This window comes from Vibrio sp. 14N.309.X.WAT.E.F5, from assembly GCF_030397615.1.
Taxonomy (GTDB): Bacteria; Pseudomonadota; Gammaproteobacteria; order Enterobacterales; family Vibrionaceae; genus Vibrio; species Vibrio lentus.
Window position 1 is genome coordinate 1 of the sequence record NZ_JAPNXR010000004.1, and the last position, 57,671, is coordinate 57,671.

Genomic DNA, 57,671 nt, shown 5'->3' on the forward strand with positions numbered 1-57,671 from the left:
TAATGAATTGACTGTGCCGAATAACTACAAGTAGTTAAACGTATTGGTCACTCAGTTCGTTGAAATCAATTTGTTACCGAAGTAACTGTTATTACGCTCTTTCGAAAAAGAACAAATAACGTTTTGATATTCATCAACGAGTGCCCACACAGATTGATAGGTTTAAATTGTTAAAGAGCTTTACTTATTGAGCGTTCCTTTTAGTAAGGAGCCTCTCTAAGTGGACGGCCATTCTAGCGAATTGGGTTCCAGTGTCAAACACTTTTTCCAGCTAATTTTTCAAAGCATCTTAAATGCTTAATGTCGTCTCGTTACTTAGTTCAAACCGCTTGGTTATCCCTAGCAACGGAGGCGCATTATAGAGAGAATCCCCCTTTGCACAAGACCAAAAACGAAAAAAAACCGCCGCAGGCGATCGTTCGGACACTATTCACACAAAGCGTTCAAAATAGGTACGATTAAGCCTTAATTTCGGCTAATCGTACCTATTATTCATAGTTTGATTATTGGTGAGCAATAATTCGGTCGTTATTCACTAATAGCTGCACTTTCTTCTCTGGATTTATTTTTCCAGCCAGTATCGCTTTCGCTAACGGGTTCTCAACAGTTTGTTGAATTGCTCTTTTAAGAGGCCTTGCACCATATACAGGATCAAAACCAACTTGAGAGATTAGCTTGAGCGCTTTTTCTGAAACTTCGAGTTCATAACCATTGTCTTCCATTCGCTTTTTCAAATGATCAAGCTGAATAGCGGCAATTGACTCGATATGCTCTTGGCCTAATGGATGGAACACGACACTTTCATCAACTCGATTCAAAAACTCAGGTCGGAAATGTTTACCCACAACTTCCATAACCTCATTTTTAATGCCTTGGTAATCCAATGTATTAAAGTTCTCTTGAATACGAGTAGAACCTAGGTTCGATGTCATGATTACCACGGTATTTCTAAAATCGACGGTGCGACCTTGTCCGTCAGTTAATCGTCCATCATCTAAAACCTGCAATAGAATATTGAAAACATCTGGGTGAGCTTTCTCTACCTCATCAAGCAGAATGACAGAATAAGGTTTTCGACGAACGGCTTCGGTTAAGTACCCACCTTCCTCATAACCCACATAACCAGGGGGAGCACCAACTAAACGAGCAACAGAGTGTTTTTCCATAAACTCAGACATATCGATACGCACCATCGCATCTTCACTATCGAACATAAAGTTCGCTAATGTTTTACACAGTTCCGTTTTACCGACACCTGTTGGCCCTAAAAACAAGAACGAACCAATAGGCTTATTCGGATCAGACAAGCCTGCACGGCTACGACGAATCGCATTCGATACTACTTCGACCGCTTCCGCTTGACCGATAACTCGCTTATGCAGAACGCCTTCCATTTTCAGAAGCTTCTCTTTTTCTGCTTCTAGCATTTTAGAAACAGGAATACCGGTTTGCTTTGAAAGGACATCGGCAATCTCAGCGTCAGTCACCTTGTTACGTAACAAGGTCATTTCTTGCATTTCAGCTTGAGTCGCGAGATCTAACTGCTTCTCCAATTCTGGGATTCGTCCATATTGCAATTCAGACATACGGTTAAGGTCACCAGCACGTCGTGCAAAATCCATATCCATTCGAGCTTGTTCTAGCTCTGATTTAATATGTTGCGTACCAGACAGAGCCGCTTTTTCAGCGTTCCAAACTTCTTCAAGTTCTGCGAAATCGCGTTCTTTCTCAGAAAGTTCACTTTGTAGCGTGCGCAGACGTTTTTCACTGGCCTCATCATTTTCATTCGTCAGAGCTTGCTGTTCGATCTTCAATTGAATGATTTTGCGTTCTAACTTATCCAATGACTCGGGCTTTGAATCTATCTGCATTCGAATACTCGAAGCCGCTTCATCAATGAGATCAATCGCCTTATCTGGTAACTGACGATCTGAAACATATCGGTGAGATAACGTTGCCGCCGCTACGATAGCAGGGTCGGTAATTTCTACATGATGGTGAAGTTCATAGCGCTCTTTCAAACCACGAAGAATCGCTACCGTGTCTTCAACGGTGGGTTCATCCACGATCACTTTTTGGAATCGACGCTCTAAAGCTGGATCTTTCTCTATATATTGGCGGTACTCATCGAGCGTTGTTGCGCCGACACAATGCAGTTCACCACGAGCTAATGCTGGTTTCAGCATATTACCCGCATCCATAGAGCCTTCGCCTTTACCTGCGCCGACCATCGTATGAATTTCATCGATAAAGAGAATGACATTGCCTTCTTCTTTCGATAATTCATTAAGCACAGATTTTAGACGCTCTTCGAATTCACCACGATACTTAGCACCGGCTACCAATGAGCCCATGTCTAATGAAAGCACTCGTCGGCCTCTTAAGCCTTCAGGAACTTCATTATTGATAATACGCTGAGCCAAACCTTCGACAATCGCGGTTTTACCCACACCGGGTTGACCGATAATGACAGGGTTGTTCTTAGTACGACGTTGAAGGACTTGGATTGTGCGACGAATTTCATCATCACGACCAATCACTGGATCTAGTTTGCCTTGCTCTGCTCGCTCGGTCAGATCAATGGTGAACTTCTCTAAAGCTTGGCGTCTATCTTCCGCATTCGGGTCATCCACCTTTTGACCACCACGAACTTGCTCGATAGCTTGAGATAGTTTTTGCTCAGTAAGGCCTAACTCTTTAAGTAAGTTACCTAGAGGTCCTTTGTCTTCTATTGCAGCGAGTAGGAATACTTCTGAAGATATATAACTGTCTTGACGCTTTTGCGCGACCTTGTCACATAGGTTGAATAGCGTTCCCATTGCGTTAGAGAGCTGAACATCACCACCGATACCGCTTACTTTTGGGACTCGGTCTAATATTTCGCTTAATTTAGAACGCAATTGAACAACATCAATATTCAACATGGTGAGCAATGGACGAATCGCACTGCCATCTTGATTAAGCAAAGACACCATTAGGTGTACAGGTTCTATATATTGGTGATCACGACCTAATGCGAGCGACTGAGCATCAGATATCGCAATTTGGAATTTACTAGTGAATCGATCGAGACGCATGCCAACCTTCCTACTCTTAGATATGTTTATCTTATGGTTAGAAGATGGATACGGTAACGCAGATTTTCAAGGGATAAGGATGAAGAATAGAGCTGATATGAAAATATAAATGAACTGGATGAGTGGTTATGCTAGTCAGAGATTACTCTAACCAAATAAATGTCGCCTGACGTCCAGTAATACCATCACGACGATAAGAATAGAAAGCATCTGAATCGGCGTATGTACATAGATTCGAATCTGTCACCAAAGTCACGCCAACTTTCATTAGTCGTTGAGTCGCAAGTTGAGACATGTTTGCTAACCACTTGCCGGGTTCAGATTTAGCTTTAAATGCTAATTTCGCTTGAGGGTCAAAACGAACAAAAGCGTCCAACACATCGTTGCCAACCTCAAACGCATCTTTACCAATAGCAGGACCAAGCCAAGCAATGATCTGATTATCTGAATCTAGGTTTGAAAACTTTGCGACGGCATTTTCAATAATGCCACCAGCAAGACCACGCCAACCCGCATGAACAGCAGCAACTTGAGTGCCTTTGGTATCGGTAAGGATGACTGGTAAGCAATCGGCTGTCATCGCAGAACACACAACACCCTTTACAGTGGTAAATGCACCATCCGCATCAAGCACATTCGCTATAGGTTCTAAAACTGTAACGACATCCGTTGAGTGAGTTTGATTTAGCCATACCGGAGCCGTGGGCATCTTAGATTGTTGCTTTAGCCATGTTCGATTACTTTCAACAAGTAAAGCATCATCCCCAACGTGCATACCAAGGTTTAACCCTTGATAAGCACCTGTAGAACAACCATCAAAACGAGTCGAAGCAAATACTTTCACGTTTTTTGGTGCATTCCAGTCAGGGATGATCATTGACACGATTAAATGTCGTCTTCTATGTTTTCGCGAGCATCAACACGCAACGCTTCAGCCATCACAACCATGTCATTTGGCACAGGTGCATGGAACTCAACTTCTTCACCAGTAATCGGGTGAACAAACTTCAGCATAACCGCGTGTAGCGCTTGGCGATCAAAAGAACGAATCATTGTCGTTAGCTCTTCAGATGCACCTTTTGGAATACGAGCACGACCACCATACGCAATATCACCTAACAGCGGGTGCTGAAGGTATGACATGTGAACACGGATTTGGTGAGTACGACCTGTTTCTAGACGCAGACGAATACGAGTATGTTCGCGAAAGTGCTCAGCAACACGGTAGTGAGTTACCGCAGGCTTACCCAATTCATTAACGTCCATTAACGTACGCTTAGTTGCATGACGGCTAATGCCTTTCTCAACCACACCACCCGCTGTCATTTTACCAATAGCAATTGCTTCATATTCACGAGTAATACGACGTTTAGCAAGAGCTCGTACAAGACGAGTTTGAGCTGGAACCGTTTTAGCCACAACCATAAGACCAGTTGTGTCTTTATCCAGACGGTGCACAATACCCGCACGAGGTACTTCAGCAATCTGAGGGTAATGGAAAAGCAATGCGTTTAGTATGGTTCCATCCGGCGTACCTGCACCTGGGTGTACAACCAGATCGCGAGGTTTATTGATAACCAATAAATCATCATCTTCATAGACAATGTCTAACGGAATATCTTGTGCTTCCCAGCGCTCTTCATCTGCAAGCTCTGCTTGTAAGATGATCGCTTCACCGCCCAAAACTATGGTGCGCGGTTTAGTGATAACTTCGCCATCCACTTGGATTTTGCCGTCAAGAAGCCACTCTTTAATACGAGAGCGAGAAAAATCGGTAAATAGTTCAGCGACAGCTTGGTCTAAACGTTGACCTAACTGGCTGCTTTTTACTGTGTCTGTTAATGTTATCTGCTGAGCCATATCGAACTTTTTTAAAAACCGTGAGACTAATACCCATTAGTATGGATAAAATAGAATAATTGCATCATTGTATCTGTTACTGGTTAGAAAGTAACGGAAGCTTACGAAATATTTAATTCAAGGAATCGACGCCTGACATGAAACACCTTACTTTATCGGGTCTATTAGCCGTATCACTCTTAGTTGGTTGTTCAAGTAGTGAAGAAATAGTACCGGATGTACCGCCATCGGTTCTTTACTCTGACGCCCAAGAATCACTGCAGAGTGGTAGCTGGCTTTCTGCAATCGAAAAGCTAGAAGCCTTAGACTCTCGTTACCCATTCGGCGCCTATTCTGAACAAGTACAACTGGATCTGATTTACGCGTACTACAAAAATGATGACTTGGCATTAGGCCTTGCCACCATTTCACGATTCCTACGCTTAAACCCTACTCATGAAAAACAGGATTGGGTTCTTTACATGCGTGGCCTGACACACATGGCTCAAGATCGAAACTTCATGCACGATATTTTTAATATCGATCGTAGTGACCGAGATCCAGAACCAGTGAAACTTGCGTTTGCTGATTTCAAACGACTGTTAGAACGTTTCCCTGCAAGTCCATACGCTGAAGATGCACAAAAACGCATGTTCGCATTGAAAAACCGCCTAGCTGAGTATGACTTAGCAACCGCTGATTTCTACCTGCGTCGCGAAGCGTGGATTGCAGCTATAAACAGAACACAAGAGTTGCAAAAGACTTACCCAGACACCATTGCTGCGCGTAAATCTCTGAAAATACAGTTAGAAGCCTACGAGCAACTTGGGCTAGAAGACGCTGTGAAAAGAACAGAAGCCTTGATTGAGCTCAACCCACTGCCTTAGTCAGCGAATCAAACTCGTCGTTAACTAAAACAATCACTTCAAAATCGCGCTAATTTATTAGCGCGATTTTTTTTGAACTTCGTCTGGTAAACTTGATGAATGGCAGCATAAGCAGTATCTTCAATAGGTAACTTTTAACAAAACATCAACATGGAGTGTGGATGTGAGCAGGATGTTATTATTTATCTGGATCGGGTTATTTAGCCAACTTTCCAACGCATTAGAACTGTCCCCATTGAGCAACCAGCCTTACATGGGAGACTTAGATGTACTCAAAACAAAAGGAACAGTGAGAGTATTGGTATCGGCTGATCTGGGCTTTTACTACATAGAAGATGGCAAGCCAAAAGGCATTGTGGCAGAAATGCTCTATCACTTTGAGAAAAGCCTTCGTAAGAAACACCCCTATCTCAATGTGCAGATCATTCCGGTTCAGCGAGATGATCTTCTTCCTTCATTAGAATCCGGATACGGTGATGTCGCGGTAGCAAACCTAACCATTACTGATAAGCGGTTACGAGTGATCGACTTTTCAGATCCCATGATTAAAGATGGTAAAGAACTCATTATCACTGGAAAAAATTCAGAACCTCTCACCGAAATCAAGCAATTGAGCGGTAAAGAAGTATGGATCCGCGCGAGCTCTAGCTACTTCGAAAGTGTGCAAAAAGTGAATATGGAGCTCAATGAACTCGGGTTGCCACCATTACATGTCCACTTTATCGAAGAATCTCTCCAAGATTACGAACTGATAGAACTGGTTAATCAGGGGTATATACAAGGTACGATTCTAGATAGCCATAAAGCAAAACTATGGACTGATGTAATGGAAAACATTCAGATCCATAGCGACTTACCTTTGCGAGAGGATGGTCAAATTGCTTGGGCACTGAGAAAGGATAGCCCTCTTCTCAAAAAGGAAATCAACAAGTACGTTAAGAAAGCCCGCACAGGTACTTTACTGGGTAACGTGATCTACCAAAAATATATCGATAATACGCGTTGGTTAGGTCGAGCTCTCAATCCAAACAAAGTCGACAGAGTTGCCAAGCTCGCTGACGTATTTGAGAAGTACTCCAGCAAGTACGAATTTGATCCTTTAATGATGTCTGCGCAAGGGTTCCAAGAATCAGGGCTCGATCAGAGTCAAGTCTCTCATCGTGGGGCGATTGGCGTCATGCAGGTTTTACCAAGTACGGCCAAAGACAAAAACGTTAATATCAAAAATATTCATAAAGTGGATAACAACATCCATGCCGGCGTGAAATATATGCGTTTTATCAAAGACCGATATTTTAATGACCCTGCCATAACGGCTGACAACCAGATCTATTTTACGTTGGCGTCTTACAACGCAGGCCCAGCTAAAATCAGAAAAATGAGATACCTCGCGAAGAAGAAAGGCTACAACCCTAACGTCTGGTTTAAAAACGTCGAAATCGTCACGCGTAAGTATGTCAGTAAAGAACCCGTCACGTATGTCGCCAACATCAATCGCTACTTTGTTATTTATAAACAATTGGCGGCGATTAATGCCACTCGAGAGAACGGAACAGCAAGGCTACTGCAAACCAACGATTAGCCGCTGTTTGTCATTATGAGCTTAAGCAGTAAACGGCCAAGACAGGACTAAAAGCACAAAAGCCGCATAAGGAAACTTATGCGGCTTTTGTTTATCAAATTCGGATCGTTCTTTGGTGTGACTTAAATCACGAAAGTATATTGCGTGAATTTTCATCAAGCACTTTCAAAAAGCTGTAGGACGCCCCTAAAAACTGGTTTAATTTTTAGCGAAGCCTTGCCTCCAACTTATCGTTTTTCATTGGGATAACAAGCATTTTTCGACAAAAAGATACCAAGACTTGCGTGAGATCACATTTGATTTTAATGCTTATCCCACCCAATCAAAACAAGATCTAGATCACATTCTTTATTCCTGAAAGTCGTAATCTGAAGTTAACCCATGAGGGATACAACAGAGGAAAACTTCTATGAAAATGAACATCACTGGTAAAAACATCGACATTACCTCTGCAATCCGTGATCACATAGAAAGCAAATTTAAAAAGCTGGATAAATGGCAAGTAGACATCATTGCCTGCCAAGCGAGCTTTAGCGAAGAACCAAACAAGAAGAAAAAATTTGAAGCCGTTCTTACGGTACCAAAAGGCCAACTTGTTGCTTCATCAGTTCATGACGACCTCTACGTGGCTATCAACGAAGTAGAACAAAAACTAGAGCGTCAACTCAACAAGCTACGCCATAAACCAGAAGCGCGTCGCGCTGAAAAGCCTGAAATTGAAGAGCTAGAAGCTGAAGTAGAATAAGGAAAGAGAACAGATTAAAAAATAGCGCCTCAGGGCGCTATTTTTTTGCTTGACGCTCGTAGCTCGCTTGCTTATTGTGTTTAAACATTCATAAAACAATCACTTTTTATGCACTCTCAATCTTTGTTTATTTTTGACTTCTTTTTTCTTCCGTAAATCGGAGGCTGAGTCGTTTTAGAAAAACAAGTCAAAAACGAACAAGAAGCCTCCCACACAAGGGAGGCTTTTTTATAAGGACACATTTATGACTGACCGCTCAATTTCACTGGATGATATCCGCCTTCGTCTCAATGATTTAGATGACGAACTGCTGAGTTTACTTTCAGAACGTCGCAAACTCAGTATCGAAGTTGCGAAAAGTAAAGTAGAGACATCAAAACCTGTACGCGATGCCGTTCGTGAACAGCAGCTTCTGGTTAAGCTAATTAACAACGGTAAAGATAAATACGAGCTTGATGCGCAGTACATTACTAAGCTGTTTCATACCATCATTGAAGATTCGGTTCTGCTGCAACAGTCATACCTGCAAAATCTGGCGAACCCACAAAGCCGTAAGCCATTGGCTCGCGTTGCGTTCTTGGGTTCTAAAGGTTCATATTCGCATCTTGCTAGCCGTGAATACTTCAGCCGCAAGAATATGGAATTGATCGAGCTTAACTGCAATCATTTCAAAGAAGTCGCATCGACGGTGGAATCTGGTCATGCCGATTATGGTGTGCTGCCGATTGAGAACACCAGTTCAGGTTCAATCAACGAAGTTTACGATCTTCTACAACACACAACACTCTACATCGTGGGTGAGCTGTCTCAGCCTATTGAACACTGCTTAGTTGCTAAAAGTGATATTCGATTAGAAAACATTAAGACGCTTTATTCGCATCCACAACCTCATCAGCAATGCAGTGAGTTCTTGAGTCGCCTTAAAGGTGTCAGCCTTGAATCTTGTGCAAGCACCGCTGACGCAATGAAGAAAGTGAAAGAACTGGATAGTGATGATGTAGCGGCCATTGGTAACGCTTCAAGTGGCAAACTGTATGGGCTTCAAGCAATTCAAGGCAACATTGCTAATCAAACAGAGAACCACACTCGCTTCATCGTTGTGGCGCGTAAACCGGTAGAAGTCTCGACTCAGATCCCAGCGAAAACGACACTCATCATGTCGACCTCTCAAGAAGCAGGCTCTTTGGTTGAAACCCTACTGATTCTGCAACGCTTGGGCATCAACATGACGAAACTAGAATCTCGTCCAATTATGGGTAACCCATGGGAAGAGATGTTCTATGTTGATTTAGAAGCACACTTGAATGCGGATAACATGCAGCAAGCGATCACGGAACTGACGGCCATTACTCGTCACTTAAAAGTGCTAGGCTGCTACCCAAGTGAGAACATTAAAGCGACTCAAGTTAAGTTGTCGTAAGTTTAGGTTGCCAAAAGCAATTAGCCTACCATAGGCCAAACAGTAAAAGTTAACGCAAACGGAATAACAATCGAACGAAACAATATGCAGAAATAAGTATTGCGGGTATTAAATTGTTATTCCGTTCACTGTCTCTTCACACCCGCCTCCTAAAATTATCACCAACATAACACCTCTCACTAATCATATTTTTATCAATAAAGACAAAACCTTATTGCCTTCACAGGAAATCATCTAACAACGTGTAATTAATAGCGAGCTATCAACAAGTAACATAAACTTACGCACAAAATTATAAATAGTGTTGTATGTAACAATGAAGCTCAGTACTAAAATATTACTTCTAATAGCCCCTGTTATACTGATTAGTACCGCAGCTTCTAGCTATATCATTTACTCAACGCAGAAAAACAGCTTCATCAAACGCGAAGACAACGTACTGCAACTGAATATGGAAAAGTTGGCTGGGTATTTTCGCCAATCTCGCTCCTTCCTAAATAGTTACTCTTACACGCTCTCTAAAAGCGACTTAGTTCGACGTTATTTTTTAGTTGATGACAATCCGTATCGTGAACTTGAACTGCTCGATAACCTTCGAGAAACCATACAGTTCTTGCAAGATGGTGATGACAGCTTTACTGGATTAGCACTGCTTGATGGTGAACGAAAACTCAGTTATTACGCAGACAATAGTCGTGATGCACTCGCCAAAATGGACCCTAAGATCTTAGAGTTTATTGATCATCAGTATCAAAAAACATTGGAAGAATCGAGCACCAATTACGTCCAAAACTCTCAAGGTGAAGGGATGTTAGTTCACTATGAGGTACTCGATAAAAGAACGGTTTCGCCCTCTATAAGCTACCAACCTAGTGATGTTTTTTTTGTGGTCGTTTCTGTTTCTCTCGATAAATTTAATACATTGAGAAAGCAGATCGAGTTCGACTACCAAACCAGCCTGTTTTTCACGCCAACGGCAGTCTCTTTGGAAAGTGATTTAACTCATTCCGTGAAACTAGCTCCTGAGCTTTACGCGACGGTCGATCCTGCTCAGTTCCTTTTAAACAATAAGCTCGACTCTATCTGGAATAAACTGAGCCTGTCGTTTGCACTGTCAGCCTTAGTAACGGTTGCCTTACTGCTTATGCTGCTGTCTCGCTGTGTCATTACCCCTATTTCACGGTTAGACCGACAATTACAACAAGTAGAAAAAAAGCAAAGAAAGAACATTGAACGTTTAAAAACGAATGACGAGTTAGGCCGCTTATCGCATCGTTTTTATGACATGTACCAAGAGTTAGATAACACCTATCAACAAACTAAGGTTTTAGCTGAGAATGACCAGCTGACCAAGATCGCCAACCGACGTCAATTCCAAACCTTTGTTGAGCAATCACTCCCCAAAACAAACTCGAAAACATACACGTGGGTACTCTACTTAGATTTAGATAATTTTAAGTTTGTGAACGACAAATATGGCCATCAAGTTGGCGACTCGATCTTAGTTTCTTTCGCTCAACGTATTTCCGAGATCAGCGTTCTATACAAAACGGATTACGATGCCCATTGTATGCCAGCTCGACTCTCTGGTGACGAGTTCGTTATTTACATCAATGCATCGGCTCGCCATGGGAATATCGCTCATAAGTTTTCAGATACATTATTGGCGCCTCTGCAAAAAGGGTTTATCACTGAATCTGGTAACTACCCGATTACGGTCAGTATTGGCATTGCAACCTATCCTAATGACGGTCACTCAATAGAGAAATTGCTCTCAAACGCAGACACTGCGATGTATCAAGCCAAACGAGCAGGTAAGAATCGGTACGCGGATTACTCTTCAGACTTAGACAAAACCATTCAACGACAAGCAAATATTGAACAGGCTTTGAGACATAAGAATTTTGATGAAGAGTTCAAACTCGTTTATATGCCATACATGGATTCAACAGGAAGTCAGGTCATCGGTGTTGAGGTGCTGTTACGTTGGGAATCGCCACAACTAGGCTCTGTACCGCCTGATGAGTTTATTCCAATTGCCGAACAAACAGGGTTGTTCGACCTTGTCGATCGTTGGGTGATTCAGCATGCTTTTGCTTCGTTCCATAAGCTTCAAGCTCAGTTTGATCATTCGATTCAACTCTCAATTAATCTGTCTTCAGCAGGAATAGAAACAACTCATCTTGCGGTTTTCATCGGTGAACACGCCAAGATCAATGGTATTCCGCCGAACTTGATCGATTTCGAAATCACCGAGACCTTCTACTCAAACTCACAAGGGTTTCCATTATTGAACGAGCTATCTCGAATGGGCTACCGCTTAGCGATTGATGACTTTGGTTCTGGTTACACCTCGATAACCCAGTTGGTTCAATATCCCACTCAAAAAATTAAATTGGATAAGGGCTTTTTAGAAACCTTGATCGAAACAGACAATCAGAACATAGTAAAACCAGTGATCAGTTTGTGCCATGCACAAGGAAAGAAGGTCACCGCTGAGGGCATCGAAACCAAACGCATGCATCAATGGTTACAAGAGGCGCAGTGCGATATGCTGCAAGGCTACTATTTTGGCAAACCGATGCCACTTGAAGACCTAAGTGATTGGTACAAAGAACATCAATTGCAATTTAACCAACAACAATAAGAACTCATTCATGAAATCCGTAGTCATTGCATCGCTCAACCCAGCTAAAATCAACGCCGTTAAAAGTGCGTTCTTGTCAGCTTTCCCTAATACTGAATTCGAATTCATCGGTGTTAGCGTACCCAGCGGGGTTGCTGATCAACCCATGAGCAATGAGGAAACCTATCAAGGTGCAGTAAACCGCGTGAGCAATGCGATCCAAGAACTGCCAAATGCAGACTTTCATGTTGGATTAGAGTCTGGAATTGAAGGTAACGTAACCTTTGCTTGGATGATAATTGAAGCAAATGGCCAACGTGGCGAATCTCGCTCTGCAAGCTTGATGCTGCCACCTGTTGTACTTGATAAGCTCCAGTATGCAAATGAGTTAGGGGATGTTATGGATGAAGTCTTCGGTACAGACAACATCAAGCAAAAAGGTGGGGCGATTGGCCTACTGACACACAACCAACTCTCGCGCAGTTCGGTATATCATCAAGCTTTGATCTTGGCGCTTATCCCTTTCGTTAATCCTGAGCATTTTCCCACTTAGCTTTCAAATACATGTTTTTTCAAAGACTTAAGTTATCTCGTTGAAAGCCTAACCAGTACAGCAGAAACAAAAAACGCTAACGGATTGTTAGCGTTTCTATCAAACTTCAGTGCTTAATATGTAAGATCTACTTAAGCAGTAACTCGGCGATGGCCGCTTTCTCTTGTTCGGATTTAGCCTTGAGCTCATTAGAGCCTCTGGTGATCGTCGCAACGCCTACTCCCAGCATTTGACTCACTTGTCGCTGAGACATTTCGCCTTTCATCAATTCACAAAGAATATTAACTCGAGCAACCAAAGCATCGCGTTCATCAGATGTCATCATCATGGTCAACAACAGCTCATGCTGATCTTTTTCAGCGGCTGTTTTTACCAAATCCATTAGTTGTTGCCAATTATCATATTCAGGTTGTGATGCCATATTTCTACACTTACTTTTAAATTCTGACTTTAAAGAGTCGCTTAACGATTGAAAGCGTTCAACACTTTATACCGAAACACTCAATGTAATCCAATGTAAAAAGGCAGTAAGTAGAAATGGTTCGCACTCACTGCCTTTAATATTTACTCAGTTTCGGACAAAGCGCCGAGAGCTTAGTATTTCGTTTTTGCCTCATGAGGCGCTAAAAACGTTCCCTTCTCGCCCAAGATATCTCGATAGTAAGTCTCAAACATCAAGATGTTCTGAACATAGCCACGAGTCTCCTTGAATGGGATCATTTCGATAAAGGCGTACGCATCTAACTTTTCATCACTACGTGAACGCCACTGTTTCACTCGGCTCGGACCTGCGTTGTATGCAGCAAAAGCAAAAATACGGTTGTTATCATATTGAGAAAGCAATCCATCTAGGTAATGACTGCCAATCTCAATGTTCTTGCTCACATCATAAAGATCATCACTACCCTGGTACTTAATCTGATGCTTCTTCGCTGTATATTGAGCCGTCTTCGGCATGATTTGCATGATACCGCGAGCCCCAACCGGAGAACGAGCCTCTGAATCCATTGCACTCTCTTGTCTCGCTAAAGACATCAAAGTGATCGGGTTGATATCGTGCTTTTCAGCATAGAAGTTAAACCACCACTTGTGGGCGACAGGGAAACGTAACGCAATGTTGTCCCACATCTTCGCTGAGATACTCGCCGTTACCGTAAAGTGATTCCAACGCTGTGTCGCTGCATGAGCGGCAAGCATTGATTTCTGATCTTTATCAGCATTGGTTAACAACCAACGCCATTCACTCTTCGCTGCCGCAATTTTGTCTCGGTCAATCAGTTCGCCGATTCGAACCAAAGAAGTCTCAAATGGCTTTACTGTTTCAGCGTTGTATTTGAGTGTCGATGTTGGGTACTGAACTGGCTTACCTAACTGCTTAGCGGCAGCCACACTGTAGAAATTACGTTGACCCAAGATATCTGACAGTCGTTTATTACCTTCAGCCGTCTCGCCTAGCGCTATCTCAGCTCTGCCCTGCCAATACTGCCAACGAAGCGAAGCTTGATGTTTATCATCTAAGCGCGCAATCCACTCTTTCAAGCCAGTCCAATCGGCATGTTGAATTGCTAAGCGAGCACGTCGTTCCAACAAAACTTGTTTTGATGAGCTCGCGAGCATTTTGTCTCGCCACGCCATCAGCTCTTCTGAATCGGTATTGATCAAACGAAACGTCAGGTAATCCGCTAACTCTTGAGATTTTTCTTTAGATAACTTTTGAGCTTTCACAACATCATCAAAAATCTCTTGAGCGCTGCTTGCTGACTTCCTTGCCAGTTTCTCAAAACCAAACTCAGTTTGAGCTTGATAAAATTCATTCGCAGGGTGCTTCTTAGCAAACGCGAGCACATTTTCAGGCTTGTTGTACAACGCCTTCATCTGCTTGGCTTGAGCAATTGACTCATCATGATCTAATTGCTTAATCAGATAGGTCATCAGCTTACCGTTACGACCTTCAAACGCTAACAACATCCTTTCGAGTATCAGATCATCCGTTCTTAAACCAGCTTTATCCCATCCTTCAAAAAGCGGATCACAGGCGTCATCAACACCGCTACCACTTAACCAAAGTTGTTTCGCACCTTTGAACGCGAGCTCTTGATTACCTTGCTCATAATGCGCTCGGTAGTAGATACATTGGTATTTTTCACCAACTGGCTCTTGAGTTTGAAATTCCAGTATCGTTTGCCACTGCTTTTGAGAGGCCAATGAATCTAAGTAAGGCGCACGCATACGATTCGAAAATGGCAGCGCTTTATTCTCTTCAATAAAAGCATCCACTTCAGCAGGTGTGCGATCACCTAGGCCTATGAGAAAGGCGCGATAATCAGTGTATGGCGTTAGAGGGTATGTTTGAATTTTGTTGCGCAGCGCGGAGTAGGCTTTTAGATCTCGGTTGTCCAAAACCTCTTGCGCTCTGTCATAAACATCACGCTGCATTTCAAGCTCGGGTGCATTGCTCGCCAAAGCCATCGGAGCCAGTGAAAATGAAGACAAAATTGCTGATGCAGCGACAGCAATTTTCGTATTACCAATGCGGAAAAACATTCGCTCTTTCCTTAGTGCGTGTATGAATACGTGAAGTCTATTTACGCCCGACATCACATCAAATGTAAAGAGTTTGAGTGTAAATATTATTAATATTTAACACTTCGCCTCAGAAGCCTATTAAATATAGTTTTAATGACCAATGTGACAATAATAAGTAAGGATTAGTTCAAGAATGGCTTTTCTGTCCTAGGAGTAACATCTTTGGGGATATTGGTATAAAATGGCAGACAATTTTGAACAATAATTAGGATCGATCGGCAATGGCTGAATACGTATATACCATGTCTCGGGTGAGCAAAACTGTTCCACCTAAGCGTCAAATTCTTAAAGACATTTCTCTTAGCTTTTTTCCTGGCGCTAAAATCGGTGTTTTGGGTCTAAATGGTTCAGGTAAATCTACCCTACTACGTATCATGGCTGGTATTGATACTGATATTGATGGTGAAGCTCGTGCACAGCAAGGCCTTAAAGTCGGTTACCTACCGCAAGAGCCTGTACTAGACGAATCAAAAACAGTGCGTGAAATCGTAGAAGAAGCGGTTTCTGATGTTGCAGACGCACTTAAGCGTATCGATGCTGTTTACGCAGCTTACGCTGAACCCGATGCAGATTTCGATGCTCTTGCTAAAGAGCAAGGCGAGCTTGAAGCACTTATCCAAGCTAAAGATGGCCACAACCTAGAAACAGCTCTAGAGCGTGCTGCTGATGCACTTCGTCTTCCTGAGTGGGATGCGAAAATCGAATTCCTATCAGGTGGTGAACGTCGTCGTGTTGCGATCTGTCGTCTACTTCTAGAAAAGCCAGACATGCTGCTTCTTGATGAACCAACCAACCACTTGGATGCAGAATCAGTGGCTTGGCTTGAGCACTTCCTTGTTGATTACAGCGGTACTGTTGTGGCAATTACCCACGACCGTTACTTCCTAGACAACGCTGCTGGCTGGATTCTAGAACTTGACCGTGGTGAAGGTATTCCATGGGAAGGTAACTACACATCTTGGCTAGAACAGAAAGATGAGCGTCTGAAGCAAGAGAAATCAGGCGAAAGCGCACGTCAAAAGACTATCGAGAAAGAACTTGAATGGGTTCGTCAGAATCCTAAAGGCCGTCAGGCTAAATCTAAAGCTCGTATGGCTCGTTTTGAAGAACTAACGACTGGCCAATACCAGAAGCGTAACGAAACCAACGAACTGTTCATCCCGCCAGGTGAGCGTTTAGGTGACAAGGTACTTGAAGTTAAGAACCTAACTAAGTCATTTGGTGACCGTGTTCTTATCGACGACCTATCGTTCAGCATGCCTAAAGGCGCTATCGTCGGTATCGTTGGTGCCAACGGTGCGGGTAAATCAACACTATTCAAAATGCTAAGCGGCGCAGAACAGCCAGATTCAGGCACAGTTGAATTAGGCGAAACGGTTAAGCTTGCTTCTGTTGATCAGTTCCGTGACAGCATGGATGACACAAAAACAGTATTCCAAGAGATCTCTGAAGGCGCTGATATCATTAAGATCAACAACTTCGAAATCCCTGCTCGTGCATACTGCTCTCGCTTCAACTTCAAAGGCAACGACCAACAGAAAATCATCGGTCAGCTTTCTGGTGGTGAACGTAACCGTGTTCACCTAGCAAAACTGCTAAAAGCGGGCGGTAACGTACTGCTACTCGATGAGCCAACCAATGACCTTGATGTCGAAACTCTGCGTGCACTTGAAGAAGCGCTGCTTGAGTTCCCTGGTTGTGCAATGGTTATCTCGCATGACCGTTGGTTCCTTGACCGTATTGCGACCCATATCTTAGACTACCGTGATGAAGGTCAAGTTAACTTCTACGAAGGTAACTATACTGAGTACACAGAGTGGCTGAAGAAGACTCTGGGCGCACAAGCGGCTGAACCGCACCGTATCAAGTACAAGCGTATTACTAAGTAAATTAGCTTGTATTTTGAACAAAGGCCGCGATAATAGCGGCCTTTGATATATCTGGCTTACTATTTACCTATTGATATAGAGAAATTACCTATGCTTGAAAGACGTCAATTTTCACGAGTTATTTATCAAGTCCCGACTGAGATCTCACAAGGACAAGTAAATGTATCAGGCTCAGTGCAAGACTTATCTCTCCATGGTTTACTCATTCAATGTGATAAATGGCAGCAACTCAGCCACGATGCTCCTGTTCAAGTCAGCTTTAAGCTCACCAACAGTGATATCAATATTCAGTTAGAAGCAACGATAGTCTCTACCATCAATACCTCAATGCGTTTACGCATAGAGCATTTAGATATTGATAGTATTAGCCACCTTAAGCGCCTTATTGAGCTTAATGTCGGCGACGATGAACTGCTTTATAGAGAGATTGAACACCTTACCGATTTAGGTCAGGAATAATATCTCCATTACCTTTTTCTATTAGAAGCATTTAATTAATACAGAACCATGTCTAAAAAAATTTCCATTACTATTCCCTCTAACAATGGGGAACAGACGTTTTACTTCGGCCGAAAAGCCGTGCTCATGTGTACCACTGCAATTTTTTCAGTGCCGCTGTTAATTGGCGGAGCTGCCTACATGCACTTCGAAGGTAAACAAGAGCTCGCAATGCAAGCGGGCGATGCACAACAGTTGATTGAAACGCTGATTGTTGAAAAAGAGCAAACCGAGTTTCTTTACGCTGAGCAGGTAGAAACCAATCACTCGTTATCGCAAACACTCACCGAGAAAGAAGGCACCATTCAACTGCTTGGTAAGCGTGTATTCGATGTGGAATCAGTACTTGGCCTTGCCGATGAAGAGCTGCTTACCGATGATGTTTCTTTAGAAGATCGCATTGATGCTGCGGCGGTAGATTCAGCAGTAAGAGCCACAATGTTTCGCTTGATTCCAAACGACAGTCCTATGGCTTATCAACGTATCTCTTCTTCTTATGGTAGCCGCACTAACCCTATTTCAGGTAAGCGCCATGTACATACTGGTATCGACCTGACGTGTAAGCGTGGTGAAGATATTGTCGCGCCCGCAGATGGAGTCATTGAAACGGTACGCCCAAGTAAAAAAGGCTTCGGTAACTTTATTACTATGCGTCACTCGTTCGGCTTCATGAGTTCTTACGCGCACCTACAAAAATTCAAAGTTCGCAGCGGTCAGTTTGTTAGTAAAGGGGATGTGATCGCGAGTTGTGGTAACTCAGGTAACTCAACCGGACCACACCTGCATTATGAAGTACGCTTCCTTGGTCGTTCATTGAACCCTCAATACTTGATGGATTGGACACCGGAAAACTTCAACTACGTGTTCGAGAAAGAGAAAAAGGTTAAATGGGGTCCACTGGTTCAACTGATTGATAATGTGGTTCGCTTGCAGATCAACCTGACTAACGTGCCTTACATTAGCTCGACCATCGACACCGTATCGAGTGAAGAGAGCAAAAAGCCTATCACGACTAACTAGTTGTTGGTTATTAGGAGATGTTGGTTTGGCTTATGATGATCTAATTGCTTTTAGACTACTGTAGGCCAAATGCTTTCATAGCGTTCAGCACAAACAAAAAGAGCGACCACTTGGTCGCTCTTTTTATAATTTCAAACCAAGGTTAACCTCGGTGAATCGAGTCATGTGCTTGTTTTAAAAGATTTTGGCTCTCTTGCAAGAACTGCTGTGAGTAGTCACCAAACCAATCACTGACTTGATTAAAGCTATCAACAAACTTGGCTTTATCTTTCCCATCCAAGATTTCTAATGCTTCGCCGAAACGACTATGGAAACGTCGAATCATCTCAATATTCTCATCCGAAGAAAGAATGATATCACCGTATAAGTTCGGGTCTTGAGCAAACAGACGGCCAACCATCGCAATCTCCAGTCGGTAGATTGGCGAACTTAGCTTCAGAAGCTGATCAATGTTCGGGTTCTCTTTACTCAGATGCAAGCCGTAAGCAAAAGAAGTGAAGTGACGAAGTGCTTGAATCAGAGTCATGCCGTGATCGTGTTCCGCAGCATCCATCTGGCAAAGGCTCGCGCCCCAAATACCAAATTGATTCAGCAACCATTGGTAGCTTTCAGAACTACGTCCATCACTGTAAACAATCACTTGTTTCGCAAGGCTTGGAACATCAGGACCAAACATTGGGTGCAATCCAACCACTGGACCTTGGTGCATGTTCATCATAGCTTGTAGAGGCTTTGATTTAATCGACGTCAAATCACAAAGAATACAATCGCTTGGTAGGTTACCCAGCTTCGCAATCACACCTTCCGTCAGGTGAATTGGAACCGTTACAACCACAAGGCCAGCATTATCTAAGATCTCATCAGCTTTATCCCAATCTTGGCTGCCAAGGATTTTCACTTCGTAGCCAGAAAGCTTGAACATACGGCCAAACAGACCGCCAAGTTGACCATTACCACCAACGATAACCACTGAACGCAACTCTGGGTTAAGACACTTAAAACCAGAATCTTTTTCACTGGCATAAGACTCACGCATAGTACGACGCAAAATATCTTCGATTAACTGTGGCGGAACCCCTATTTTCTCGGCTTCTTGACGACGAGATGCCAACATCGCGGCTTCACGTTCCGGTACATAAATAGGTAAACCATGTTCACTTTTTACTTCGCCGACTTTCTCTACTAGAGCCAATCGTTGAGCCAGTAAATCCAACATTTGTTTATCGACAGCATCGATTTGGTCGCGTAATTCGTTCAGTTCAACGGCCATTTTATTCCTTACTAATCTATAAGCCCGTACTAATCTAAAAGCCCGCATTGACGCAGGTTCGTTAGCGACAGATCTTAAAATGCCCCATTAGATGAGGCACTTAAATTTAAACTCTGACTAACCTTTTAGGCGGTTCTCTAAAAACGGGACTAATTCCGTATGTGCATGCTGCAATAGTGCCTCAGTTGACTCCCAATTGATACACGCGTCGGTAATAGAAACGCCGTATTTCATCTCATTTAGAGGAATATCTGACGGCTGATTACCTTCGTTAATGTGGCTCTCAATCATCAGGCCAATAATCGATTTATTACCTTCACGCACTTGGTGGATAACGTCTTCAGCAACCAACGGTTGACGGCGGAAATCTTTACGAGAGTTTGCGTGGCTGCAATCAACCATCAACGCAGCTTCTAAACCAGATTTACCCAGCTCTTGCTCACATTCGTGTACAGATACTGAATCGTAGTTCGTTTGCTTACCACCACGTAAAATCACGTGACCGTTTGGGTTACCCTGAGTAGTTAGCAGTGCAACCTCACCTTCGCGGCTGATACCCATGAAACGGTGGCTAGAAGAAGCTGCCTGCATCGCATTAATTGCAGTACCTAAGTTACCGTCTGTACCATTCTTAAAGCCGATTGGCATTGAAAGGCCACTTGCCATTTCACGGTGAGTTTGAGATTCAGTCGTACGTGCGCCAATCGCAGCCCAGCTGAATGTATCTGCTAGGTATTGTGGGCTGATTGGGTCTAGTGCTTCTGTCGCTAGTGGGATTTCCATCTCAGCTAACTCAACTAAAAGCTCACGACCTACATGCAGACCATGCTCAATATCAAACGTACCATCTAGATGTGGGTCATTGATTAAACCTTTCCAACCAACCGTGGTACGAGGCTTTTCAAAGTAAACACGCATAACAATATACAGTTGGTCGCTCAGTTCTTCAGAAAGTGCTTTGAGGCGTTTTGCGTACTCTTTCGCCGCTTCTAGATCGTGAATAGAACATGGACCACACACGATTAGCATACGGTGATCTTTCTTATGAATGATATTCGCAATCGTTTCACGAGACTCTTGAATAAAACGACGAGCATTATCGCTCAAAGGTAATTTCGCTTTTAACTCCTCTGGAGTAATCAGTACCTGTTCGTCGATGATATTGACATTGCTTAATTCACTTTTTTGCATAACTCAACCTGTATATTTATTTTTACACCCAACATTTTCATTTGGGCTAACAATCTTTAAAAACACAATAACAGCTACAAAAACGATTGCAAGTGTAAACAATAAAAAACATTTGATGTAAATTTTAATTTACACTTCATCTTTAGTTCGTTCTGAGGCACAAATAGGCCTAAACCACGCCAAGCACATACAAAAAAGGCGATATCTTTAATATCGCCTTCTTAAAACTTATAGAGTGTTTATTTATCACCCAGCGTTTAACATTCGCTTAATTTGCTCTGAGGCCTCTTTCCATCGGCTATCCGAGTGAAGCGTCGGTAAATCAAAGCTGTGCTTTTTAAGCAATGAGTTGGCTAAAGGCACCTCTTGAATCGCTAAGTGATCAAGAGCCTCAATTTGTGCATCTCGTTTATTACACATCAACACCATGTCGCAACCTGCATTCAGAGCAGCCTTCGCTCTGTCGGCTGGCCCACCCATAATTGCAGCGCCTTCCATCGTTAAGTCATCAGAAAATACCAAGCCTTTGAATCCAAGCTGCTGCTTCAATACTTTCTGTAGCCAATACTCAGAGCCACTCGCTGGCTGATCATCATAGTGAGAAAAAACCACGTGCGCAGGCATCATCGCATCTAATATTCCAGATTCAATTTGAGCCTTGAAGATCGCCATGTCAGTTTCAAAGATATCGTCTCTAGGATCGTAAGGCGTTTCAAGGTGCGAATCAGCAATCACGCCGCCATGTCCAGGGAAGTGCTTTCCTGTTGTCGCCATTCCAACCGATTTCATGCCCTTAATAAAAGCACTGCTGTGGCGAACGATGGTATCAATATCTTCACCAAACGCTCGGCTACCAATCGCTTTACAGTCGTGGCCTTTGTCTAAAACAGGCGCAAAGCTCAGATCGATATCATGGGCAATCAACTCCGCTGCCATCAACCAACCCGCTTGTTCTGCTAATTGTTCGCCATTATTCTTGGTCGCAAATTCTTGAGCTGCTGGGATAATTGAAAAACCGTCACGGAAGCGTTGAACTCGGCCACCTTCTTGGTCAACACCGATTAAAATAGGACGTTTTGCAACTTTACGAATCTCTTTATTTAGCGCCGATAACTGTTTGCTATCGTGGTAGTTTCTAGCAAATAAAATGAGACCACCAACGGTTGGGTGCTCTAAAATTTCTCTGTCTTCAGCTGTTAGCTCATAGCCCGCAACATCTACCCACAACGGTCCCATACAATATCCTTTTATTGCTTAAATTCTGCTACTGCAGATTTACTTTGTTCAATTAATTGGTCGGCTTGCTCTTCCTGCTGAGTTAACGCAATGAACAACAAGTCAGTAATAAAAAGTTGGCTATCACGAGCAGTTATAGATGAACTGCGAATATGATTTTCGTCGGCTGCTGATATCAACTTAATGTCAGCGTATTTGTCTAAAGCAGAAGGTGATAACTGACTAATCACTATCACCTTGGCCTTTTTCGATCTGGCTAGCTGAGCAACCTTCACCACTTCTCTGGTGTTTCCAGAATAAGAAATCGCAATCAACACATCATTTTCAGAAAGAGAAGCGGCATTGGCAATTTGAATATGGGCATCCTGCTCTGCATTGGCAGCATGGCCTATTTTCATCAGCTTATAAGCAAGATCTTTCGCCACCAAAGATGAAGCGCCTACACCTGAGATCTGCACCTTACGTGCAAGATGCAAAATATCTGCGGCATGGTTTAGCTGCTCACCTTCGTTTAATAACACAGTGCGCTCAAGCGATTGTGTTTTGCTTGCAAGAAGTTTGTCCATCACCATATCAGGTGGATCTTTACGAGTGATAGTGCCATGTATGCCACGTTGAGATACGGGCTGATAAGTCATGTCGCTTTGGTAGAGTTTGACCTTCATTTCTGAAAACCCTTTATAACCAAGCTTCTGACTAAACTTCACTATCGTTGACTGGCTCACCCCGACGGCTTTGGCCAACTCGGGAGAAGATAGTTGCTTCACCTGTTGTGGGTGATCAAGAACATATCGCGCCACCAGCGCATCAGATGGAGACAGCTTGGGTAACAGCGCTTTTACTTTCGCAATGCCTTTCACTAAATGCCCTTCCCTCTGCCAGTTCTTCGATATCATAACGAATTTTGTATTTTCATTGGAATAATTATTCCTTCGAATCCTCTCATATGGAATAGCTAACACAGCCTTCTGGGAGCATGGTCAAAGAAAAGCATTGGTCACTATTCCACCAAGGAATAGATTTTGAAACTCGTTATTCAAACTGACATTCTGAAAAAATAATTATAAGTACCCTCTACCCTATTCATGCTACGGAGCTGCTATGAATTCATTATTTACCTCACTGGACTGGGCCGTATTTGCGATATATTTCGCCATTATTGCTTTTACAGGTTGGCACTTCAGCCGAACAAAAATAACGAGCACTAAGGACTACTTTTTAGGTGGTAATTCGATGTCAATGTGGGTCGTGGCTATCTCGGTGCTCGCGACATCACAATCTGCTGCGACGTTCTTAGGCGGGCCAGAATCTAGCTACCGTGGTGACTTAACCTACTTAGCGACCAACATTGGTGGCATTATTGGCGCCATCTTCGTTGCCTTGGTACTTATCCCTCGCTTCTACCAAAACAAAGTCTCAACCGTTTATGAGCTACTGAAAATGCGCTTTGGCGAGAAAACCAAACAACGTGCAGGCGTGATGTATTTAGTCGGCCGAGTGTTTGCTTCAGGTGCTCGCCTCTACATGGCAGCGATTGCGGTCTCCATGATTCTGTTTACCGATATTGACCCTAGCAGTGTGGTGACTTCAGTTGTTATTTTAGTGGCTGTCGGTCTTGCTTATACCTACATGGGTGGCATTCGTTCCGTCATCTGGAGTGACCTAATTCAACTTGTGGTTTATGTCGGCGCTGCTATTGCCGTCATCATCTACTTACTGGGACAAATTCCAGCCGACTTCAGCCAAATAGCTCAAGTACTCGCAAACCCTGGCGAAGGCCAATCTTCTAAGCTGACCTTACTCGATTTCACTCTCGACTTTAGCCCTGCTGGCACCTTTAGTTTCTGGGCATGTATCACTGGCTTTGTCCTATTAAACATCGGGGCATTTGGCCTTGATCAAGACATGACGCAACGTGTGTTGACCTGTAAAGATGCCAAGCAAGGTTCAAAGGCGATGATCAACTCAATCATCTTCTCTATTCCAGTAGTGCTCGTATTTATGTCTATTGGTCTACTGCTGTATGTCTTCTATCAAAGACCTGAGCTAATGGGTGTGGAAGGCAAAGAAGTCGTGCAAAACTTTAATGGTGAAAACGTCACGATCTTCATGTATTACGTGTTGAATGAAATGCCTGCGGGCCTTCGTGGCTTAGTGACTGTTGGTGTGGTTGCAGCAGCGCTTTCAACGTTAAACTCCGGCTTAAACTCTATGTCTTCGGTTGCGGTACAAGATATTTACAAGCCTTGGTTAGAAGCTCGTAAAGGAGAGCAAGATGACTTCCATTACGTGAAAGCTGGACGCGTTGGTATGGCTGTAGCAGCAGCCGCTCTGGGTAGTATGGGCATCTTGTGTTATTACTGGCAGCAATACACCGACATGCCACTGTTATCATTTGCACTGAGTGTAATGGTGTTTGCCTACACAGGTTTACTGGGCGTGTACTTCACTGCAATCTTTACTGAACGTGGCAACGAAACCTCGGTTGCTCTAGCCCTTATCGCCGGTTTCTTAACGACATTGCTGATGCAAGCTTACGTGTGGGATAGCGTGATGGGCGTGATTAACGCTGACTGGGTTGGTGTTCGATTGGCTTTCCCTTATCAATTATGCATTGGCACCTTGGTCTCGTTGGTTGTCTGTCTAGCAGGTAAAAAGCAGACTCAAGAAGTCAACAAGCTACAAACGGTCTAGTGAATGATTACACACACTTTGGCAGTCGATGGCGGCGGAACAAAAACCGCCGTCAGGCTTAAGAAAATAGAGCCCACATCAATAGTGATTGAGGAGTTCATTTTACCGGCGACTTCATTAACCCTATACGGTGAAGCTGCGGTGACTCAACTCACTCATTATATTGATGAAATTCTAGCGACAAACCAGATAATACCGAAACAATGTTATATTGTGTTGGGTGTCGCGGGAGCGGGTAATACGCAGTTAAAGTCCAAGTTAAAGTCCGCTTTAGCGCATTGTCCTCACCTGTACATCACAACCGATGCAGAAGCATCAGTATTTGGCGCCAATGCAGGACAAGGCGTAAATTGTATCGCGATAGGAACGGGGTCAGTTGCCATCCAATTAGACTCTCTACATGAGACCCTGCAATTTGGCGGATGGGGATTTCCAATTGGCGACCAAGGCGGTGGCGCTTGGCTTGGCTTTCGAGCGGTTCAACAAACCCTCGCCGAGTTCGACAGTCAGGATTCATCTTTGACTCGCGATTTAGTTATTAAGAAAGTCGGCAACAAACGTAGCCAAATCTTAGAATGGATTAGCCAAGCGAACGCGACTGATTATGCTCAGTTTGCAAGAGCTCTGGTCGACATTGAATCGCAATGTTCAACAGCAAAAGCGATTATAGAACAAGGCACAACTCAAATAGAGCAGCTCACTCAGGCTTGTTCTAGTAACAACACGCTACCTATTATGTTCTTGGGTAGCTTAGGTCAGTTCTATCGTGAGCGTCTCTCACTAGCGATTCAAGATCGTAGTTTACATGTTCAAGGTAACGCTCTGGATGGCGCAGAAGTATTGGCTAACCAGAAGATTAATCAGCTCAACTTAGGAGACTCGTAATGAAGTCAGAGTTATACATTGGTGTGATGTCGGGAACGAGTATGGACGGCGTTGATACGGCCTTAGTTTCGATAGAAGACACTGGTATCATATTGCTCGCTCATGATGAGTTCCCTATGCCAGATGATATTAAAGCGCGTTTACTTGAAGTTTGTATTGGTCAGAAAACCGATTTGATTGCCATTGGCGAACTAGACCACCAGCTTGGTCATCTATTTGCTGATGCGGTTTTGCAACTTCTCGATAAGTCAGGTACGCCTGCATCTTCTGTGACTGCGATTGGTAACCATGGCCAAACAGTATTCCACCAGCCAACCGGTGATTCGCCATTTACCATGCAATTGGGTGACGCCAATATCATTGCCGCTAAAACACAGATTCAAACAGTCGCTGATTTCAGACGTAAAGACATGGCGCTTGGCGGGCAAGGTGCACCATTAGTACCTGCGTTTCACCATACGATTTTTCACCCGCGAGACAGCTCGGTTGTGGTGTTGAACATTGGTGGAATCTCGAATATTTCAGTGCTGCGCCCGAATCAGCCTACTCTTGGTTATGATACTGGCCCGGGCAATATGTTGATGGACGCTTGGGTAAATAAACACATGGGTGAGAAGTTTGACCGTGATGCGCTGTTCGCTCTCAAAGGCCAACTAAATCAGGCCTTACTCGAACAGCTGTTGAACGAATCTTATCTATCTCAAATACCACCAAAAAGCACTGGCAGAGAGCTGTTTAATCTACCGTGGCTAGAGCAACAATTAACAGAATTTAAAGACCTTGCAGCAGAAGATGTTCAGTACACTCTTTGTGAATACACCGCATTGACGATAGCCAATGAAGTGGAAACTTATCGCTTGGGTAACCAACCTGCACTGTATGTGTGTGGCGGTGGTACGAGAAATCCATTGTTGATGAAGAGACTGTCTGAACTGCTTCCTAGCTGGGAGGTTGAGTCAACCACCAGTAAAGGCGTTGATGCCGATTATATGGAAGCCATGGCCTTTGCGTGGCTTGCTCAACGTCATGTTCATCAACTGCCAAGCAATTTACCAGAAGTGACTGGCGCAAGCAGATCGGCCTCTCTAGGCGTTCTCTATCGTGCTGACTAAACAATTTTAGAACCATCATTTTAGAATCACCATTTAAGGATCATTATGAGTAACGACGCTCTCATATCAGCGCTCTCGCACCTCGTTTCGGAGGGGAGAAACCCTGACACTATGGATATTGATCTACTCACCTCTCTCGAAGTGGTTGAAAAGATTAACCAACAAGACAAACAAGTCCCACTGGCGATCGAAGCCGAATTACCACAGATCGCGAAAGCGGTTGATAAGATCGCTCACGCCTTTCAAAACGGTGGCCGACTGATCTACATGGGCGCAGGCACCAGTGGCCGATTAGGGGTTTTAGATGCCTCAGAGTGCCCTCCGACTTTCGGTGTTTCAGACAAAATGGTTATCGGCTTAATCGCTGGCGGACCAGAAGCGATTTTAAAAGCCAAAGAGGGAGCGGAAGATTCGCTGACTCTCGGTATTGAAGACCTAAAAGCTATTCAATTTACAGAAAATGATGTCGTGGTAGGCATTGCAGCCAGTGGCCGTACACCTTACGTGATTGGTGCGCTCAACTATGCCAATCAGATTGGTGCAGTGACGGTTGCGCTGTCTTGTAACCCTGGCTCTCCAATTGCTGAGATTGCTCAAATCGCAATTAGCCCAGTGGTTGGCCCAGAAGCCTTAACGGGATCAACTCGTTTAAAATCAGGGACAGCACAAAAACTGGTACTTAATATGCTCACCACTGCGAGCATGATTCGTATTGGTAAGAGCTATCAGAACTTGATGGTCGACGTAAAAGCGACCAATGAGAAGTTGGTTGCCCGCGCTGCGCGTATCGTTATCCAAGCGACAGAGTGTGACAAAGCACTGGCAGTGTCGACACTTAAAACGACTGATTACGATGTGAAGTTATCTATTTTGATGATTCTAACAGGGCTAGATTTTGAATCGGCCAAAGCTCAGCTTGATCAACAACACGGCTTCTTAAGAAAAGCGGTAGAGAATAATCAATAAACCGACAGTTAAACTGTCATATTGATTAAGCGTTCTTGATTAGGCGTTATACAAAAAACCAGTACACATGAGGTACTGGTTTTTTATTTAGCTAGATGTTTTTTATTTAGCTAGTTTTTTTATTTAACGAAATCAAGAATTAACCGCAAGCCGGATTAATAGTCGTTCGAGAACTCATCCCAGCCACGTTGCCATTCCATACGGAAACGTTGAGCGTCTTCCGTACCAGAACACACACCTTCATACACCTGACCAGACAAACCAATCTGATAAGCATGGTTAGGATTACAGAACTCTGTCACACCTAAATGATAACCTTCTGTATAACTGGCTTGATCAACGGCACCAAGCTCAGTCATCTCTGAATACGAACGCTGAGTATTGCCCTTGATACCATCACGGTAACCGATCTCTTGCCAGTTACCTTCTGCTGCTAAATCTTGAACATTAGCGCTGCATCCTGCAAGGCTAAATGCCACGGCGAATAGTGTTATTATTTTTTTCATTTCAATCCTTTATATTGTTACTTCACCACTTCCTGACGAAGCGTTGCCTTTGTGGTGATTCTCCGCTGAACACTGGCTGATGTCCACTTATGTCTGTTATCTGCCACTGATATCTATTGGTTACCGCTTAAAGCTGATAAGTCACCACTTGCCAGAAGTAAGACTCTTCTCAACACGAATAACCAACCGCTCTGTAAACGTATCAAACCACTCAATCAGTTATAACACCACTTAATTGGCTATTCGACCACTCACTCCAGTAGCGGAAGTTTCTTCTCATCGACTCCTTTAATATACACCCTGACTTAATTAATACATTCAGGGATAACAAATTATGATGTGGTTTCTTACCTGCGTCGCAGCACTCATTGGTGGCTACTTTATTTACGGTGCCTTTATCGAGAAGATCTTCGGTATCAATGAAAAGCGTCAAACACCTGCTCATACCAAGCAAGACGGCGTGGACTACGTTCCAATGTCGACGCCAAAGGTTTACCTAGTTCAGCTGCTTAACATTGCAGGTGTTGGTCCAATCTTCGGCCCTATCATGGGTGCCCTTTACGGCCCAGCAGCAATGCTTTGGATTGTACTAGGTTGTATCTTCGCAGGTGCAGTACACGACTACTTCTCAGGTATGTTATCTATCCGTAATGGCGGTGCTTCGGTTCCAACCATCACTGGACGTTACCTAGGCAATGGCGCAAAACACTTTATGAACATCTTTGCCATTGTTCTACTGCTTCTAGTTGGTGTGGTATTCGTATCAGCTCCGGCAGGCATGATCACTAACCTAGTAAACGACCAAACTGATTTTGCGATGTCTGCAACAACGATGGTTGTTATCATCTTTGCTTACTACATCATCGCAACGATTGTCCCTGTCGATAAAATCATTGGTCGCTTCTACCCACTGTTCGGTGCACTGCTTATCTTTATGTCTGTTGGCCTAATCACTGCGATTGGTCTATCTGACGAGCACCAAATCATGGGTGGCTTCGAGATGAAAGACATGTTCACCAACATGAACCCGAATGACCTACCACTTTGGCCTGCTCTATTCATCACTATCGCATGTGGTGCTATTTCTGGCTTCCACGCAACTCAGTCTCCTTTGATGGCGCGTTGTATGGAAAACGAGAAGAACGGTCGCTTCGTATTCTACGGTGCAATGATTGGTGAAGGCATCATCGCTCTAATCTGGTGTGCACTTGCTCTATCATTCTTCGGTTCAGTTGAGTCTTTGTCTGACGCGATTGCAAACGGTGGCCCAGGTAACGTGGTATACAGCGCTTCATTTGGCCTACTGGGTGTATTTGGCGGTATCCTTGCTTTCCTTGGCGTGGTTATCCTACCTATCACTTCTGGTGACACAGCATTCCGTTCAAGCCGCCTTATCCTTGCTGAATACTTCAACATGGAACAGAAAACACTGCGCAACCGCCTACTGATGGCTCTACCGCTATTTGTTCTTGGTGGCATCCTGACTCAAGTAGATTTCGGTATTATCTGGCGCTACTTCGGCTTTGCTAACCAATCAACAGCAGTAATGATGCTGTGGACGGCTTCAGCTTACCTACTTCGCCACAACAAACTGCACTGGGTAACAACGGTTCCAGCTATCTTCATGACGTCTGTGTGTATCACATTCATTCTGAACAACAGCCAACTAGGTTTTGGTCTGCCTATGCAAATCTCAACAATCGTAGGTGTGGTTTCATCTCTACTAATTACGGCTTACGTTATCAAGATTTCTAAAGGCAAAGGTGATATCGACCTGGCTGATGACGAGCAAGATCAAGAGCCAAAACCAGTGACTAAAACAGCCTAGTTCTTTTAGGCTCTTTGGAAAAAGAGACCAATCTTCATAGAAAGAGACAAAAGAACAGCCAAGCACAACTTCGCTTGCTCCCGTAATCACCCAGTGATTCGTGGAAATTAAGACTAAAGCCCGTCCACTGTGATGGGCTTTGTTATTTCTAAATATTAGTTTCTCGACCTTGGGAAACCAAAGTCATTCAATATAAGCCATGAAAAGACAAGCAAAGCTACCGTTACCAAGCAATGAGCTTTACACTTAACAAGCGTCTCAATAGGTGAAAATATGGAACTCATTCTCTCTCTGCTGCAACAAACCTGTGTCTACTTAGTGATTGCTTACATGCTAAGTAAAACCCCATTGATCCTCCCTTTGTTGAGCATCTCTTCGCGCTTAAGTCATAAAATCAGCTGCTACGTTCTGTTTTCCCTATTCTGTATTATGGGCACCTATTTTGGCTTACAGATCAATGATGCCATCGCCAACACGCGTGCGATGGGAGCGGTTATGGGTGGCCTATTTGGTGGTCCGGTTGTCGGCTTTGCGGTCGGCTTTACTGGCGGTATCCATCGTTACTCTTTGGGTGGATTCACCGATCTAGCTTGTGCGATTTCAACCACAGCTGAAGGCTTGATTGGCGGCCTATTACACGTTTACCTAGTGAGAAAGAACAAAGCCAGCCAACTGTTTAATCCTCTGGTGGTTTTCTCTGTAACCCTGTTTGCCGAAATCATTCAGATGATCATCTTGCTTGCCGTCGCGAAACCGTTCGAGCAATCTTATGCTCTGGTTTCTGATATTGCCGCACCAATGATCATCGCAAACTCTGTGGGTGCAGCGCTGTTCATGAGTATCATCCAAGACAGGAAAACCATCTTCGAAAAATACTCTGCGACCTTCTCTCGACGCGCATTAACCATTGCCGAACGTTCGGTGGGTATTCTGCATGGTGGGTTTAATTCCGATAACGCACAAAAAATCGTACGTATCGTTTACGAAGAGACCAATGTTGGTGCGGTGGCGATTACTGACCGAGAAAAAATCCTCGCTTTTGTCGGCATTGGCGATGAACACCACATACCTAACACTCCGATTTCATCGCAAAGCACGCTGACCTCGATGGAACAGAACGACATCATCTACCTCGATGGCAAAGAGAACCCGTACCAATGTTCTCTATCGCAAGATTGTAAATTGGGTTCTGCGCTGATTATTCCACTTCGCGCGGGTAACGAAGTGGTCGGTACCATCAAGCTGTATGAGCCAAAGCTAAAGCTGTTCTCGACCATCAACATGTCGATGGGTGAAGGTATCGCTCAGCTATTGTCGAGTCAGATCCTATTCAGTAACTATCAGCAGCAACAAACACTGCTCACCCAAGCTGAAATCAAACTGCTGCACGCTCAAGTTAACCCTCACTTCTTGTTTAATGCACTCAACACCATCAGTGCCGTTACACGTCGTGACCCTGATAAAGCACGAGAGCTTATTCAGCATCTGTCTCACTTCTTTAGAAGTAACCTGAAACAGAACATCAATACCGTGAAACTCAAAGACGAGCTGGCACACGTCAATGCGTACCTAACTATTGAAAAAGCACGTTTTACTGACCGATTAGAAGTGGAATGGGATATCGACCCACAACTGTATGAGTCGCGACTGCCGAGCTTTACCCTGCAACCACTGGTTGAAAACGCCATCAAGCATGGTATTTCAAACATGTTAGAAGGCGGCAAAGTGAAGATCTATAGCGAGGCTTTCGAGGGTGGATTCAAGTTAATCGTTGAAGACAATGCTGGTAATTATCAGAAGCCATCTCCAGATCACGTTGGATTAGGTATGGAAATTGTTGATAAACGACTCACTAATTTCTTTGGACAAGATTCAGCACTAAAAATAGAATCTCAACCACAGCAATTTACTCGAATGAGCTTTATCATACCTATACTAAAATAAAGGTATTTTCGGAGACGAATCGTTCCGAGTTGAAACATTTAGAAGCAGATATTTAAAAGATAAGCGTGAATCAAGCAGGGATAGAACCAAGATGAAGATTGTAGGATGTTAAAGGCATTAGTTGTCGATGATGAGCTTTTTGCTCGCGAAGAGCTGATTGAGCTACTGACTGAAACTGGTGAAGTAGAAATCATTGGCCAAGCGAGTAACGCGATCGAAGGACTGAAACAGATCAACCTACTCAAGCCGGATGTAGTGTATTTGGATATCCAAATGCCGCAGGTTACCGGGATTGAACTGTTAAGCATGCTTGACCCAGACACCATGCCTTACGTAGTGTTCGTCACCGCCTACGACCAATATGCGATTCAAGCTTTTGAAGACAATGCCTTTGATTACCTACTCAAACCGGTTGAACCTTGTCGATTAAACAAGAGTGTTTGTCGTCTGAATAAGGTCATCAAGCAGAACCAGAAAGCGCCAGAGCAGAACATCTCCGCTATTGCTCCTTGTCACTTAGAGCAAATCCCGTGTATCGGTCACAACCGCATTGTGATCATGGCAAGCCAAACGGTCGAGTGTGCTTATTCAGATATCAGTGGGGTGCATGTTCGTAGCTCATCACAAACGGCAACCTCACAGTTAACCCTGAAGATCCTAGAAGAAAAGACCGATTTGATCCGCTGTCATCGCCAATATTTGATCAACATAAAATCGATCCAAGAGATCAAATTGTTAGAAAACGGATTAGCAGAGATCATCACACTGACTGGCTTTGAAGTGCCTGTCAGTCGTCGTTACTTAAAGACTTTAAAAGAGCAACTTGGTCTCCAGTAACCCTTTAGAAACTCGACAACCTATTCCAAAGCGCGATCAAAAAAGCCAACGCATTAACGTTGGCTTCCTGCGGTTTACAAATCAATAGTGTTCACAAATCGATGGTGTCTCCAATCAATAGAGATTAATCGACTTGCTTAATCTGCAGCTCTTTTGGTACTTCGAAGAACATGTTCTCTTCACGACCTTGAATCTCTTCAACTTCGGTTGCACCTAGCTCACGAATACGATCTAAGATTTGGTTTACTAGCTCTTCAGGCGCTGAAGCACCCGCTGTCACACCAATTTTCTTTTTGCCTTCAACCCATTCTGTTTGAATGTCTTCAGGGCAATCGGTTAGGTAACCTGGTGTGCCTAGCTTTTCAGCCAGCTCTTTCAAACGTGTTGAATTCGATGAGTTCTTAGAACCAACAACAATCACAACATCGACATCACCGGCCATCTCACGAATTGCGTCTTGACGGTTTTGTGTTGCGTAGCAAATATCATCTTTACGTGGCCCTTGGATCTCAGGGAACACGCGACGTAACTCTTCAATCACATCTGCGGTTTCATCAACTGACAACGTGGTTTGGCTAACGTAATGCAGGTTACTTGGATCATTCACCACTAGGTTCTGTACATCCTCTGGTTTCTCAACCAAGTACATACCACCAGTTTGGCTAGCGTACTGACCCATGGTGCCTTCCACTTCTGGGTGACCCGCGTGACCAATCAGAACCACTTCCATATGCTTGCGGCTCGCACGAGCAACTTCCATATGTACTTTGGTTACCAATGGGCATGTTGCATCAAATACCGTGAGTTCACGCTCTTTCGCTTCTTTACGAACCGCTTGAGAAACACCGTGAGCAGAGAAGATCACGATGTTGTCGTCTGGCACTTCACTCAGTTCTTCGACAAAAATAGCACCACGCTGCTTGAGCCCCTCAACAACAAAGCGGTTGTGCACCACTTCATGGCGAACATAGATCGGTGGCTGATACATTTCCAGTGCGCGTTCTACGATGCTGATCGCACGATCGACACCAGCACAAAAGCCACGAGGGTTAGCTAACATTATTTTCATTTCATTGCTCATCATTTACCGCGGTACTAAGGTTGTTTCTATAGAGTTCGCTGTCAGCGAGGTTCGCATTCTACAGTGAAGCGCCTAGACAGTGAAGCTCTGGGTGACATCACAGCTGTAAGGCTATCTTGTTCTAGCGTGAAGACAGCTATTCTATCGTTATTCCACCGCTAAGATGTTGACGTCAAACGTAACGTCTTGGCCTGCTAATGGGTGATTAAAATCAACGGTCACTGAATCACCTGCAATATCAGTGATAATACCCGGGATCTCCATACCGTCAGGGCCAGAGAACGCCATGATAGTACCGACTTCAACATCAGTACCACCAGCAAACTTCGCTTTATCCATGTGGTGGATATGGTCTGGGTTAGGCATACCAAACGCATCTTGTGCTTTCAGTTCGATAGATTTTTCCGTCCCAGCTTCAAGCCCAAGCAAACACGCTTCGAAATTTTCGCTTAGGCTACCATCACCCATAACGAACTTAGCGGGCTTGCCCATATTTTCGGTGCTATCGGCAACTGAACCATCCTTCATTTTAATCGTAAAATGTAGAGTTACTGCTGAATCATTTTTAATTGCTGCCACGTTACTTTCCTTAGATTTCTTTATTATTTGAGGACGCATTGTGCTTTGCTTCCTTATTGACTGAAGCATAAAAAAAAGCGCCGTCGGAATCAACCGACAGCGCTTAGGGCTATTCTATTCTGTGAGTCATAGACTGACTTTAGAGCAATCTATTTCAAAGCGATTTACTTAATACTCATTAATGCTTGAGTAGCCTATTTACTTTCATCTTTCTTGCGGAAGCCATCCAAGATGATCATCGCAGCACCGATACAGATTCCCATATCAGCCAAGTTGAATGCAGGCCAATGGTAAGTACCCCAGTAGAAGTCTAGGTAATCAACCACAAAACCATGTACAACACGGTCGAACACGTTACCTACCGCGCCACCAATGATGATCGCATAAGCAATGTTATTCCACTTTTCTGCAGCAGGTAGTTTACTCATCCAGTATGTCAGCATACCCGTTACCGCAAATGCGATACCCGTAAATAACCAACGCTGCCAGCCGCTCTGATCGCTCAGAAAGCTAAATGCCGCACCATAGTTATGAACATACAAAAAGTTAAAGAATGGCAACACCTCAATACGGTTTGCCCAGCCATAACCCATGTTGTCCATGACAAAGAGTTTGATGCCGATATCAGCAAGGAACACCAGCAAAGCCAGCCATAACCAACGAACACCAGATTGTTTTAACGAAACTTCACTCATTTCTATTCCTAGTATCTACTCAGTCAAATCATCTCATTATCCACTATCAAGAATGAATACGAGAAGTCAGCTTGGTTAAACACATTTCCTATAATTAAAAATAACCCCAGTTGATACTGGGGCTATGATTTTTACAAAAAGTTCAGTCTTTCTCTGAGTCGTTATGCGAACTTACGCACTTCGCCTTCACCGTCGATGTTCGACACACAACGACCACAAATTTTCTCGTGACCTTCAATTGTGCCTACATCTGGAGTGTGGTGCCAGCAACGGTCACACTTCTCAGCTTCAGTTGCTGCAACTTCAACGTATAGACCTTCAACGTCTGTCGCTTGAGCTGTATCAGACTTATCGCTCAGTGGCTTAACAACAGCAGCAGAAGTGATAAGTACGAAACGTAGCTCATCTTCTAGCTTGTTGATTTTAGCCGCTAGTGCATCGTCAGCGTATAGAGTAACTTCAGCCTGCAGTGCACCACCGATTGTTTTCTCTTTACGAGCATCTTCAAGAAGCTTGTTCACTGCGCCACGAACTGACTGGATTTCAGTCCAGAATTCGTTGCTTAGCTCTTCGTCGTCAGCAAGACCAAATAGGCCTTCGAACCACTCGCCTGTGAATACAAACGTGTCGCGCTCGCCAGGCATCTCGTTCCAGATTTCATCTGCAGTGAACGACATGATAGGAGCCATCCAACGAACGAGAGCTTCTACGATGTAGTAAAGTGCCGTTTGACAGCTACGTTGAGCATGGCTGCCCTGTTTCGCTGTGTACTGACGGTCTTTAATTACGTCTAGGTAGAAAGAACCCATTTCGATAGAACAGAACTGCATTAGACGTTGAGTTACACCGTGAGTGTTGTACTCACCGTATGCTTTAACGATCTCTTCTTGTGCAGCTTGAGCACGGCCAACAGCCCAGCGATCAAGTGCTACCATTTCTTCAGCAGGAACTAGATCCGTTTCAGGGTTGAAACCGTTCAAGTTCGCTAGGAAGAAACGAGCCGTGTTACGAATACGACGGTAAGCATCAGCAGAACGCTTAAGGATCTCGTCAGAAACCGCAACTTCGTTAGTGTAATCCGTAGAAGCAACCCATAGACGTAGAATATCTGCGCCTAGCTTGTTCGTTACATCTTTAGGAGCAACAACGTTACCGATAGATTTAGACATCTTACGGCCGTTACCATCAACCACGAAACCGTGCGTTAGCACTTGCTTGTATGGTGCTTCGTCTTTCATCGCGATAGATGAAATCAAAGAAGACTGGAACCAGCCACGGTGTTGGTCAGAACCTTCAAGGTAAAGATCAGCACTGTGCGTTCTTTCTTCATTCGGGAAGTTGTACTCTTCACGAGAATCCACAACAGAGAAGTGAGTTACACCTGAGTCGAACCATACATCTAGCGTATCAAGTACTTTCTCGTACTTGTCAGCGTCTTCAGCACCCATCAGTTCAGCAGCATCTACATCCCACCAAGCTTGAATGCCTTTTTCTTCCACAAGCTTCGCTACTTTTTCAATAAGAGCTGGGCTATCTGGGTGAAGTTCTGATGTTTCTTTATGAACGAACAGAGCAATTGGCACACCCCAAGTACGTTGACGAGAGATACACCACTCAGGGCGACCTTCGATCATACCTTCGATACGGCTTTGACCCCATTCTGGCATCCATTCAACACTCTTCGTTGACTCTAGTGCTTTTGCACGTAGGCCAGCTTGATCCATAGAGATGAACCATTGTGGTGTTGCACGGAAGATGATTGGAGTTTTGTGTCTCCAACAATGTGGGTAGCTGTGCTCGTAAGCGTGGTGATGCAATAGTGCACCTTTCTCTTTTAGAACGTCTAAAACAGAATCGTTCGCTTTGAATACATGCTGACCAGCAAAAAGCTCAGTGTCTGGCAGGTAAACGCCGTTAGAGCCTACTGGGTTAGCGATTTCTAGGTTGTATTTCTTACCAACCACGAAATCCTCTTGACCGTGACCAGGAGCGGTATGAACCACACCAGTACCAGAGTCAGTTGTTACGTGATCGCCAAGAACAGCAGGAACCGTAAAGTTATAGAACGGGTGGTTGAACTGAGAAAGCTCAAGATCAGCACCAGTCGCAAAACCAAGGTTATGGAAACGCTCGATACCCGCACGATCCATTACGTCTTTTGCTAGTTCAGAAGCAACAATAATACGTTGAGCAGGCTGTTCGCCATTCGCTTCAACTTGGATCAATACGTATTCAAGATCATCACGTAGACATACTGCGCGGTTAGCAGGCAGAGTCCATGGTGTTGTCGTCCAGATAACGATAGAGATCTCGCCTTGACCAGCGTGGCCTTCCGCTAGAGTAAATTTCTCTAGTAGAGTCGCTTCGTCAGCTGCAGAAAATTTCACATCGATAGATGGAGAAACTTTATCTTTGTATTCAACTTCAGCTTCAGCCAGAGCAGAACCACAGTCAGTACACCAGTGAACAGGTTTGAAACCTTTTAGTAGGTGACCTTTGTCTGCGATTTTACCTAGAGAACGAATGATGTTCGCTTCTGTGCCGAAATCCATAGTGCGGTAAGGTTTGTCCCACTCGCCCATGATACCAAGACGTTTGAAGCTCTCTTTCTGACCTTCAACTTGACCCGCAGCGTACTTACGACACTCTTCGCGGAATTCAGCAGCCGAAATCTTCTGACCAGGCTTACCTTTCTTCTTCTCAACCATCAACTCGATTGGAAGACCGTGACAGTCCCAACCAGGGATGTACGGTGCATCAAAACCAGAAAGGGTCTTAGATTTGATAATAATGTCTTTAAGAATCTTGTTCAGCGCGTGGCCAATGTGAATGTCGCCGTTCGCGTATGGAGGGCCGTCATGCAGCACGAAAGATTTTTTACCTTTCTTTGCCTTACGGATTTCACCGTAAAGGTCTTCTTTGTACCAACGCTTAAGCATTTCTGGTTCACGATTTGCCAGATTGCCACGCATTGGGAACCCTGTTTCTGGTAAGTTCAGGGTATCTTTATAATCACTCATCGATTCTTAATTCCGTTATATTGGGCGAAGTTAGACATTATGTTAATCGGTGGAATCATCCGACTAATTCTTTAGCTGAAGCAGCCACACCCTTGCGGCTTCAGCATCCAATTCTATTTGATTCTTTAATGCGTCGAACGATTCAAATTTTATCTCGTCGCGCAGTTTGTGCAAAAGTCGTACTTCTAACTGTTTACCATATAAATTGGCTTTAAAGTCAAAAAAATGCACTTCTAATTGCTGCCTTACACCATTAACCGTTGGTCGTTGTCCAATATTAGCAACACCACCGACAGGCACACCGTCGATATCTAATGCTTCAACAACATACACTCCCGAAACAGGAGAAACACAACGCTTTAATGGAATATTAGCGGTAGGGAAACCGATAGTTCTCCCTAGTTTACGACCATGAGAAACACGACCACTGATACTGTAGTCACGCCCAAGCATGGTAGCACTAGAAGCTAAATCATTGGCCGCTAACGCATTTCGTATTTCAGTACTGCTTACTCGTAATTGGTTTAAGCAATAGCTCTGGGTGCTCACCACCTCAAAACCATACTTCTCGCCCGCTTCTTGAAGCATAGCGAAATTACCAGTACGACCCTTACCGAAGCAAAAATCGTCACCGACAACCAAGAATTTCACGCCAAGCTTATCAACCAAAAGGTCTTTAATGAACGCTTCCGCCGACAAGCTTGCAAAATACTGATTAAAATTCACACACAATAAACGACTGATATCTAGCTTACTCAGTTGCACGTATTTATCTCGTAAGCGAGTTAAACGTGCTGGTGCTTTACCTTTGGCAAACAACTCCATAGGTTGCGGCTCAAACGTCATGACAACAGAAGGGAGCCCTAATGCTGCAGCTTGTTTAGAAACCTGACTCAGAACCTCTTGATGCCCTAAATGAACACCATCGAAGTTACCTATGGTTAATACACAGCCATGATGCTGCGCTTTAATATTGTGTATACCTCGGATCAGTTCCATTGTGATCAGCTAAAACCTGTTATTTGCATCATTTATTGTGTGAAACCGACGGATTATATACTAATCAGTATTAATCTGTCGCTGCTTTTAAATGTTTTACTCGGATACCTAAAACCAGTATCGACACAATATAAGCAAAGGCGCCAAGTGCGATCAACCCTGTTAGTGTCAACGCTCTTTGGTTAAAACCCCAATCAAGCCACAATTGCATATTGTCTAGCTGCCATAAAATCACGCCAATCATTACCGTACCTGAGATCAATAATTTAAGGCTAAACAACAATGTAGTCTTGGTTAAACGATAAACACCCGCTAAATGCAACCCACGATAAAGCAGAGTCATGTTCACGAAAGCAGACAACGCCGTTGCGATAGCCAAACCAACATAACCATAGAAATAAGCGAAGATTGCGTTGAACACCATGTTAGTCACCATCGCAATGATGCCGTACTTAACTGGTGTTTTAGTGTCTTGACGAGAGTAATAGCCGGGAGCCAATACTTTAATAAGCATGAAATTCAGCAAGCCAGAAGCGTACGCCACTAAAGACATGGAAGCCTGATTAACATCATGGGGAGAAAACTCTCCGCGCATAAACAGCACCATCAGCATCGGTTTTGCTAACACAATAAGGCCGAACATCGCAGGAATGCCGAGCAGCAGTACCATGCGCACCCCCCAGTCCATGGTATGAGCAAACCCTTCACCTTCGGCATCAACGTGCTTACGGGATAAGGCAGGAAGAATAACCGTCGCAATGGCGATACCAAACAAACCGAGTGGGAATTCTAATAGTCGATCCGAGTAATACAACCAACTGATAGAGCCCGTCGCTAGAAAGCTGGCAATAAAGGTATCGAACAACAAGTTGATTTGACTTACTGACACACCAAACAAAGCAGGGATCATTAACGTGCGGATCTTAACCACGCCCGGATCTCTCCAACCCCACTTAGGCTTAACCAATACTCCTGCTTTAATCAAGAAAGGCATTTGGAACAGGAATTGAACTAAGCCTCCAAGAAAAACGCCGATGGATAAACCAATTTCAGGTTGTTCTAAATTAGGAGCAAGAAACCAAGCACAAGCAATGATCATTACGTTCAAGAATACAGGCGTAAATGACGAAACCGCAAATTTGCCCATGGTATTGAGGATTGCACCTGATAAAGCGACAAACGTAATGAACCATAAATAAGGAAAAGTAATTTTCAGCATTAGGCTAGCGAGTTCAAACTTAGGCGCCGAGGGGCCGTCATTAAGCCAATCAATAAACCAACCCGCACCGAACATTGCGGTGATAACTCCAGAGCCTAATACCCCAAGCACCGTAACAATAGAAACCAACACCCCAAGAGTACCGGACACCTTTGCTATCAAGTCTCGAGTTTTATCTTTATCACCTGCGGCGTGATATTCCGTTAATACTGGTACAAAGGCTTGAGAAAAAGCGCCTTCGGCAAACAGCCGACGTAAAAAATTAGGAATTTTATTGGCGAAGAAAAATACGTCTGCACTTGCTCCTGCCCCCATTAAGTTTGCTACTACGACATCACGTACTAGCCCCAAGACACGGGAAACAAAAGTCATTACACTGACAATCAGCCCTGACTTTAATAGTCGTTTACTCACACAAACCTCTGACACTGGTTGATTACTTTCAATCAAGGATAAATACTATCCTATCCTAAGAAGCATAATTATTAGCATTGGTCTAAAAATGCTGTTAGAATCCCCGCCATCTTAACCGCGATGACCTTTCCATACCAAAATTTGTTTGGCTGAGATTGGTTTTTGCACAAATCATTTGACAATTAAGCGCCTATGAGGGATAGTCCTCGCCCTTAAATTGTCACCGAACTAAGTTTTTGGGAGTTAGACCTTGGCAAACAGTAAATCTGCTAAGAAGCGCGCTATCCAAGCTGAGAAACGTCGCCAGCACAATGCTAGCCGTCGTTCTATGATGCGCACTTACATGAAAAAAACTATTGCAGCTATTGAAGCTGGCAATAAAGAAGCTGCAACTGCTGCTCTTGTAGAAGTTACACCTCTTCTAGACCGCATGGCGACTAAAGGCCTTATTCATAAGAATAAAGCTGCACGTCATAAGTCTCGTTTCGCTGCTGCAATCAAAGCTCTTTAATAGAAATTTGATTACAACGCAAAACGAAAAAAACCGGCCTCGGCCGGTTTTTTTATATCTGAAATTTGGCAAACACATCTCGAAGTCTTACTAATAGCAGTTTAAGCCTTGCTAATAACTACCCAAGCCTAGCTAATAATGGTTCTTAAGCCTCACTAATAAATAGCGACACTTCCTTGTGCCTATCTTATTTCTGATAGGAAATGAGCTAATCCACCAGCAATAAGCTACTTGCAGTACATACCATGCAGTAGGTTAATCATCGCTTTTACTTCTTCACTGCTCAATGTGTAATACACCGTCTGAGCTTCTTTACGAGTTTCGACTAAGCCATCTCTTCTCAACCAAGCAAGATGCTGAGATAACGCTGATTGACTCAATTCCAACTTGCCACATAACTCCCCGACCGACAGTTCTGTGCCATGCAATAAGCACAAGATCTGTAAACGTCGCTCGTTGGCCATGGCTTTGAGTAGAATAACGGCCTGCGCCGAGTTCTTCTCCATCTCTTTTAAGTTCATAGTCTGGCTCCCAACGACTTATTACGCCAACTACGGGCAATCAATATTTACGGCATATTGCTTGGATATGATAATCGATATCAATTCATTAACAAACTAACTCATTCGAACAATTTACTAAAATCTGCGTCACATACGTTTTTTACTGCTGGATGTTGGATCATCCGTTCAGCAAATATGACGTAGTACTCTTCTTTTAACTCTTCAATATCACACAAAAGTTGCAAAGAGGTGTCTTCTTCCACTTCAGACATATAAAGAGTGGGAGCAAGGAAAATGGCATCATGGTGATAACGCGCAAAAGCTTTCATCAAAGCAACATCATCAAATTCGCCCAAAATATCGGGTTTTAAACCTTGTCGATCAAACCATTGCAGTACTTTTCGCCCCATAGAAGTTCGACTTCCAGGGATCAAAAGCTTCCTTTGTTCTAACACGGCGGGAAAACTAATCCCTTCAACTTTACCAGAACAGAAAAAACTCATTCCACTCTCACCCAGTTTTTTACTGAAAAGGCCTGGGCTTTGGCTTGAATCTACAGGGCAGTCTGAAAGAATCATGTCGAGCTTATGCTGAGACAGTTGTTCGAGTAGCATTTCATGGGTCGACTCAAAACAGCGTAAATGAATGCTGTTATCGGGTGGGATAGTCGACATCAATATCTTACTGACTAATCTTTTGGACAGTGCATCCGCAACACCCACATCAAACAGAATATTGGAGTGCTGGCTATAATTCACGATATCCAGCATTTCGTAGCTCAGGCCAAACATACGGTCGGCATACTTAAATACCAACTGCCCAAGCTCTGTCGGCTCAACACTGCGACCATTACGCTTTGTTAGCTTGCCATCCATACGTTCTTCTAACGCTTTTATCTGACCCGTTACGGTTTGTGGCGTTAAAAACAGAGCTTCTGCGGCTTTAGTAACAGAGCCTTGTTTGCAAACCATCCAGAAGTAATAAAGATGGTTATAGTTGAGGTGCGACATAAGTGTGCCGTATTAAAAGAGTAGATAACCTTTTATATCAAATATGACACGCCCACTCAACAAACTCGGAAAAACCTAACTTAAATCGTCATTACCACTTATTTTTTCGAAGTGTGTGATTTCATAATGTAATATTTGAGCGATTATTTTCAATTTTTCTCTAACTTTTAAGATCTATATCACCTATAGAGAAATCATTAAAACTCAAATAAAAACAAAAACTTAAAACAACAACATTAGCTCGTGGAATATTTAAAGAGCAAATCATCACAAAAAAGTCTCACCTAAACCAAAATGTAATATTACTGAAATATTTGTTCTCTAACATCACGCTCAGATTAAACAAACAGACCAAACACAGACTTAAACGGTCCAATGGAGAAAACATTATGAACCAAGCTACTACTGCAGCAGCGCCTATCTCGAGCACAACTCGTTGGCTACGCTGGGCTAACTTGGCATTCATGCTTTACCTACTATTACTTTCAGTTTCAATGGTTGGTACAGGCTTCAAATGGGCAACAGGCGAGCAAGCAAAGGTTCTTTTCGAATTTGCTTCACACCCAGTTGCAGGCTTAATGATTGGTTTAGTGGCTACAGCACTTATTCAATCATCAAGTACAGTTACTTCAATTATCGTTGGCCTTGTGGCCGGTGGTTTACCTGTTGAGCTAGCAATCCCTATGATCATGGGTGCGAACATTGGTACTACGGTAACCAATACGCTAGTTAGCCTTGGTCATGTTCGTTGTAAAGATGAGTTCAAACGTGCATTCGCAAGTGCGACGATTCACGACTTCTTTAACCTATTAGCCGTTGCTATCTTCCTACCACTAGAGATGGCGTTTGGTATTCTAGAGAAAATTTCTCACTGGTTAGTATCACCGATGCTAGCAACAGGTGATATGAGCATGGGTGGTCTTAACTTCATCAAGCCAATCACTAAGCCTGTTGTAAGTGCGATTAAAGAACCACTATCAACGTTTGGCGACACTGTTGGTGGGGTTATGCTTATCGTTCTAGGTATCGCGACTATCTTCGTAGCCATCACGGTAATGGGTAAGCTAATGAAGAGCCTAATGGTTGGCCGTGCTCGTGAGATTCTAAAGAATGCAATCGGTCGTGGTCCTATCCACGGTATCGCTTCTGGCTCTATCGTTACTATCCTTGTTCAGTCTTCTTCAACGACAACAAGCTTGATGGTTCCACTAGTTGGTTCAGGTGTTCTTAAAGTACGTGACGTTTACCCATTCACTTTGGGTGCAAACATCGGTACGTGTATTACCGCGCTATTAGCAGCGACAGCAGTATCTGGTGAGTTCGCAGTATTCGCACTACAGATTGCTCTAGTACACTTGGTGTTCAACATCATGGCGACGGTATTCATCTTTGGTATTCCGTTCCTACGTGAACTGCCAGTGAAAGCCGCTGATATCATTTCAGACATGGCAGTGAAAAACAAAGCTGTAGTGGCTGGTTATCTTGTTGCGGTATTTCTTGTACTGCCTGGTAGCGTGTTAGCACTGACTGCTTAATAGCAAAACAAACATCGCTTATAGCAAAGCCCGCAACCTAGGTTGCGGGCTTTTTCTTTTTTGAAAGACAAAGATTCGAGTAGCGAGTGACAAGTTGAAAGCAGATACGGGATGCGAGTGAACGAGTAACGAAGAGCTAAAAGCAAATTCGAAATATAAGTAAGCGTATGACAAGAGCTGAAACCCATACGATATAAGAAGTAAATCGGTAGGGTAAGCATTACTCACCAAAGAAGTCCGTTCTAGCTCTTCGTATCCCGCATCTTGTTTACTCGTATCTAAACATCCGTCATTCCCTACAACGAGGTACGAGCGTGATAGGGAATCTACCTAACACAACACCCAGAGATTCCCTACTCCTTCCTTCGTCAGTCTAGGGAATGACGAATTGAACAGCAGATACGAGATTCAGGTAAACGAGTAAAGAAAGCAACTCCCTCTCATTATCTGCGTTTGTACTTCGTATATCACTGACTCAAATCTAAACACGCTCTTCGTATCCCACATCTCGTTTACTCGTATCTAAACATCCGTCATTCCCTACAACGAGGTGCGAGCGTGATAGAGAATCTAAACGCCTCACAATGCCCAGAGATTTCCGACTCCTTCCCTCATAAGTCTCTAGGGAATGAAGTTTGCTTTTGACCTTCGTATCTCGCATTCCGTTTACTCGTCACTGCTCCCTTGGATACAAAAAAGGCTGCACAGAGGCAGCCTTTCAATCAAACATTGTGGATTAGGTTACACCGAGAACGGGTACTTAATCGCTTCGTGGCATTCGTAACCTTCAACCCAGAAGTCATCCATCGTTACCCACGTTTCTAAATCTTCTAGAGATTTAATTTCAGGATTGATATGGAATGTAGGGCCAGCTAGAGGCTCACGCTTCAACTGAACATCACGCATTGGTGCAAGTTGATCTTCATAGATATGAGAGTTAACAAGCTTGTGATAAGCCACACCCGCTTTCTTGCCGGTGATCTGCGCCATGATAGCGAGGAACACATACACTTGAACCATATTGAAATTCAAACCTAAAGGTACGTCACAAGAGCGCTGAGTACTGTTTAGGTACAGAGTGTCACCAAGCAGAGAGAAGTGGTGGCTGTACATACACGGACGCAAACAACCCATATGGAACTCGCCTGGGTTGTAGAAGTTTAAGATCTCACCGCGGTCATCAATACCGTTAGTTAGATCATCAACAATCTTCTTCAGTTGGTCGATATGACCACCATCAGGTTTCGCCCATGCACGTCCTTGAACACCATAAACACGGCCCATGTCGTCTTCACCCTTACGGTAAGGGTTATTCAGCCATGCCTCGTTCAGGTTCGAATTCGCATCCCAAGTTTTAGTTCCTAGCTTGCGAAAATCTTCAGCATTATCGTAACCACGGATATAGCCAAGCAGTTCAGCAACTGCCGCTTTCCAAAAGCTCTTACGCGTTGTTACCAGTGGGAATTGGTTATTACCAACATCATATTCAAGGTCAGCATTGATCACAGTTAGGCAGCGCTTGCCTGTGCGTTCATTTTCAATCCAAGTACCGTCATCAACGATACGCTGACAGAGATCTAAATACTGTTTCACACCAATTCCTTACTTCGTTTGTTGTGGTAATTCGTCTTTGTAGTGACCACGCTTGTATGCCCAAACCATCATCAGCGCACCGACAATAACCATTGGCAGTGATAGGATTTGTCCCATCGAGATAAACCCACCGAACAAGCCAAGTTGCGCATCAGGTTCACGTACGTATTCAACTAGGAAGCGGAATGTACCATATCCTGCTAGGAATAACCCTGATACAGAACCTAGAGGACGCGGCTTTTTGATAAACCAGTTCAAGATGAAGAACAACACAATGCCTTCAAGCGCCATCTCGTAAAGCTGAGATGGGTGACGAGGAAGTGGACCACCATTAGGGAACACGATCGCCCATGGAACATCAGTCACACGGCCCCAAAGCTCGCTGTTCATGAAGTTACCCATACGACCCATACCTAAACCAAATGGCACCAATGGTGCAATCATGTCTGCGACACCAAAGAAGGTTCGACCGTTCTTTTTGGCATACCAGAACATCGCAGTGATAACACCAAGCAAACCACCATGGAAAGACATACCGCCAGTCCATACCTTAAAGAGGTAAAGAGGATCTGCGAGGAATAGGTCAAAGTTATAGAAAATTACGTAGCCAATACGGCCACCAAGCACCACACCGAGAAAGCCAGCAAACAGTAAATCTGACACTTGCTCTCGAGTCCAACCGCTACCAGGTTGATCAGCTCGGCGATTTGCTAACCAAAGCGCGAACATAAAACCGACCAGGTACATTAGGCCATACCAACGAACTGAGATTGGTCCTAGTTCAATAAGAACAGGATCGATATTTGGGAATTCGATAAAACCCTGAGACATACTTGGCTCTCTATCTAAATAATAAACAATGGGTTAACTGCTTCACTGAAATTAAGCAACTCAGCAAAACAACCAACGGAGAAATACACTACAGCAGCATCATCGATGCTATAAACATTAAAAATACCGCAAAGAATTTTTTCAACACTGGCGTTGGCAGTTGAGTCGCCAACTTAGCTCCAATTCGAGTGGTCAACACTGACGTGCAAGATATCGCAACTAAAGCGGGTAGATACACATAACCTAAACTAAAAGCGGGTAAATCGTTAACTGATGAACCGTGCCAAATGAATCCAAGCATTCCTGAAATCGCAATGACACAACCGCATACTGAAGATGAACCTACGGCTTTGCGCATTTCCACACCGTGATGATTCAGGAAAGGCACAGATAAAGACCCTCCGCCAATACCCGCTAAGCTCGATACCACACCAATTCCGCCGCCATACATCATCGTCTTTGCCGAACTAGGCATTACTTTTTGGCTTGTTGAACGAATGGAAAGCAGCATTTGTAATGCCAATACCAAGACAATCACACCAAATACCTTCGGCAGATATTGCGCGGGAATAACGTCTGCGATGAAAGAACCTAGGAAACCACCGACCACCACTCCAGGCATCAGCCATTTCACAACAAAGATCTCGACATTGCCTAGCTTTAGGTGATTAATCGCAGAAGATCCGGAGGTGACAATAATGGTTGATAACGAAGTCGCTAACGCCATCTGCATTGCAAACTCTTGAGGAATACCCGCTTTAGGAAGCAAAAACAGTAAGGCTGGAACCACCAGCAAACCACCACCAATGCCCAGCAAACCCGCTAAAACACCAACAATAGCACCAAGGCCAGCCAACAAGCCAATGAGTTCGTATGACACGTTAAATCCTATTTTTTACCCGCTCGAATGAAGCCTGTAAATTCACGCTCTTCGAAATAGTTGAGCATCATACTATAGATGTCACTTCCATACGGTTTTGATAGCGCCTCATTTGCCAAATCTTGCAGCTCACTAAGCTTAGATTGACGAATCAAATACTTAGTCCTTGCGACATTTGAGGTATTCATACTTAACGTCTCATACCCTAATCCAATCAAGAGCAATGCGCCCATTGGATCACCCGCGAGCTCTCCACATATACACACAGGCAATTGATATTGCTTACAAGTATCATGGATGTGTTTCAATGCCATGATCACTGCAGGGTGCATGGATTCATAGACATCAGAGACGCGGGAATTGTTCCGGTCAACCGCCAATAAATATTGAGTTAAGTCATTGGTGCCCACCGAAACGAAATCAACTTTATCCGCAATAAGCGGAAGAAGGTAAAGCATTGATGGCACTTCAATCATGATACCGATACGCGGCATACGAACTCGACTGTCGAGTTCATGCACTTCATCGTAGGCTTGCTCGATGAGTTGAACAGTATCATCCAGTTCTTGAGTGCTAGAGATCATTGGCAACAAGATACTCAAGTTCTGGCTATCACAACTCGCACGTAACATCGCACGCAATTGGATAATAAAGATGTCAGGATGATCAAGGGTAAAACGAATGCCACGCCAGCCAAGGAATGGATTGTCTTCTTCTATTGGGAAGTAAGGTAATGCCTTATCGCCACCAATATCCAAAGTTCGCATCACAACTTGCTTCTCAGGGTAACTCGCGAGCACAGAGCGATACTGCTTGAACTGTTCGTCTTCTGACGGGAACCTTTGTTGTAACAAGAAAGAGATTTCTGTTCGATACAGGCCTACGCCATCCACCCCTTGGTTGATCGCAATATTGGTGTCGGCACTTAAGCCCGCATTAAGCAAAATCTCGACCTGTCGGTCATCTTGGGTTTTTGCAGGTAAGTATAATTCTCGGTTAACCATAGAGGAGAGTTCACTCTCTTCTAGAATTAGCCCTTGGTACTCGCTCAGTAGGCTCTGAGTCGGCTCAATAAAGATCTCACCGCTGTAACCATCGACAATAGCTTGTTTGCCATTGGCTTGAGCTAGGTTGAGATTTACCCCCATAACCGAGGGAATGCCTAACGCGCGAGATAAAATAGCCGCGTGCGAGTTCGCCGCCCCTTCCAAGGAAACGACAGCTAATAACTTCTCTTTCGGAATCGACGCTAAAACAGAAGCCGTTAACTCACGTACCACCAAGATAATCGGTTTATCTAGAGTTCGTAGTTCGTGCTCTGAGTTGTGAAGGAAATAAAGCAGCCTTTGACCCAACTCGCGAATGTCTTGCGCCCTCTCTCGAAGGTAGACATCAGACATACGGGCAAAGCGATTCGAGTAGCTCTCAACAACCTGTCTTAATGCCCAATCGGCTTTATCGCCTTTCTGGATTTGACTCTTTAGATCCTTACGCAACATCGGATCGTTGAGTAAGTGAGTAAACAGATCAAAGATCGCCAACGCGTCTTTATTGATTTCACTGTCTAAACGCTTTCGCATGCGCTTAAAGTCATTGAGGGCATTTTCGACGGCAACAGCCAACAACTCATGCTCTCTTTCAACATTGAGCGTCGATGCTGGATAAACATCGGTTAATTCAGGTTGGGTGTTGTCCCACCATAAATCACCGATCGCAACGCCCGATGACGCAGCAATACCCTTGGTCGCAGGTAGCTTCTGTTGCTCAAGAAGCCAATGGCCTTGAGTTTGGGCATGCGCCACAATAACCGCAAGTTGAGCAGAGAGAGTGACAAGGAAAGACTCTTCCATTTCACTGAATAAACGAGGGGATTTCTGTTGAATAACCAAAACGCCAAGCACTTGCTTGCGATGGATAATAGGAGTGCCTAGAAAAGAGTGATAAACACTTTCTCCTAGTTCTGGAAAAAATTTATAAGCTGGGTGAGCAGATGCCTGAGCAAGGTTAATAGGTTCAGCACTTCTTTTGACAAGGCCAACCAAGCCTTCATCAAAACCAATCTGAATACTATTCCCTTCAAAGATCAGGCCTTGAGTTGCCATCAACTCAAGGCGCTGCATATCATTATTCGCTAGATACACGGTGCAGCACTCTGTCTGCATCGCACTGCATGTCTCTTTCACCAAAATATCAAGAGCCGTCGACACATCTTCAACTCTTGATACGTGTTCAACTATTTCCCTTAGTTGGCTGAGCATGCTTAACCTCTACGCAATTTGCGTTTTCCTTTTGTTTTTCGCTCTTTAAACGGCATTGCTAAAGATGCGAATTCTTTCATTGCTCGACGGTAAACATCTCGCTTGAAAGAAACAACTTGTCGAACTGGGTACCAGTAACTCACCCAACGCCAACCATCAAACTCAGGTGTACTTCCACGCTGCATATTGATATGCGATTCATCGCAATCTAAGCGCAAAAGGAACCACTTCTGTTTTTGTCCAATACAGACAGGTTTCGAATCCCACCGAACCAGTCGTTTGGGTAGCTTATAGCGTAACCAATGACGACTTGTCGCGACGATTTTTACATCCTTTTTTGTAAGGCCAACCTCTTCATACAACTCGCGGTACATTGCCTGTTCCGGAGTTTCACCTTCATCTATTCCCCCTTGAGGGAATTGCCATGAATGTTGCCCGTATCGTTTAGCCCAGAAGACCTGACCATGGTTGTTACAGATTACAATACCAACATTTAATCGGTAACCATCGCCATCTATCACTGGCCAACCTCTATCTAAATTTTTAATTACACTGATTTTTCCACATATCCCCAATTGGAGCAAACTTAGTGACGTGACAAGCGCTATATTTATGACTATTAACTAAGAATATGGATAAGTTTTGCTCAAATCTTAGTTACCCACATAAGAGTGAGACATAGACCACATTTATTCACCTTTTCTGTGAATAACTATGTGAAGAATTAGCCGCAATCGTTTTTTTTAATCCATACATTCATCAACACCGAAAGTACCCCTCTCGCCATTAACAACAAAAAAATAAATCAAATCATAAACTTAAAAACAAAATCATAAAATAAATAATCGTCAAAAACCAAAAGATCTTTTCAAAATCAAACATGGTTAAAGATCAACCACTCCGCTGCTTATCCACACTGGTGGGTCAAAGATTCATTTTGAACCCCATTTAGCAAGCATTTTATCCACCATAAACCCCTGTTTATTTATACACTAAATTAATATTTCAATTAATTACCTTCATGACCTGTGGATAACCATGAGTTTGATCCCTTTTATAACAATGAGATCATTTCTTAACCAGTCGGCATTTGGTGATAACTTCTGATAAAATCATTTTTTTGATCATGCCTTTTATTATGAAACCAGAACCACAAACACAACAAGAGCTCTTAGACAGAGCGTATGCTATCGCCGGAATGACATTCAAAGAGCTCGCAGATGAAGCTGAGATGATCATGCCAAACGATCTTAAGCGCGATAAAGGCTGGGTTGGGCAACTATTAGAATGGCATTTGGGTGCAGCGGCAGGCAGTAAGCCAGAGCAAGATTTTGCTAAATTAGGGATCGAACTAAAAAGTATTCCTATTGGTTATTCTGGCAAGCCTTTAGAAACAACCTTTGTCTGTGTCGCCCCCTTAATGGGAGTACAAGGATTAACATGGGAAACCAGCCACGTCCGAAACAAGCTCTCTAAAGTGTTGTGGATCCCCGTTGAAGGTGAACGAGAGATCCCGCTAGCAGAAAGACATGTTGGATCCCCATTACTCTGGACACCAACCCCAGCCGAAGATGAAATCTTAAAAAGAGATTGGGAAGAGCTCATGGAGCTAATCGTGTTAGGCAATGTTGAGCAAATCACAGCAAGGCACGGAGAAGCATTGCATTTGCGACCGAAAGCAGCAAACAGCCGAGTATTAACAGAAGCGTATGGTGCGAGTGGAAAGCCTATCAAGACCAAACCTCGTGGCTTCTACCTACGAACCCAGTTCACCCATAACTTGCTCACAACACACTACGCATAAATAGCTCACAGCCACTGTGCTTAGCGATTAAACCTTGTTTCGCCAATGACTAACGCAATGGATGGCATTGGTTGTCGTGTGTTACAGAGGTGTTCTAATGCGGCTTTAGAGCTAACTCTATATCGCAGTAGCTTTGGCTTGGTTCATTACCAAACTCATCATACGCATTGTGCAAACGCAGGTATGCCTTTTCAAAGCCCAGCCGGAGCAACTCCTCTTTCACTTGATCTAAGGATCCAAAGTGAAGCGGTTCTCCGTCTTGCTTAACGGGTTCCAACTTGTGTTTATATTCTACCGCCAATAGATATTCCGAGATATCGGAACAGCCAATAACGTACACTTTAGGTGTTTGATAAGAGTCTTTATGCTCTCCATGTAACCACATGTCTAATTGATGCTTTTGCATAGCCTGCCTCCATTGCTACATAAAGCTTAGTAGAACTCTTTTCCTTTACTAGATAACGACTTAAAAAATCATACACAACGGCTTAAAAAAGCAAAAAAGAGAAGCAAGTGCTTCTCTCTTTTGGCCAGATCCAGTTCAAAAGCTTGTGCTTTCGACGCCATAACTATCGCTGATGTTTATCTTAAGGGGTGAAAGGCGCTATCACCCCACAAGATTACGTCGGTATTCGCGCGCTTAAGACTCGACGAAGATGACGAACTCGGCGCTCAATCGTGACAACTTCAGGCTCAGAAAAACCAATTGGTCGACCATCGGCTTCAAGGCCAATATCTCTCAATAAGTGGGTATTGTTCCATGGTAGATCATATGAACTACGACGAACTTTTCGTTGCCATTCACGCTCTTCACGACGAAGGTCTGCACGGATAAGGACTGTTGCTAGTTTTAAATATACTGAGTGACGCATAATAACTCTCCAGTTGTGGAATAAACTGAGGAAAAATAGCGTTCTAGATAGTATGAGGGCTTCTCACTTAGCTGCTATTTTTCCGCAGCCAAATAAGGGTACGGATCTATTAGTTAGGTTTATCTTGGGTGTTTCGATCGGCCATGGCTGATGCTTGTGACATAACAGTCACCATGTCAGTACACGGATCAAACGACGCGCAAATATGCTGTATAAAATCGAAATGTTTCATTTGCGCCTCCAAACTAACTAAAAAATCCAAAAAGAAATGAGATAATAAAAGCAAATAAGTCTTTGTTAAACCATTGCTTTCACGGTTAAAGTCTAACCAAGTGAGTATATTATTCAACCGATAATTGATTAACAATTTCAAAACAAATGATTCACCCAAAATATCAGTTGCATATCACTTTATATATAACACATTCACTATGATTATATAAAATCACAGAACATCTCTCTTAACGACCAAGCGTCCAATAGCTCAATCTATCAACCAGCAACTGCCAACTGCCAACTGGAAGTTGTAGCGGTGGGTAACAAAAAAGCCACGCATCATGCGTGGCTCTTAGATTGACACTAACCGGATAAAATCGATTCATTGAGAGTTCTAAACAACACCTTCAGAAATAAGGCTATGTTTGTTCAGCAATCGGTACATGGTTGCGCGCGAAACTCCGAGTTCCTTAGCAGCCAACGATACTTGACCACCATAAGATTCCAGAACAATCAGCAACGCATCTCGCTCTGAACGCTCACGGATACTTTTGAGGCTACGGCGCTCATCATTTTGCTTAGGTAAATCCAGCTGATGATCTTCAATGATCACCGAGTCCGACATCAACACAACACGTTTGATTTGGTTCATCAGTTCACGGACATTGCCCGGCCAGTGATAACGATTCATCGATCGAAGCGCTTCGTCAGAGAAGCTCTTAGCTTGAGCATTAAATTCTTTCGAATACTGACGTAAGAAATGATTGGCCAACACTGAGATATCACTAACCCGCTCTTTTAAGCTCGGAACCTGGATTCGTAGAACATTGATGTAGTGGTAAAGCTCTTCATTGAAGTCACCCTCAATCAATGCCTTTTCAATATCAGAAGAGTTAGCCGCCAGAATTCGAACATCCACCGATTTTGACCCAGTCTCCGTCTCTACCTTGCCTTCTTGCAAGAAGCGCAACAGATTCAACTGTTGATTGCGGGGCATCGCTAACACATCATTGAGCAATATCGTGCCACCATCAGCCTCTTCCAACATACAAGGTGCAGCACCAAGCTGAGCTGAAATGCCGAAGACTTCAGACTCAATTCTCATCTCAGACAGAGCTCGGCAGTTGACCGTTAAAAATGGCTTTTGCGCGCGCGAAGAATTTTGATGAATAGAGCGTGCAATCGTCTCTTTGCCAGCCCCACTCTCGCCATAAATTAAGATGCTGACATCAGTCGGCCCAATACGCTTTACTTGGTCTCTTAGGCGCTTTACTGCCACCGAGTCGCCCAACAAGCCCATATTGTTGTTAATGCCGTAGTTTGGCCACACTTTCTGCTCAAGCTTAAGCATGCCAAGCTGGTGACCTATGGTACTCAGTAGCTGTGCATCTGGAATGGGTGCCGTGAAAAAGTCGATACAGAAGTTAACGATAAACTGGCAAATAGTATCGGAGCTTAATTGCGATTCACGGATAAAGGCGAGCCACCTAACCTGTTTATTGTTACTCACCAAGTTTGCAATGCCATTTAGGCTGAACTCATCATGGCTAAGGTCCACAATACCAATACATGGGCCTATGTCGGCAATCAATGCATCGGCTTTTCGTAAATCTGCACACTGGGTACACTGCCAACCCACTTGTTCTAATACAGATAACCAGGGTTCGTACGCACCACCAACGACGATAAGAGAACCTGGTAAGGAATCCATCTTAAATTGAGTTCCCATCCTTCTTCCTTATTCTATTTTTATTTAAATCAGGCTAATACGAGTCACGGCTTCATCGTTCGACAAAAATGCCGCGAGATCGTATTCAGCGCAGAGACGTATAGTAGTGAGACTATCTTAGATTTTTTGTCTCAATAGTAAGACTATGTCAGAAATAATGATTTTTCGAATCAAGAGTGCGGTACAGGCAAGGTTTTGGACACTTATAAACAGAAAAAGCCACCCGAAGGTGGCTTTTAAATTGAATCAGCTGTTACAGCCTGTCAGCGAAAATTACGCTTGAGGACGCATTGCCGGGAACAAGATCACGTCACGGATAGTGTGCGTGTTAGTAAATAGCATCGCTAGGCGATCGATACCAATACCTTGACCCGCTGTTGGCGGTAGGCCGTGCTCTAGTGCAGTAATGTAGTCTGCATCGTAGTACATAGCTTCGTCATCACCCGCGTCTTTTGCGTTAACTTGTGCTTTGAAACGCTCGTCTTGGTCTTGTGCATCGTTAAGCTCAGAGAAACCGTTCGCTACTTCACGGCCACCGATGAAGAACTCAAAGCGGTCTGTGAAGAATGGGTTGCTGTCGCTACGACGAGCCAGTGGAGAGATGTCCGCTGGGTAACCCGTGATGAACGTTGGTTGAATTAGCTGAGGCTCAGCCGTTTCACCAAAGATCTCTTCAAGAAGCTGACCACATGTCCAGAACTTCTCAACGTACAGGCCCACTTCTTCTGCAATTTTAACCATCAATTCTCTGTTCTGAAGATCATCTTCAGTCAGAGCTTGAATGTTTGCATTTTCAGGTGTGTAGTGTTTGATTGCATCGAACATGCTCATACGAGCGTAAGTGCCACCGAACTCAACTGTTTCGTCACCGTAAGGCATAGAAGTAGAACCAAGAACGTCCATCGCTGCTGTGCTTAGCATCTCTTCCGTTAGATCCATTAGATCTTTGTAGTCAGAGTACGCTTGGTAGAATTCCATCATTGTGAATTCTGGGTTGTGACGTGGAGAAAGACCTTCGTTACGGAAGTTACGGTTGATCTCGAATACACGGTCAAAACCACCAACCACTAGACGCTTAAGGTAAAGCTCAGGTGCAACACGTAGGTACATGTCGATGTCTAGTGCGTTGTGATGAGTGATGAATGGACGTGCTGTTGCACCGCCTGGGATCACGTGCATCATTGGCGTTTCAACTTCTAGGTAGCCTTTTGAGCTCATGAAGTTACGGATTGAAGACACAAGCTTAGAACGCACGATGAATGTGTTACGAGAGTCTTCGTTCACGATTAGGTCAACGTAACGCTGACGGTAACGCATCTCTTGGTCAGTTAGACCGTGGAACTTCTCTGGCAGAGGACGAAGTGCTTTCGTTAGCAATTCAAACTCTTCCATGTTCACGTAAAGGTCGCCTTTACCAGACTTGTGAAGCGCACCTTTAACACCGATGATGTCACCGATATCTAGGCCTTGGTACTTCTCTTTTAGTACTTTTTGAACGTCTTTCGCTGCGTATGCTTGGATACGACCAGAAGTTTCTTGAATCGCAAGGAATGGACCACGCTTCGCCATAATACGACCAGCGATCGCAACGATGTGGTTAAGCTCTTCTAGCTCTTCCTTAGTCTTCTCACCGAATTCCGCTTGAAGGTCGCCAGCTAGGTGCTCACGACGGAAGTCATTTGGGTGACCGTTAGCTTTGCAGTTCAGGCGGATGTGATCCAGCTTGCTGCGGCGCTCAGCGATTAGTTTGTTCTCTTCAGGTGAAGAAGCTTCTTGTGCGTTTTCGTTTTGAACAGCATCAGTCATTAGAGATGTACCCTGCTTTTATAATTTGGACAGCTATATTTTTTCAAATATAGGCATTTTTACCAATATTATTGGTAAAGCTTAATAGTTGGTAAAGCTTACAGACCTGATTTCAGGCTAGCTTCAATAAACTTGTCTAAGTCACCGTCAAGAACCGCTTGAGTGTTACGGTTTTCGATGCCGGTGCGCAAATCTTTGATACGAGAATCATCCAGTACGTAAGAGCGGATTTGACTGCCCCAACCGATGTCTGATTTCGTTTCTTCGCTCGCTTGTTTTTCAGCATTTTGTTTTTGAATCTCAAGTTCAAAAAGCTTAGCACGTAGCTGCTTCATCGCTTGATCTTTGTTCTTATGCTGCGAACGGTCATTCTGACATTGAACCACTGTGTTGGTTGGAACGTGAGTAATACGTACCGCCGATTCAGTGGTGTTTACGTGCTGACCACCAGCGCCAGAGGCACGGTATACGTCAATACGTAAGTCAGAAGGATTAATGTCGATCGTAATGTTGTCATCAATCTCTGGGTAGATAAACGCAGATGCAAATGAAGTATGACGACGGCCACTTGAATCAAATGGTGACTTACGAACCAGACGGTGAACACCAGTCTCTGTACGTAACCAACCATAAGCGTATTCACCAGAAATACGTACCGTTGCGCCTTTAAGGCCAGCAACATCACCATCAGACACTTCGATAACTTCGGTCTTGAAGCCTTTCGAATCTGCCCAACGTAAGTACATGCGCAACATCATTGAAGTCCAGTCTTGAGCTTCTGTACCGCCCGAACCTGACTGTAAATCGATGTAGCAATCTGATGCGTCGTGATCGCCAGCAAACATACGACGGAATTCCAGTTTTTCTAACTTAGCTTCTAGCTCAGCCAGTTCTGGTTCAATTTCGTCAAACGTTTCTTGGTCTT

General features: G+C 43.8%; 48 protein-coding genes and 1 other annotated feature (1 of these 49 running past the window's edge). Of the genes, 19 read left to right on the top strand and 29 right to left on the bottom strand.

Annotated features, from left to right (window positions below; translation table 11 throughout):
• Positions 1–503: 503 nt before the first annotated feature.
• From clpB to rluD, 3 genes are all read right to left on the bottom strand, one after another.
• Entirely contained in the window at positions 504–3,077 is a 2,574-nt protein-coding gene (gene clpB / locus OW495_RS06320; RefSeq protein ID WP_076673789.1) for an ATP-dependent chaperone ClpB, read from the bottom strand.
• 142 nt (positions 3,078–3,219) lie between these two features.
• Positions 3,220–3,954: a peptidoglycan editing factor PgeF gene (gene pgeF, locus OW495_RS06325; protein ID WP_102513275.1), complete on the bottom strand. Its 735-nt coding sequence runs from the start codon at positions 3,952–3,954 to the stop codon at positions 3,220–3,222.
• 8 nt (positions 3,955–3,962) lie between these two features.
• On the bottom strand, positions 3,963–4,937 hold the full coding sequence (gene rluD / locus OW495_RS06330) for a 23S rRNA pseudouridine(1911/1915/1917) synthase RluD (RefSeq protein ID WP_009848467.1): 975 nt from the start codon (positions 4,935–4,937) through the stop codon (positions 3,963–3,965).
• A 137-nt stretch (positions 4,938–5,074) separates the two neighbouring features.
• On the opposite strand from rluD, the gene OW495_RS06335 reads away from it, so the two are divergent.
• The 6 genes from OW495_RS06335 (at position 5,075) to yjjX (ending at position 12,729) form a co-directional block, all read left to right on the top strand.
• Positions 5,075–5,803: an outer membrane protein assembly factor BamD gene (locus OW495_RS06335; protein ID WP_017106758.1), complete on the top strand. Its 729-nt coding sequence runs from the start codon at positions 5,075–5,077 to the stop codon at positions 5,801–5,803.
• A gap of 157 nt (positions 5,804–5,960) precedes the next feature.
• On the top strand, positions 5,961–7,385 hold the full coding sequence (locus OW495_RS06340) for a transporter substrate-binding domain-containing protein (protein WP_017110493.1): 1,425 nt from the start codon (positions 5,961–5,963) through the stop codon (positions 7,383–7,385).
• Positions 7,386–7,794: 409 nt separating this feature from the next.
• Positions 7,795–8,130 (top strand): ribosome-associated translation inhibitor RaiA, encoded by a 336-nt coding sequence (gene raiA, locus OW495_RS06345; protein WP_102513274.1) that lies wholly within the window; start codon positions 7,795–7,797, stop codon positions 8,128–8,130.
• A gap of 110 nt (positions 8,131–8,240) precedes the next feature.
• Positions 8,241–8,362, top strand: a sequence feature (Phe leader region).
• A gap of 12 nt (positions 8,363–8,374) precedes the next feature.
• Positions 8,375–9,550, top strand: coding sequence for a prephenate dehydratase (gene pheA, locus OW495_RS06350; protein ID WP_017106762.1), 1,176 nt, complete (start codon positions 8,375–8,377; stop codon positions 9,548–9,550).
• Positions 9,551–9,866: 316 nt separating this feature from the next.
• The gene (locus OW495_RS06355) at positions 9,867–12,197 is read left to right on the top strand and encodes an EAL domain-containing protein (protein WP_102513272.1); all 2,331 of its coding nucleotides are present in this window, start codon (positions 9,867–9,869) and stop codon (positions 12,195–12,197) included.
• Positions 12,198–12,207: 10 nt separating this feature from the next.
• Entirely contained in the window at positions 12,208–12,729 is a 522-nt protein-coding gene (gene yjjX, locus OW495_RS06360; protein WP_102513271.1) for an inosine/xanthosine triphosphatase, read from the top strand.
• 127 nt (positions 12,730–12,856) lie between these two features.
• Here the strand turns inward: yjjX and trpR are convergent, their stop codons facing one another.
• Both trpR and sltY read right to left on the bottom strand, forming a co-directional pair.
• Positions 12,857–13,150, bottom strand: coding sequence for a trp operon repressor (gene trpR, locus OW495_RS06365; RefSeq protein WP_017110512.1), 294 nt, complete (start codon positions 13,148–13,150; stop codon positions 12,857–12,859).
• 173 nt (positions 13,151–13,323) lie between these two features.
• A complete protein-coding gene (gene sltY, locus OW495_RS06370; RefSeq protein WP_289885649.1) occupies positions 13,324–15,273 on the bottom strand; it encodes a murein transglycosylase in 1,950 nt (649 codons plus the stop codon).
• Positions 15,274–15,536: 263 nt separating this feature from the next.
• Between sltY and ettA the strand changes: the two genes are divergently transcribed.
• From ettA to OW495_RS06385, 3 genes are all read left to right on the top strand, one after another.
• A complete protein-coding gene (ettA, locus tag OW495_RS06375; RefSeq protein ID WP_017110510.1) occupies positions 15,537–17,204 on the top strand; it encodes an energy-dependent translational throttle protein EttA in 1,668 nt (555 codons plus the stop codon).
• A 90-nt stretch (positions 17,205–17,294) separates the two neighbouring features.
• Complete coding sequence (locus tag OW495_RS06380; protein ID WP_029222460.1) at positions 17,295–17,663, top strand: PilZ domain-containing protein; 369 nt, start codon at positions 17,295–17,297, stop codon at positions 17,661–17,663.
• Positions 17,664–17,711: 48 nt separating this feature from the next.
• Positions 17,712–18,722 (top strand): M23 family metallopeptidase, encoded by a 1,011-nt coding sequence (locus tag OW495_RS06385; RefSeq protein ID WP_017110509.1) that lies wholly within the window; start codon positions 17,712–17,714, stop codon positions 18,720–18,722.
• A gap of 142 nt (positions 18,723–18,864) precedes the next feature.
• Here OW495_RS06385 and tyrA read toward each other — a convergent pair whose 3' ends face one another.
• The 4 genes from tyrA to OW495_RS06405 all read right to left on the bottom strand — a co-directional run bounded on the left by tyrA (position 18,865) and on the right by OW495_RS06405 (position 23,279).
• Positions 18,865–19,992 carry a bifunctional chorismate mutase/prephenate dehydrogenase gene (gene tyrA / locus OW495_RS06390; RefSeq protein ID WP_102513269.1) on the bottom strand — a complete coding sequence of 376 codons (1,128 nt, stop codon included), beginning with the start codon at positions 19,990–19,992 and terminating at the stop codon, positions 18,865–18,867.
• A 117-nt stretch (positions 19,993–20,109) separates the two neighbouring features.
• Positions 20,110–21,183 (bottom strand): 3-deoxy-7-phosphoheptulonate synthase, encoded by a 1,074-nt coding sequence (locus tag OW495_RS06395; protein ID WP_102513268.1) that lies wholly within the window; start codon positions 21,181–21,183, stop codon positions 20,110–20,112.
• Between the two features lie 246 nt (positions 21,184–21,429).
• A complete protein-coding gene (nagZ, locus tag OW495_RS06400) occupies positions 21,430–22,419 on the bottom strand; it encodes a beta-N-acetylhexosaminidase (RefSeq protein ID WP_102513267.1) in 990 nt (329 codons plus the stop codon).
• Between the two features lie 11 nt (positions 22,420–22,430).
• Positions 22,431–23,279, bottom strand: a complete 849-nt coding sequence (locus OW495_RS06405) for a MurR/RpiR family transcriptional regulator (RefSeq protein ID WP_017077734.1) — start codon at positions 23,277–23,279, stop codon at positions 22,431–22,433.
• Between the two features lie 241 nt (positions 23,280–23,520).
• Here OW495_RS06405 and OW495_RS06410 point away from each other — a divergent pair, with 241 nt between their 5' ends.
• The 4 genes from OW495_RS06410 to murQ are packed head-to-tail and all read left to right on the top strand — an operon-like array spanning position 23,521 to position 28,076.
• The gene (locus OW495_RS06410; protein WP_289885650.1) at positions 23,521–25,113 is read left to right on the top strand and encodes a sodium:solute symporter; all 1,593 of its coding nucleotides are present in this window, start codon (positions 23,521–23,523) and stop codon (positions 25,111–25,113) included.
• A gap of 3 nt (positions 25,114–25,116) precedes the next feature.
• Positions 25,117–25,998: a BadF/BadG/BcrA/BcrD ATPase family protein gene (locus OW495_RS06415; RefSeq protein WP_102513265.1), complete on the top strand. Its 882-nt coding sequence runs from the start codon at positions 25,117–25,119 to the stop codon at positions 25,996–25,998.
• Positions 25,998–27,110 (top strand): anhydro-N-acetylmuramic acid kinase, encoded by a 1,113-nt coding sequence (locus tag OW495_RS06420; RefSeq protein WP_102513264.1) that lies wholly within the window; start codon positions 25,998–26,000, stop codon positions 27,108–27,110. The genes OW495_RS06415 and OW495_RS06420 overlap by 1 nt, the downstream gene beginning before the upstream one ends.
• A 45-nt stretch (positions 27,111–27,155) precedes the next feature.
• Positions 27,156–28,076, top strand: a complete 921-nt coding sequence (murQ, locus tag OW495_RS06425; protein ID WP_076670747.1) for an N-acetylmuramic acid 6-phosphate etherase — start codon at positions 27,156–27,158, stop codon at positions 28,074–28,076.
• Positions 28,077–28,231: 155 nt separating this feature from the next.
• Here the strand turns inward: murQ and OW495_RS06430 are convergent, their stop codons facing one another.
• Positions 28,232–28,582, bottom strand: coding sequence for a DUF2799 domain-containing protein (locus OW495_RS06430; RefSeq protein ID WP_099167404.1), 351 nt, complete (start codon positions 28,580–28,582; stop codon positions 28,232–28,234).
• 334 nt (positions 28,583–28,916) lie between these two features.
• On the opposite strand from OW495_RS06430, the gene OW495_RS06435 reads away from it, so the two are divergent.
• The 3 genes from OW495_RS06435 to btsR all read left to right on the top strand — a co-directional run bounded on the left by OW495_RS06435 (position 28,917) and on the right by btsR (position 33,191).
• Positions 28,917–30,410: a carbon starvation protein A gene (locus OW495_RS06435; RefSeq protein ID WP_019820541.1), complete on the top strand. Its 1,494-nt coding sequence runs from the start codon at positions 28,917–28,919 to the stop codon at positions 30,408–30,410.
• Positions 30,411–30,683: 273 nt separating this feature from the next.
• Positions 30,684–32,354, top strand: a complete 1,671-nt coding sequence (locus tag OW495_RS06440) for a sensor histidine kinase (RefSeq protein ID WP_102513262.1) — start codon at positions 30,684–30,686, stop codon at positions 32,352–32,354.
• Between the two features lie 105 nt (positions 32,355–32,459).
• Positions 32,460–33,191 carry a two-component system response regulator BtsR gene (gene btsR / locus OW495_RS06445; RefSeq protein WP_017106772.1) on the top strand — a complete coding sequence of 244 codons (732 nt, stop codon included), beginning with the start codon at positions 32,460–32,462 and terminating at the stop codon, positions 33,189–33,191.
• Between the two features lie 124 nt (positions 33,192–33,315).
• Here the strand turns inward: btsR and ispH are convergent, their stop codons facing one another.
• The 6 genes from ispH to murJ form a co-directional block, all read right to left on the bottom strand.
• Positions 33,316–34,272, bottom strand: coding sequence for a 4-hydroxy-3-methylbut-2-enyl diphosphate reductase (gene ispH / locus OW495_RS06450; RefSeq protein ID WP_029222310.1), 957 nt, complete (start codon positions 34,270–34,272; stop codon positions 33,316–33,318).
• 147 nt (positions 34,273–34,419) lie between these two features.
• On the bottom strand, positions 34,420–34,851 hold the full coding sequence (fkpB, locus tag OW495_RS06455; protein WP_017080268.1) for an FKBP-type peptidyl-prolyl cis-trans isomerase: 432 nt from the start codon (positions 34,849–34,851) through the stop codon (positions 34,420–34,422).
• A 194-nt stretch (positions 34,852–35,045) separates the two neighbouring features.
• Positions 35,046–35,546: a signal peptidase II gene (gene lspA, locus OW495_RS06460; RefSeq protein WP_004735054.1), complete on the bottom strand. Its 501-nt coding sequence runs from the start codon at positions 35,544–35,546 to the stop codon at positions 35,046–35,048.
• A gap of 161 nt (positions 35,547–35,707) precedes the next feature.
• Positions 35,708–38,566, bottom strand: coding sequence for an isoleucine--tRNA ligase (gene ileS, locus OW495_RS06465; RefSeq protein WP_102513261.1), 2,859 nt, complete (start codon positions 38,564–38,566; stop codon positions 35,708–35,710).
• A 63-nt stretch (positions 38,567–38,629) separates the two neighbouring features.
• Entirely contained in the window at positions 38,630–39,565 is a 936-nt protein-coding gene (gene ribF / locus OW495_RS06470; protein WP_016799151.1) for a bifunctional riboflavin kinase/FAD synthetase, read from the bottom strand.
• A gap of 70 nt (positions 39,566–39,635) precedes the next feature.
• Positions 39,636–41,198, bottom strand: coding sequence for a murein biosynthesis integral membrane protein MurJ (gene murJ / locus OW495_RS06475; protein WP_032501129.1), 1,563 nt, complete (start codon positions 41,196–41,198; stop codon positions 39,636–39,638).
• Between the two features lie 250 nt (positions 41,199–41,448).
• Here murJ and rpsT point away from each other — a divergent pair, with 250 nt between their 5' ends.
• Entirely contained in the window at positions 41,449–41,709 is a 261-nt protein-coding gene (gene rpsT / locus OW495_RS06480) for a 30S ribosomal protein S20 (protein ID WP_012603273.1), read from the top strand.
• A 227-nt stretch (positions 41,710–41,936) separates the two neighbouring features.
• On the opposite strand, the gene OW495_RS06485 is transcribed toward rpsT, so the two are convergent.
• Complete coding sequence (locus OW495_RS06485; RefSeq protein WP_009848443.1) at positions 41,937–42,230, bottom strand: metalloregulator ArsR/SmtB family transcription factor; 294 nt, start codon at positions 42,228–42,230, stop codon at positions 41,937–41,939.
• Between the two features lie 101 nt (positions 42,231–42,331).
• Positions 42,332–43,222, bottom strand: a complete 891-nt coding sequence (gene nhaR / locus OW495_RS06490) for a transcriptional activator NhaR (protein ID WP_017106778.1) — start codon at positions 43,220–43,222, stop codon at positions 42,332–42,334.
• A gap of 389 nt (positions 43,223–43,611) precedes the next feature.
• Here nhaR and OW495_RS06495 point away from each other — a divergent pair, with 389 nt between their 5' ends.
• A complete protein-coding gene (locus tag OW495_RS06495) occupies positions 43,612–44,757 on the top strand; it encodes a Na/Pi symporter (protein ID WP_017102996.1) in 1,146 nt (381 codons plus the stop codon).
• Positions 44,758–45,498: 741 nt separating this feature from the next.
• Here the strand turns inward: OW495_RS06495 and OW495_RS06500 are convergent.
• The 5 genes from OW495_RS06500 to rppH all read right to left on the bottom strand — a co-directional run bounded on the left by OW495_RS06500 (position 45,499) and on the right by rppH (position 50,840).
• Positions 45,499–46,350 carry a thymidylate synthase gene (locus OW495_RS06500; protein ID WP_102513260.1) on the bottom strand — a complete coding sequence of 284 codons (852 nt, stop codon included), beginning with the start codon at positions 46,348–46,350 and terminating at the stop codon, positions 45,499–45,501.
• A 9-nt stretch (positions 46,351–46,359) separates the two neighbouring features.
• Entirely contained in the window at positions 46,360–47,181 is an 822-nt protein-coding gene (gene lgt, locus OW495_RS06505; protein WP_017106781.1) for a prolipoprotein diacylglyceryl transferase, read from the bottom strand.
• Positions 47,182–47,269: 88 nt separating this feature from the next.
• Positions 47,270–48,061, bottom strand: a complete 792-nt coding sequence (locus OW495_RS06510) for a sulfite exporter TauE/SafE family protein (RefSeq protein ID WP_102513259.1) — start codon at positions 48,059–48,061, stop codon at positions 47,270–47,272.
• An 8-nt stretch (positions 48,062–48,069) separates the two neighbouring features.
• On the bottom strand, positions 48,070–50,319 hold the full coding sequence (gene ptsP, locus OW495_RS06515; protein WP_017106783.1) for a phosphoenolpyruvate--protein phosphotransferase: 2,250 nt from the start codon (positions 50,317–50,319) through the stop codon (positions 48,070–48,072).
• Positions 50,320–50,321: 2 nt separating this feature from the next.
• The gene (gene rppH / locus OW495_RS06520; protein ID WP_009848435.1) at positions 50,322–50,840 is read right to left on the bottom strand and encodes an RNA pyrophosphohydrolase; all 519 of its coding nucleotides are present in this window, start codon (positions 50,838–50,840) and stop codon (positions 50,322–50,324) included.
• Between the two features lie 617 nt (positions 50,841–51,457).
• On the opposite strand from rppH, the gene mutH reads away from it, so the two are divergent.
• Entirely contained in the window at positions 51,458–52,123 is a 666-nt protein-coding gene (mutH, locus tag OW495_RS06525; protein ID WP_050546578.1) for a DNA mismatch repair endonuclease MutH, read from the top strand.
• 94 nt (positions 52,124–52,217) lie between these two features.
• Here mutH and OW495_RS06530 read toward each other — a convergent pair whose 3' ends face one another.
• The 6 genes from OW495_RS06530 to prfB form a co-directional block, all read right to left on the bottom strand.
• Complete coding sequence (locus OW495_RS06530; RefSeq protein ID WP_004735016.1) at positions 52,218–52,529, bottom strand: DUF6482 family protein; 312 nt, start codon at positions 52,527–52,529, stop codon at positions 52,218–52,220.
• 214 nt (positions 52,530–52,743) lie between these two features.
• Positions 52,744–52,995 (bottom strand): hypothetical protein, encoded by a 252-nt coding sequence (locus OW495_RS06535; protein WP_004735015.1) that lies wholly within the window; start codon positions 52,993–52,995, stop codon positions 52,744–52,746.
• 109 nt (positions 52,996–53,104) lie between these two features.
• Positions 53,105–53,227, bottom strand: coding sequence for a hypothetical protein (locus OW495_RS06540; protein WP_261383289.1), 123 nt, complete (start codon positions 53,225–53,227; stop codon positions 53,105–53,107).
• Between the two features lie 378 nt (positions 53,228–53,605).
• Positions 53,606–54,940 carry a cyclic-di-GMP-binding transcriptional regulator VpsR gene (vpsR, locus tag OW495_RS06545; RefSeq protein WP_017106785.1) on the bottom strand — a complete coding sequence of 445 codons (1,335 nt, stop codon included), beginning with the start codon at positions 54,938–54,940 and terminating at the stop codon, positions 53,606–53,608.
• A 273-nt stretch (positions 54,941–55,213) separates the two neighbouring features.
• Positions 55,214–56,746 (bottom strand): lysine--tRNA ligase, encoded by a 1,533-nt coding sequence (lysS, locus tag OW495_RS06550; RefSeq protein ID WP_017110548.1) that lies wholly within the window; start codon positions 56,744–56,746, stop codon positions 55,214–55,216.
• 98 nt (positions 56,747–56,844) lie between these two features.
• Positions 56,845–57,671, bottom strand: a protein-coding gene (gene prfB, locus OW495_RS06555; RefSeq protein WP_099167407.1) for a peptide chain release factor 2; it runs 272 nt beyond the window's last position. Within the gene, positions 56,845–57,671 belong to an annotated coding region that runs on past the window's edge; the region does not span the whole gene.

Bases quoted from the DNA above. Each gene is read 5' to 3' on its own strand.
- clpB (WP_076673789.1), bottom strand. From the start codon at position 3,077: ATGCGTCTCGATCGATTCACTAGTAAATTCCAAATTGCGATATCTGAT.
- pgeF (WP_102513275.1), bottom strand. From the start codon at position 3,954: ATGATCATCCCTGACTGGAATGCACCAAAAAACGTGAAAGTATTTGCT.
- rluD (WP_009848467.1), bottom strand. From the start codon at position 4,937: ATGGCTCAGCAGATAACATTAACAGACACAGTAAAAAGCAGCCAGTTA.
- OW495_RS06335 (WP_017106758.1), top strand. From the start codon at position 5,075: ATGAAACACCTTACTTTATCGGGTCTATTAGCCGTATCACTCTTAGTT.
- raiA (WP_102513274.1), top strand. From the start codon at position 7,795: ATGAAAATGAACATCACTGGTAAAAACATCGACATTACCTCTGCAATC.
- pheA (WP_017106762.1), top strand. From the start codon at position 8,375: ATGACTGACCGCTCAATTTCACTGGATGATATCCGCCTTCGTCTCAAT.
- OW495_RS06355 (WP_102513272.1), top strand. From the start codon at position 9,867: ATGAAGCTCAGTACTAAAATATTACTTCTAATAGCCCCTGTTATACTG.
- yjjX (WP_102513271.1), top strand. From the start codon at position 12,208: ATGAAATCCGTAGTCATTGCATCGCTCAACCCAGCTAAAATCAACGCC.
- trpR (WP_017110512.1), bottom strand. From the start codon at position 13,150: ATGGCATCACAACCTGAATATGATAATTGGCAACAACTAATGGATTTG.
- sltY (WP_289885649.1), bottom strand. From the start codon at position 15,273: ATGTTTTTCCGCATTGGTAATACGAAAATTGCTGTCGCTGCATCAGCA.
- ettA (WP_017110510.1), top strand. From the start codon at position 15,537: ATGGCTGAATACGTATATACCATGTCTCGGGTGAGCAAAACTGTTCCA.
- OW495_RS06380 (WP_029222460.1), top strand. From the start codon at position 17,295: ATGCTTGAAAGACGTCAATTTTCACGAGTTATTTATCAAGTCCCGACT.
- OW495_RS06385 (WP_017110509.1), top strand. From the start codon at position 17,712: ATGTCTAAAAAAATTTCCATTACTATTCCCTCTAACAATGGGGAACAG.
- tyrA (WP_102513269.1), bottom strand. From the start codon at position 19,992: ATGGCCGTTGAACTGAACGAATTACGCGACCAAATCGATGCTGTCGAT.
- OW495_RS06395 (WP_102513268.1), bottom strand. From the start codon at position 21,183: ATGCAAAAAAGTGAATTAAGCAATGTCAATATCATCGACGAACAGGTA.
- nagZ (WP_102513267.1), bottom strand. From the start codon at position 22,419: ATGGGACCGTTGTGGGTAGATGTTGCGGGCTATGAGCTAACAGCTGAA.
- OW495_RS06410 (WP_289885650.1), top strand. From the start codon at position 23,521: ATGAATTCATTATTTACCTCACTGGACTGGGCCGTATTTGCGATATAT.
- OW495_RS06415 (WP_102513265.1), top strand. From the start codon at position 25,117: ATGATTACACACACTTTGGCAGTCGATGGCGGCGGAACAAAAACCGCC.
- OW495_RS06420 (WP_102513264.1), top strand. From the start codon at position 25,998: ATGAAGTCAGAGTTATACATTGGTGTGATGTCGGGAACGAGTATGGAC.
- murQ (WP_076670747.1), top strand. From the start codon at position 27,156: ATGAGTAACGACGCTCTCATATCAGCGCTCTCGCACCTCGTTTCGGAG.
- OW495_RS06430 (WP_099167404.1), bottom strand. From the start codon at position 28,582: ATGAAAAAAATAATAACACTATTCGCCGTGGCATTTAGCCTTGCAGGA.
- OW495_RS06435 (WP_019820541.1), top strand. From the start codon at position 28,917: ATGATGTGGTTTCTTACCTGCGTCGCAGCACTCATTGGTGGCTACTTT.
- OW495_RS06440 (WP_102513262.1), top strand. From the start codon at position 30,684: ATGGAACTCATTCTCTCTCTGCTGCAACAAACCTGTGTCTACTTAGTG.
- btsR (WP_017106772.1), top strand. From the start codon at position 32,460: ATGTTAAAGGCATTAGTTGTCGATGATGAGCTTTTTGCTCGCGAAGAG.
- ispH (WP_029222310.1), bottom strand. From the start codon at position 34,272: ATGAGCAATGAAATGAAAATAATGTTAGCTAACCCTCGTGGCTTTTGT.
- lspA (WP_004735054.1), bottom strand. From the start codon at position 35,546: ATGAGTGAAGTTTCGTTAAAACAATCTGGTGTTCGTTGGTTATGGCTG.
- ileS (WP_102513261.1), bottom strand. From the start codon at position 38,566: ATGAGTGATTATAAAGATACCCTGAACTTACCAGAAACAGGGTTCCCA.
- ribF (WP_016799151.1), bottom strand. From the start codon at position 39,565: ATGGAACTGATCCGAGGTATACACAATATTAAAGCGCAGCATCATGGC.
- OW495_RS06485 (WP_009848443.1), bottom strand. From the start codon at position 42,230: ATGAACTTAAAAGAGATGGAGAAGAACTCGGCGCAGGCCGTTATTCTA.
- nhaR (WP_017106778.1), bottom strand. From the start codon at position 43,222: ATGTCGCACCTCAACTATAACCATCTTTATTACTTCTGGATGGTTTGC.
- OW495_RS06495 (WP_017102996.1), top strand. From the start codon at position 43,612: ATGAACCAAGCTACTACTGCAGCAGCGCCTATCTCGAGCACAACTCGT.
- lgt (WP_017106781.1), bottom strand. From the start codon at position 47,181: ATGTCTCAGGGTTTTATCGAATTCCCAAATATCGATCCTGTTCTTATT.
- ptsP (WP_017106783.1), bottom strand. From the start codon at position 50,319: ATGCTCAGCCAACTAAGGGAAATAGTTGAACACGTATCAAGAGTTGAA.
- mutH (WP_050546578.1), top strand. From the start codon at position 51,458: ATGAAACCAGAACCACAAACACAACAAGAGCTCTTAGACAGAGCGTAT.
- OW495_RS06530 (WP_004735016.1), bottom strand. From the start codon at position 52,529: ATGCAAAAGCATCAATTAGACATGTGGTTACATGGAGAGCATAAAGAC.
- OW495_RS06535 (WP_004735015.1), bottom strand. From the start codon at position 52,995: ATGCGTCACTCAGTATATTTAAAACTAGCAACAGTCCTTATCCGTGCA.
- OW495_RS06540 (WP_261383289.1), bottom strand. From the start codon at position 53,227: ATGAAACATTTCGATTTTATACAGCATATTTGCGCGTCGTTTGATCCG.
- vpsR (WP_017106785.1), bottom strand. From the start codon at position 54,940: ATGGGAACTCAATTTAAGATGGATTCCTTACCAGGTTCTCTTATCGTC.
- lysS (WP_017110548.1), bottom strand. From the start codon at position 56,746: ATGACTGATGCTGTTCAAAACGAAAACGCACAAGAAGCTTCTTCACCT.